General features: G+C 64.5%; 36 protein-coding genes, 3 tRNA genes and 1 pseudogene. 19 read left to right on the top strand and 21 right to left on the bottom strand.

The annotated features are described in order from the left end of the window. Positions 1-175: 175 nt before the first annotated feature. Both AS93_RS0109405 and folD read right to left on the bottom strand, forming a co-directional pair. On the bottom strand, positions 176-1063 hold the full coding sequence (locus AS93_RS0109405; protein ID WP_027590378.1) for a Dyp-type peroxidase: 888 nt from the start codon (positions 1061-1063) through the stop codon (positions 176-178). Positions 1064-1185: 122 nt separating this feature from the next. Then, positions 1186-2040 carry a bifunctional methylenetetrahydrofolate dehydrogenase/methenyltetrahydrofolate cyclohydrolase FolD gene (gene folD / locus AS93_RS0109400; RefSeq protein ID WP_027590377.1) on the bottom strand — a complete coding sequence of 285 codons (855 nt, stop codon included), beginning with the start codon at positions 2038-2040 and terminating at the stop codon, positions 1186-1188. A 272-nt stretch (positions 2041-2312) separates the two neighbouring features. Here folD and AS93_RS0109395 point away from each other — a divergent pair. The 3 genes from AS93_RS0109395 to AS93_RS0109385 all read left to right on the top strand — a co-directional run bounded on the left by AS93_RS0109395 (position 2313) and on the right by AS93_RS0109385 (position 2633). After that, positions 2313-2389, top strand: a tRNA-Arg gene (locus tag AS93_RS0109395). Between the two features lie 34 nt (positions 2390-2423). Beyond that, positions 2424-2499 (top strand) — tRNA-His (locus AS93_RS0109390). Between the two features lie 49 nt (positions 2500-2548). Then, a tRNA-Leu gene (locus AS93_RS0109385) sits at positions 2549-2633 on the top strand. A 158-nt stretch (positions 2634-2791) separates the two neighbouring features. Here AS93_RS0109385 and cysS read toward each other — a convergent pair. Both cysS and AS93_RS0109375 read right to left on the bottom strand, forming a co-directional pair. Then, the gene (gene cysS, locus AS93_RS0109380; protein ID WP_027590376.1) at positions 2792-4177 is read right to left on the bottom strand and encodes a cysteine--tRNA ligase; all 1386 of its coding nucleotides are present in this window, start codon (positions 4175-4177) and stop codon (positions 2792-2794) included. Position 4178: 1 nt separating this feature from the next. Then, a complete protein-coding gene (locus tag AS93_RS0109375) occupies positions 4179-5846 on the bottom strand; it encodes a glutamine--tRNA ligase/YqeY domain fusion protein (RefSeq protein WP_027590375.1) in 1668 nt (555 codons plus the stop codon). A gap of 120 nt (positions 5847-5966) precedes the next feature. Here AS93_RS0109375 and AS93_RS0109370 point away from each other — a divergent pair, with 120 nt between their 5' ends. Together AS93_RS0109370 and lpxH are read left to right on the top strand one after the other, a co-directional pair. Next, a complete protein-coding gene (locus AS93_RS0109370) occupies positions 5967-6461 on the top strand; it encodes a peptidylprolyl isomerase (RefSeq protein WP_027590374.1) in 495 nt (164 codons plus the stop codon). Then, a complete protein-coding gene (lpxH, locus tag AS93_RS0109365) occupies positions 6458-7183 on the top strand; it encodes a UDP-2,3-diacylglucosamine diphosphatase (protein WP_027590373.1) in 726 nt (241 codons plus the stop codon). The genes AS93_RS0109370 and lpxH overlap by 4 nt, the downstream gene beginning before the upstream one ends. A 27-nt stretch (positions 7184-7210) precedes the next feature. On the opposite strand, the gene miaE is transcribed toward lpxH, so the two are convergent. Next, the gene (miaE, locus tag AS93_RS0109360; RefSeq protein ID WP_027590372.1) at positions 7211-7813 is read right to left on the bottom strand and encodes a tRNA isopentenyl-2-thiomethyl-A-37 hydroxylase MiaE; all 603 of its coding nucleotides are present in this window, start codon (positions 7811-7813) and stop codon (positions 7211-7213) included. 205 nt (positions 7814-8018) lie between these two features. On the opposite strand from miaE, the gene AS93_RS0109355 reads away from it, so the two are divergent. After that, positions 8019-8882: a universal stress protein gene (locus AS93_RS0109355; RefSeq protein ID WP_027590371.1), complete on the top strand. Its 864-nt coding sequence runs from the start codon at positions 8019-8021 to the stop codon at positions 8880-8882. Positions 8883-8886: 4 nt separating this feature from the next. Here AS93_RS0109355 and AS93_RS0109350 read toward each other — a convergent pair whose 3' ends face one another. Beyond that, positions 8887-9336, bottom strand: a complete 450-nt coding sequence (locus AS93_RS0109350) for a DUF1289 domain-containing protein (RefSeq protein WP_027590370.1) — start codon at positions 9334-9336, stop codon at positions 8887-8889. Between the two features lie 369 nt (positions 9337-9705). On the opposite strand from AS93_RS0109350, the gene acnB reads away from it, so the two are divergent. Further along, entirely contained in the window at positions 9706-12315 is a 2610-nt protein-coding gene (acnB, locus tag AS93_RS0109345) for a bifunctional aconitate hydratase 2/2-methylisocitrate dehydratase (RefSeq protein WP_027590369.1), read from the top strand. 167 nt (positions 12316-12482) lie between these two features. Here acnB and nfuA read toward each other — a convergent pair whose 3' ends face one another. Next, positions 12483-13067, bottom strand: a complete 585-nt coding sequence (nfuA, locus tag AS93_RS0109340; protein ID WP_027590368.1) for a Fe-S biogenesis protein NfuA — start codon at positions 13065-13067, stop codon at positions 12483-12485. A 91-nt stretch (positions 13068-13158) separates the two neighbouring features. Next, a complete protein-coding gene (locus AS93_RS0109335) occupies positions 13159-15384 on the bottom strand; it encodes a fatty acid cis/trans isomerase (RefSeq protein WP_051587420.1) in 2226 nt (741 codons plus the stop codon). A gap of 212 nt (positions 15385-15596) precedes the next feature. On the opposite strand from AS93_RS0109335, the gene metH reads away from it, so the two are divergent. Both metH and AS93_RS0109325 read left to right on the top strand, forming a co-directional pair. Beyond that, positions 15597-19289 (top strand): methionine synthase, encoded by a 3693-nt coding sequence (gene metH, locus AS93_RS0109330; protein WP_027590366.1) that lies wholly within the window; start codon positions 15597-15599, stop codon positions 19287-19289. A 104-nt stretch (positions 19290-19393) separates the two neighbouring features. Beyond that, positions 19394-20677, top strand: a complete 1284-nt coding sequence (locus AS93_RS0109325) for a leucine-rich repeat-containing protein kinase family protein (protein WP_027590365.1) — start codon at positions 19394-19396, stop codon at positions 20675-20677. Positions 20678-20726: 49 nt separating this feature from the next. Here the strand turns inward: AS93_RS0109325 and AS93_RS19080 are convergent, their stop codons facing one another. The 3 genes from AS93_RS19080 to AS93_RS0109310 form a co-directional block, all read right to left on the bottom strand. Beyond that, positions 20727-21167: a hypothetical protein gene (locus AS93_RS19080; RefSeq protein ID WP_051587419.1), complete on the bottom strand. Its 441-nt coding sequence runs from the start codon at positions 21165-21167 to the stop codon at positions 20727-20729. A 113-nt stretch (positions 21168-21280) separates the two neighbouring features. Continuing rightward, on the bottom strand, positions 21281-22207 hold the full coding sequence (locus AS93_RS0109315; protein ID WP_027590364.1) for a DMT family transporter: 927 nt from the start codon (positions 22205-22207) through the stop codon (positions 21281-21283). A gap of 89 nt (positions 22208-22296) precedes the next feature. Continuing rightward, the gene (locus AS93_RS0109310; RefSeq protein ID WP_175444369.1) at positions 22297-22635 is read right to left on the bottom strand and encodes a DUF1883 domain-containing protein; all 339 of its coding nucleotides are present in this window, start codon (positions 22633-22635) and stop codon (positions 22297-22299) included. Positions 22636-22739: 104 nt separating this feature from the next. Here AS93_RS0109310 and AS93_RS0109305 point away from each other — a divergent pair, with 104 nt between their 5' ends. Together AS93_RS0109305 and AS93_RS0109300 are read left to right on the top strand one after the other, a co-directional pair. Beyond that, complete coding sequence (locus tag AS93_RS0109305; protein ID WP_037008848.1) at positions 22740-23885, top strand: MFS transporter; 1146 nt, start codon at positions 22740-22742, stop codon at positions 23883-23885. 19 nt (positions 23886-23904) lie between these two features. Continuing rightward, entirely contained in the window at positions 23905-24942 is a 1038-nt protein-coding gene (locus AS93_RS0109300) for an RNA methyltransferase (protein WP_027590361.1), read from the top strand. Here the strand turns inward: AS93_RS0109300 and AS93_RS19075 are convergent. Next, the gene (locus AS93_RS19075; protein WP_155956130.1) at positions 24922-26412 is read right to left on the bottom strand and encodes a GGDEF domain-containing protein; all 1491 of its coding nucleotides are present in this window, start codon (positions 26410-26412) and stop codon (positions 24922-24924) included. The genes AS93_RS0109300 and AS93_RS19075 overlap by 21 nt on opposite strands. Positions 26413-26563: 151 nt before the next feature. Between AS93_RS19075 and AS93_RS0109290 the strand changes: the two genes are divergently transcribed. Next, positions 26564-26776: a DUF2970 domain-containing protein gene (locus tag AS93_RS0109290; protein ID WP_027590360.1), complete on the top strand. Its 213-nt coding sequence runs from the start codon at positions 26564-26566 to the stop codon at positions 26774-26776. Here AS93_RS0109290 and AS93_RS0109285 read toward each other — a convergent pair. Next, positions 26764-27843, bottom strand: a complete 1080-nt coding sequence (locus tag AS93_RS0109285; RefSeq protein ID WP_037008842.1) for an ABC transporter substrate-binding protein — start codon at positions 27841-27843, stop codon at positions 26764-26766. The two genes, AS93_RS0109290 and AS93_RS0109285, sit on opposite strands and share 13 nt — an antisense overlap. 367 nt (positions 27844-28210) lie before the next feature. On the opposite strand from AS93_RS0109285, the gene AS93_RS0109275 reads away from it, so the two are divergent. Beyond that, positions 28211-29869: a nitrite/sulfite reductase gene (locus tag AS93_RS0109275; protein WP_027590358.1), complete on the top strand. Its 1659-nt coding sequence runs from the start codon at positions 28211-28213 to the stop codon at positions 29867-29869. Beyond that, complete coding sequence (locus AS93_RS0109270; RefSeq protein WP_027590357.1) at positions 29853-30350, top strand: DUF934 domain-containing protein; 498 nt, start codon at positions 29853-29855, stop codon at positions 30348-30350. Before AS93_RS0109275 ends, AS93_RS0109270 begins: the two co-directional genes overlap by 17 nt. Positions 30351-30495: 145 nt before the next feature. On the opposite strand, the gene AS93_RS0109265 is transcribed toward AS93_RS0109270, so the two are convergent. Together AS93_RS0109265 and sohB are read right to left on the bottom strand one after the other, a co-directional pair. After that, on the bottom strand, positions 30496-31488 hold the full coding sequence (locus AS93_RS0109265) for a YhdH/YhfP family quinone oxidoreductase (protein WP_027590356.1): 993 nt from the start codon (positions 31486-31488) through the stop codon (positions 30496-30498). Between the two features lie 27 nt (positions 31489-31515). Further along, positions 31516-32523, bottom strand: coding sequence for a protease SohB (gene sohB, locus AS93_RS0109260; protein ID WP_027590355.1), 1008 nt, complete (start codon positions 32521-32523; stop codon positions 31516-31518). Between the two features lie 167 nt (positions 32524-32690). On the opposite strand from sohB, the gene AS93_RS0109255 reads away from it, so the two are divergent. The 4 genes from AS93_RS0109255 to AS93_RS0109240 all read left to right on the top strand — a co-directional run bounded on the left by AS93_RS0109255 (position 32691) and on the right by AS93_RS0109240 (position 35818). Then, positions 32691-33404 (top strand): histidine phosphatase family protein, encoded by a 714-nt coding sequence (locus tag AS93_RS0109255; protein WP_027590354.1) that lies wholly within the window; start codon positions 32691-32693, stop codon positions 33402-33404. A gap of 56 nt (positions 33405-33460) precedes the next feature. After that, positions 33461-33775 (top strand): SCP2 sterol-binding domain-containing protein, encoded by a 315-nt coding sequence (locus tag AS93_RS0109250; protein ID WP_027590353.1) that lies wholly within the window; start codon positions 33461-33463, stop codon positions 33773-33775. Positions 33776-33960: 185 nt separating this feature from the next. After that, the gene (locus tag AS93_RS0109245) at positions 33961-35028 is read left to right on the top strand and encodes a phosphotransferase family protein (protein WP_027590352.1); all 1068 of its coding nucleotides are present in this window, start codon (positions 33961-33963) and stop codon (positions 35026-35028) included. 22 nt (positions 35029-35050) lie between these two features. Next, positions 35051-35818: an SDR family oxidoreductase gene (locus AS93_RS0109240; RefSeq protein ID WP_027590351.1), complete on the top strand. Its 768-nt coding sequence runs from the start codon at positions 35051-35053 to the stop codon at positions 35816-35818. Between the two features lie 31 nt (positions 35819-35849). On the opposite strand, the gene AS93_RS0109235 is transcribed toward AS93_RS0109240, so the two are convergent. Continuing rightward, positions 35850-36503, bottom strand: a complete 654-nt coding sequence (locus AS93_RS0109235) for a hypothetical protein (RefSeq protein ID WP_027590350.1) — start codon at positions 36501-36503, stop codon at positions 35850-35852. 100 nt (positions 36504-36603) lie between these two features. On the opposite strand from AS93_RS0109235, the gene AS93_RS0109230 reads away from it, so the two are divergent. Beyond that, a complete protein-coding gene (locus AS93_RS0109230) occupies positions 36604-37392 on the top strand; it encodes a TSUP family transporter (protein WP_027590349.1) in 789 nt (262 codons plus the stop codon). On the opposite strand, the gene nudC is transcribed toward AS93_RS0109230, so the two are convergent. From nudC to AS93_RS21095, 5 genes and pseudogenes are all read right to left on the bottom strand, one after another. Further along, complete coding sequence (gene nudC, locus AS93_RS0109225; protein ID WP_051587416.1) at positions 37360-38187, bottom strand: NAD(+) diphosphatase; 828 nt, start codon at positions 38185-38187, stop codon at positions 37360-37362. The two genes, AS93_RS0109230 and nudC, sit on opposite strands and share 33 nt — an antisense overlap. Further along, entirely contained in the window at positions 38187-39857 is a 1671-nt protein-coding gene (locus AS93_RS0109220; protein ID WP_037008833.1) for a hypothetical protein, read from the bottom strand. Before AS93_RS0109220 ends, nudC begins: the two co-directional genes overlap by 1 nt. A 34-nt stretch (positions 39858-39891) precedes the next feature. Beyond that, positions 39892-40704, bottom strand: a complete 813-nt coding sequence (locus AS93_RS0109215) for a crotonase/enoyl-CoA hydratase family protein (RefSeq protein ID WP_027590346.1) — start codon at positions 40702-40704, stop codon at positions 39892-39894. Between the two features lie 144 nt (positions 40705-40848). Then, on the bottom strand, positions 40849-43104 hold the full coding sequence (locus tag AS93_RS0109210) for an arginine/lysine/ornithine decarboxylase (protein ID WP_027590345.1): 2256 nt from the start codon (positions 43102-43104) through the stop codon (positions 40849-40851). A 161-nt stretch (positions 43105-43265) separates the two neighbouring features. Further along, positions 43266-43391, bottom strand: a pseudogene (locus AS93_RS21095) (hypothetical protein); the annotation flags it as partial.

Raw genomic sequence — 43391 nt, 5'->3', positions numbered from 1 at the left:
AAACGACACTGTCAACCCCGCCTCGACCAGCAGCCCGCTTCCTCTAGCGAGCCCTACCAGGTAGACCCGAACATCCAACTCGTTGATTTACAAGGAGTTTTCAGCAACTCTACGCTGGAAGTGGGGCGCATTATAAGGAGCCTCAGCCAAAGGTCAAGGCTTCTTTTATATAACTTCAACCAACCCGTACCCCGGACAGATCGAGCACACCCTCACGCAGCGGCGGGCACCAATAATAACCGCCACTTACCGGCCGACTGAAACGGTAAAGCGCATCCACAATCCCATCATCGACTCCCGCCATCCGGCGCATTTGCACCTCAAATGCATCAAAACTCCGTCCGAAGCACAAAAACATCAACCCCGCCCGCGCCCCCTCGACCCACGGCATGGAGCGACGCACCATAAACGCCTCCGGCGCGAAGCTCTCCTGAGCCGTCCGCTTCACATGCGCCGACTCCGGAGCCTCATCCAGCTCTTCGTTATCACTTTTGCGACGCCCGAAAATGTCGTCCTGCTCAGAACCAGGGAGGCTTTCGAAATAGTCGAGATCATGAACCCACCGCTGGATGACGGCAAAACTACCACCCAGCTCCCCATCTTCACCGTCGACAACAATCGCCGCCTTGACTGCCGCCTCGCCAAGCGGGTTTTCAGTGCCATCTTCATAACCCGTCAGATCATGACCCGTCTGATGGCGAAAGGCCTCAACAGCGTGATCAAGAGACAGCGCAGGGGATAACGCCACCTCCAATCGCCGGGACAAGTGCAGCAGCTCGCCGCGATCACTCCCCCGCAACCAGCACCACAGCGCAAACTGAGTGACAGGAACCTCAACGAGCGAACCCTCGAAGGCCGGGAACTCACGAAGCCCCGAAACACAGCACCCCATCGCCGTCACAAGAGACTGCCCCAGCCCTACCACCACAGCCCGGCCATCCACCCATGGCACAAGGCGATCCAGAGCCCCACGCAACTCATCCGGCGAACGCAACGAGAAGAACAAATGGCGAGCTTGCAAAGGGACCGGCGCTTCGAGGATGGCCGGCTGACAACGATTCATAAACTCTCCTGCAATGGCATCGGGCAGCCCAAGCACTACGACCGGGCACACGGGCAGCACTTGTCTCACTAGCACACCAATAAAAACGGCACCCCGCAGGGTGCCGTTCTCGTGACACAGGCTCAAGCGTGCAACTTGTCCGCCGCGTGAAGCGTATTTTCCAGCAGGCAGGCACGGGTCATAGGACCCACCCCGCCGGGAACCGGCGTAATCCAACCGGCACGCTTGCTGGCCGCCTCAAACTCGACATCACCAACCAAACGCCCGTCCGGCTGGCGATTGATACCTACATCGATGACGATGGCACCCGGCTTGATCCAGTGCCCCTTCACCAATCCAGTGATCCCCGTGGCAACCACCACCAAGTCGGCACGACTGACGTGCTCCTCCAGATTCCTGGTGAAGCGATGGGTGACCGTAACGGTACATCCAGCCAGCAACAGCTCAAGCGCCATGGGACGCCCAACGATATTGGATGCCCCAACCACCACGGCATCCAGGCCGTGCAGATCGACGCCTGTCTCGGACAGCAACGTCATGATGCCTTTCGGCGTGCAAGGGCGCAGCAATGGAATCCGCTGCGCAAGGCGACCCACATTGTAAGGATGGAAACCATCCACATCCTTGTCAGGACGGATACGCTCCAGCAACCGGGACGCATCCAGATGCTTCGGCAGAGGCAGCTGCACCAGGATGCCGTCAATTGCAGGATCCGCGTTTAGCTGGTCGATCAATGCCAGCAGCTCTTCCTGACTGGTCGTTTCCGGCAGGTCGTAGGCACGGGACTCGAAACCGACCTCGACACAATCCTTGCGCTTGTGCGCCACATAAACCTGGGACGCAGGATCAGAGCCCACCAGGATCACAGCCAGACCAGGTGCGCGCAGCCCCTGCTGACGACGTTCGACAACCCGTTGGGCGATCTGCTGGCGGAGACGGGCGGCAATCGCCTTGCCGTCGATCAATTGAGCGGTCATTACGCTTGGTCAACCATCACAAAGGGTAAATAGAAGGCGCGCATTCTCGCACGCCAGCCCCCGAAGGCAAAAGCAGCGAAGGCCAGACAGACGTAACCCATTTATCTCACAGGATTTTTTTAAAAAATCTGTTGACTAGGTATGGCGACATGAATAACATACGCCCCGCTTGTCGAGCACAGCTAGTCGCTGGGCATGAAGGCAGCAAGCCTCACCAAAGGCTAACTGCAATCAAAGCCAACATTTGCGCTCTTTCGAGATAGCAGAAATAGGCGCCCGTAGCTCAGCTGGATAGAGCATCCGCCTTCTAAGCGGATGGTCGCAGGTTCGAGTCCTGCCGGGTGCGCCATAAAGGCAGCTTTGGCACAAGCAAACGCAATATGGTGGGCGTAGCTCAGTTGGTAGAGCACAGGATTGTGGCTCCTGGTGTCGTGGGTTCGATTCCCATCGTCCACCCCATATTCGAGAAAACGCCAGACCCTGAGTCTGGCGTTTTCGTTTCAACCACGCGGACGTGGTGAAATTGGTAGACACACCAGATTTAGGTTCTGGCGCCGCAAGGTGTGAGAGTTCGAGTCTCTCCGTCCGCACCATCTCCTTTCGCAGCACTTGCCCAAAGCCTAAGAACCAGGCTGACCGGGCACCCTCCTCTGATAATTGAATTACTGCCGGGCACCTCCGCCGAGGCCCGCTTTGTGTATGACATAAAAAGGCCGCTCACGAGAGCGGCCTTTTGCATTGCAGCGGCGAGTTACTCAGCCAGGCGCCAGGTGGTGCCGCCCTTGCCATCCTCCAGGACCACACCCATGGCGGTGAGCTGATCGCGGATACGGTCCGATTCGGCCCAGTTCTTCTCGGCGCGAGCCTGCAGGCGGGCGGCGATCAGCGCTTCCACCTCGGCGCCATCCACCTTTCCTTCGGCGCCAGCCTGCAGGAAGGCGTCCGGCTCCAGCTGCAGCACCCCTAGCAAACCGGCCAGCTCCCGAAGGCGAGCAGCCAACGCGCCAGCAGCATTCAGGTCGCTTTCACGCAGACGGTTGACTTCGCGGATCATCTCGAACAGGACCGAGCAGGCTTCCGGCGAGTTGAAGTCATCGTCCATCGCCGCCGTGAAGCGTGCAACAAATTCCTCGCCGCCCGCCGGCTGTACATCCGGAAGCCCCTTCAGGCCGTTATAGAAGCGCTCCAGAGCACCCTTGGCCTCGCGCAGGCTATCTTCGGAGTAGTTGATCGGGCTGCGGTAGTGGCTGGACACCAGCAGGTAACGCACCACTTCCGGGTGATACTTCTCCAGCACCTCACGGATGGTGAAGAAATTGCCCAGGCTCTTGGACATCTTCTCGCCATCCACACGCACTGCACCGGCATGCATCCAGGCATTTGCGTAGGGCTTGCCGGTCGCCGCCTCACTCTGGGCGATCTCGTTTTCGTGATGCGGGAACACCAGATCCGGACCACCGCCGTGGATATCGAAGGTGTCACCCAGACAGCAGGTGGACATCACCGAGCATTCGATATGCCAGCCAGGGCGCCCCGCACCCCACGGCGATTGCCAGCTCGGCTCGCCGGGCTTGGCGCCCTTCCACAGCACGAAATCCAACGGATCCTCCTTGGCCTCGTCCACCTCGATGCGCGCGCCAATTTTCAGGTCTTCGATCTTGCGGCGCGACAGCTTGCCGTAACCCTCGAACTTGCCGACCCGGTAGTACACGTCGCCATTGCCCGGTGCGTAGGCATAGCCTTTATCGATCAGCGTCTGGATCATCGCGAACATGCCGTCGATGTGCCGGGTCGCCCGCGGCTCGAGATCCGGGCGCTGCACGCCGAGGCGCGCTTCATCCTCATGCATCGCCGCGATCATGCGCTCGACCAGCGCCTCGAACGGCTCGCCGTTCTCGTTGGCCCGACGGATGATCTTGTCGTCGATGTCGGTGATGTTGCGCACATAGGTCAGGTCGTAGCCACGGTGGCGCAGCCAGCGGGCCACCACGTCGAAAGCCACCATCACCCGGGCGTGGCCGATGTGACAGAAGTCATAGACCGTCATGCCGCACACGTACATGCGCACCTGGTTGTCGACCAGCGGCTTGAACGGCTCCTTGGTCTTGCTCAGGGTGTTGTAGATCGATAACGCCATATCAGGCTCCCCAGGAGTCGCGCAGCGTCACGGTGCGATTGAAGACCGGCGCCCCAGGCGTCGAGTCGCGACGGTCCACGCAGAAGTAGCCCTCACGCTCGAACTGGAAACGCTCTTCGGCCACCGCACTGGCCAGCGACGGCTCGGCGCGGCAGCCCTTGAGCACCACCAGGGATTCCGGGTTGATGTTGTCCAGGAAGCTGCCGCCCTCCTCGGTCTTTTCCGGATTCGGCGAACGGAACAGGCGGTCGTACAGGCGCACCTCACACTCGACGCTTTCGGCGGCCGGCACCCAGTGGATCACGCCCTTGACCTTGCGGCCTTCCGGGTTCTTGCCCAGGGTGTTTTCGTCGTAGGAGCAACGCAGTTCGACGATGTTGCCCTCAGCGTCCTTGATCGCCTCGTCGGCGCGGATCACGTAGCTGCCACGCAGGCGCACCTCGCCGCCCGGGATCAGGCGCTTGTAGCCGGCCGGCGGCACTTCTTCGAAATCGCTCGCGTCGATGTAGATCTCGCGGGAGAACGGCAGAACGCGCACGCCCATGTCCAGCTTCGGATGGCGCGGCAGCTCGAGGTTCTCGACCTGGCCTTCCGGATAGTTGGTAATCACCACCTTCAGTGGCTTGAGCACACACATGGCGCGCGCAGCGTTGGCATCCAGGTCTTCACGAATGGCGAATTCCAGCATGCCAATGTCCACCAGGCCGCCCGCGCGGTTGACGCCGATCATGTCGCAGAAGTTGCGGATCGAGGCCGGGGTATAGCCACGGCGGCGGAAGCCGGACAGCGTGGACATGCGCGGGTCGTCCCAGCCATTCACGTGGCCTTCATCGACCAGTTGCTTGAGCTTGCGCTTGCTGGTGATGGTGTAGTTCAGGTTCAGGCGCGCGAATTCGTACTGGCGCGGCTTGGCCGGCACCGGCAGGTTGTCCAGGAACCACTCGTAGAGCGGGCGGTGATCCTCGAACTCCAGGGTGCAGATCGAGTGGGTGATGCCTTCGATGGCGTCCGACTGGCCGTGGGTGAAGTCATAGCTCGGATAGATGCACCACTTGTCGCCGGTCTGGTGGTGGTGGGCATGACGGATGCGGTAGAGGATCGGGTCGCGCAGGTTCATGTTCGGCGAAGCCATGTCGATCTTCGCACGCAGCGCACGTGCGCCATCCGGGAACTCGCCAGCCTTCATGCGCGCGAACAGGTCGAGGTTTTCCTCCACCGAGCGCTCACGGAACGGACTGTTCCGACCCGGCTCCGTCAGACTGCCGCGGTATTCGCGGGCCTCGTCGGGGGACAGGTCACAGACATAGGCCTTGCCGGCCTTGATCAGATGGATCGCCCAGTCGTGCAGTTGCTCGAAGTAGTCCGACGCGTAATGTTCCTCGCCGGCCCACTGAAAGCCCAGCCAGCGCACGTCTTCCTTGATCGCATCGATGTATTCCTGGTCTTCCTTGGCCGGGTTGGTGTCGTCGAAGCGCAGGTTGCACTGGCCGCCAAACTCTTCGGCCAGGCCGAAGTTCAGACAGATCGACTTGGCATGACCGATATGCAGGTAACCGTTGGGCTCCGGCGGGAAGCGGGTAATGATCGTGCTGTGCTTGCCGCTGTCCAGGTCAGCCTGAACGATGGGACGGAGAAAATTCGCGGCGGCGGGAATCTCGGGCTTGCTCATGGGATCCTTGGACTGACTGCTGCGCGGCCCCGGGTAGGCCGAGCAAAATAAACGCCGTATCATAGCCGAGCTGTCATACACCTGACAGACCTCACTCCCCTGCGACAGAGAGCCCTTGTCATGATCAAGCTGCACACCAATCACGGCACCATCACCCTGCAACTGTTCGCCGACAAGGCGCCGGAAACCGTAGCCAACTTCATCCAGTACGTGAAGGATGGCCATTACGACAACACCATCTTCCACCGCGTGATCGGCAACTTCATGATCCAGGGCGGCGGCTTCGAACCCGGCATGAAGCAGAAGTCCACCCGCGCCCCCATCAAGAACGAAGCCAACAACGGTCTTTCCAACAAGACCGGCACCATCGCCATGGCACGCACCATGGAGCCGCACTCCGCCTCCGCGCAGTTCTTCATCAACGTCAAGGACAACGACTTCCTCGATCACACTGCGCCGACCGTACAGGGCTGGGGCTATGCGGTCTTCGGTGAAGTGGTCGAGGGCATGGATGTGGTCAACAAGATCAAGGCAGTGCAAACCACCATGCGTGGCGGCCACCAGGACGTGCCGGTCGACGACGTGATCATCGAGCGTGCCGAAGTCACCGAATGATCCTGCTGATCTCCGATCTGCATCTTGAAGAGGAACGCCCGGACATCACCCGGGCGTTTCTGCGTTTTCTGCGGGAACGCGCGGTGCAGGCCGACGCCCTGTATATCCTCGGCGACTTCTTCGAGGTCTGGATCGGCGATGACGGCATGACGCCCTTCCAGCACCAGATTGCCGCCGCCCTGCACGAGCTGAGCCAAACCGGCACACGCATCTTCCTGATGCACGGCAACCGCGACTTCATGATCGGCCGGGCGTTCTGCCGCGAGGCGGGCTGCACGCTGCTGAAGGACCCCAGCGTCATCACGCTGGAGAGCGAGCGGGTGCTGCTCATGCACGGCGACAGCCTGTGCACCGCCGATGAAGCCTACATGCGCATGCGCCGCATCCTGCGCAATCCGCTGGCGTTATTCATCCTGCGCCACCTGCCGCTGAGCAAGCGCCGCCAACTGGCGCGCAAGCTGCGCAATGAAAGCCGGGCACAGACCCGCATGAAGACCGCCGAAATCACCGATGTAACACCGGCGGAGGTCGAGCGAGTGATGTCCGAGCACGGCGTACGCACGCTGATTCATGGCCATACCCACCGACCCGACGTCCATACGCTCTCGGTGAATGGGCAGGACGCTCAGCGTATCGTGCTGGGCGACTGGGACAGGCAGGGCTGGGCCCTGCAGATCGACGGCAGCGGACGGAGACAGGCGCCCTTCCCGCTGGAGGCGTAAGCCGGACCCTGCGTCCGGCCGCTGCCCTTAAGCCGGCACGCCGCTGTGAAAGCGGAATTCCGCGTCGGGGCTTTCGATCAGCTCCCGCTCCATTTCGCGGAAGCGCTCGACCGAGCGCTCCACATCGACCGGCTCTCCGAACTGATAGGCGAACTTCAGATAATTCTGGTAATGCCGCGACTCGGACTGCAGCAAGCCGGCGTAGAACTTGGCCAGCTCCGGGTCCAGATGCGGCACCAGTGCCTCGAAGCGCTCACAGCTTCGCGCCTCGATATAGGCACCCACTACCAGTGTGTCGATCAGCTTGTGCGGCTCCGACGTGCGAACCCCGGCACGCAGCCCGGAGGCATAGCGACTGGCGGACACCGGCCGGACCTCGACCTTGCGCTTCTTGAGGATGCGCAGCACCTGCTCGTGGTGCACCAGCTCTTCGCGCGCCAGCCGCGACATGTAGTTGACCAGATCCAGGCGCTGGTTGTACTTGGCGATCAGGCTCAGCGCGGTCGAAGCGGCCTTGAACTCGCAGTTCTTGTGATCGATCAGCAGGATGTCCTGGTGTTGCAGCGCCATCGCCACCCAGGCATCCGGCGTGCGGCAACCCAGGAATGCATGAATTTCCGGCAAGTTCATCAGCACCTCCCGCTCGGCATGCGCGAGATGGACAAAGCTGAATCCAGGACTCGATTTGGGGACATTACGCTCGGCTCGACAGCGAAAACGGCGCATTATACGACCGCACGCCCGTCCAGCCAGCACCCGCGCTTGACCCAGGTCAGCGGCATGGGCCGACGAGGCGGCTACAGTTCAGCCAGGCACACCGCAAAGGAGCACACATATGCAAGCGATCCGCAGCATTCTGGTCGTCATCCAGCCCGATCTTCCGGAACAGCTCGCGCTGAAGCGCGCCCAGCTGATTGCCAGCGTGACCCAGTCGCATCTGCATCTGCTGATCTGCGCGGAGCCCGCTCAGAACCACGCCGCCCTGCTCGACACGCTGACCAAAACGCTCACCGACGAGGGATACTCCGTCACCGCCCAACAAGCCTGGCAGGACGGCCCGCACCAGACCGTGATCGCCGTGCAGCAGGCCGAAGGGTGCGCACTGGTGATCAAGCAGCACCGCCGCGACAGCCTGCTGAAGAAGGCCTTCCTGACTCCGGAAGACTGGAAACTGCTGCGCTACTGCCCCTGCCCGGTGCTGATGGTCAAGAACGACCAGCCCTGGACCGGCCGTGCCATCCTCGCCGCCGTGGATGTCGGCAACTCCGACAGCGAGCACCAGACGCTGCACACCGGCATCGTTGGCCATGCCAGCGACATCGCCCGACTGTGCCAGGGCGAGCTGCACGTTCTCAGCGCCCACCCCTCCCCCATGCTCTCGGCGGCCGACCCGACCTTCCAGCTCAAGGAAACCATCGAGCAGCGCTACCGCGAGGCCTGCCGCAGGTTCCAGGACGAATACGAAGTTCCGGACAGCCATCTGCATATCCAGGAAGGACCGGCGGACGTACTGATCCCCAAGACCGCCCACGCGCTCAACGCAGCGGTGACCGTAATCGGCACCGTGGCCCGTACCGGCCTGGCAGGCGCCCTGATGGGCAATACCGCAGAGGTGGTGCTGGACTCACTGGAAAGCGACGTGCTGGTACTCAAGCCGGAAGACATCATCCAGCACCTGGAAACCCTGCTGCAGCGCTGAAGCCTCAGGCCTGCCCACCGGCTTCCTGCCGGCGGCGGGCCTCGGAGAGCGCATAGAACTCCTCATCGATCGCATCGCGCAGCGCTGTCAGCGTCCATTCGCCGTAAGCCGGCTGCAGCGCCAACCCGTAGGCGTCCAGGCGGCGGATATGCCGGGCGCCATGGGCCAGCAGCTGATAGGCCCAGCAGTAGGGCGACAGCTGCGGCACAAAGCGGATCTGCCGCCGCTCCAGCTGATGACGCAACAGTTGCGCATCCTGGATCACCAGCTTGTTCTCCATCACCCGCACCAGCAATTGCTCGAGTCGCCCCCATACCTGTGCCTTGCGGGACTCGTCGTACGCGTTCCAGTCGACGATCTCGTGCAGGAAGCGCTTGCAACCCCGGCACACCAGGTCGCCAAACACTGTGGAGCAGCGTCCGACACAGGGTGTGGGCAGGCGGGAATCGAACATGGCGAAGACCGGGTGGCGGCTTGCGGGGCGGGCATCTTAGCCCTTTGTCTAACCCGGGTCACCCCGGCTTGTAGTGGCTGCGCGACTTACTTTCACAGCGCCTTTCCAGTAGAATCCATCCGCCGTTTTTGGCATCACCAACCGCCGGAAGCTGTTTTCAAAGCGTCACGAGCACAGTCGAACCGAGCGGGACGAGAACCTCATCGCAGCGCTTCCTCGCTTCGTCCCCTTGGCGTAAAACTTTGAAAGCAGCTTCTTGAGGGGAAATCTCGCAGCCCAGGCAAAGCCGCCCATAAAGCGGTGGAGTGCAGGCTCGAGGTTCCCGGGATGAGTGTCCCGGCCCATGGGACCACTGATGAGGTAATAACTGTGCTTGAAGCCTACCGCAAACACGTAGCAGAGCGCGCCGCCCAAGGCGTCGTGCCTCAGCCGCTGAACGCCGAACAAACCGCAGGCCTGGTCGAGCTGCTGAAGAACCCGCCGGCTGGCGAAGAAGCCTTCCTGGTTGACCTGATCACCAACCGCGTCCCCGCGGGCGTCGACGAAGCCGCCTACGTCAAGGCCGGATTCCTTTCCGCCATCGCCAAGGGCGAAGCCAAGTCTCCGCTGATCAGCAAGCAGCGCGCCGTTGAGCTGCTGGGCACCATGCAGGGCGGCTACAACATCGCCACCCTGGTCGAGCTGCTGGACGATGCCGAACTGGCCAACGTGACCGCCGAACAACTGAAGCACACCCTGCTGATGTTCGACGCCTTCCACGACGTGGCCGAACGTGCCAAGAAGGGCAACGCCGCCGCCAAGGCCGTGCTGCAGTCCTGGGCCGACGGCGAATGGTTCCAGAACCGTCCGGCCGTTGCCGAAAAGATCACCCTGTCCGTATTCAAGGTCACCGGCGAAACCAACACCGACGACCTGTCCCCGGCTCCGGACGCCTGGTCCCGCCCGGACATCCCGCTGCACGCCCTGGCCATGCTGAAGATGGCCCGCGACGGCATCAACCCGGACGTTCCCGGCTCCGTCGGCCCCATCAAGCAGATGGAAGCGCTGAAGGCCAAGGGCTTCCCGGTCGCCTACGTCGGCGACGTGGTCGGTACCGGTTCTTCCCGCAAGTCCGCCACCAACTCCGTGCTGTGGTTCTTCGGTGACGACATCCCCTACGTGCCGAACAAGCGCGCCGGTGGTTTCTGCTTCGGCACCAAGATCGCCCCGATCTTCTACAACACCATGGAAGACGCCGGCGCCCTGCCGATCGAATTCGACTGCACCAACCTGGCCATGGGCGACGTCATCGACGTGTACCCGTACAAGGGCGAAGTCCGTCGTCACGACAGCAACGAGCTGGTCACCACCTTCCAGCTGAAGACCGACGTGCTGCTGGACGAAGTCCGCGCTGGCGGCCGTATCCCGCTGATCATCGGCCGCGGCCTGACCGAGAAGGCTCGCGCCGAGCTGGGTCTGGCTCCGTCCACCCTGTTCAAGAAGCCGGAAGCGCCGGCTGACAGCGGCAAGGGCTTCACCCTCGCCCAGAAGATGGTCGGCCGCGCCTGCGGTCTGCCGGAAGGCAAGGGCGTGCGCCCGGGCACCTACTGCGAACCGAAGATGACCACCGTCGGTTCCCAGGACACCACCGGCCCGATGACCCGCGACGAGCTGAAGGACCTGGCGTGCCTGGGCTTCTCCGCCGACCTGGTGATGCAGTCCTTCTGCCACACCGCCGCCTATCCGAAGCCCATCGACGTCACCACTCACCACACCCTGCCCGACTTCATCATGAACCGTGGCGGTGTGTCCCTGCGCCCGGGTGATGGCATCATCCACAGCTGGCTGAACCGCATGCTGCTGCCGGACACCGTCGGTACCGGTGGCGACTCCCACACTCGCTTCCCGATCGGCATCTCCTTCCCGGCCGGTTCCGGCCTGGTAGCCTTCGCCGCCGCCACCGGGGTCATGCCGCTGGACATGCCGGAATCCGTGCTGGTGCGCTTCAAGGGCAAGATGCAGCCCGGTATCACCCTGCGTGACCTGGTGCATGCCATCCCCTACTACGCCATTCAGCAGGGCCTGCTGACTGTCGAGAAGAAGGGCAAGAAGAACATCTTCTCCGGCCGCATCCTGGAAATCGAAGGCCTGACCGGTCTGACCGTGGAACAAGCCTTCGAACTGTCCGACGCCTCCGCCGAGCGTTCGGCTGCCGGTTGCACCATCAAGCTGCCGGAAGACTCGATCGCCGAGTACCTGAAGTCCAACATCACCCTGCTGCGCTGGATGATCAGCGAAGGCTACGGCGATGCCCGCACCCTGGAGCGTCGCGCCAAGGCGATGGAAGCCTGGCTGGCCAAGCCGGAGCTGCTGGAAGCCGACAAGGACGCCGAATACGCGGCCGTCATCGAGATCGACCTGAACGAAGTGAAGGAACCGATCCTGTGCGCCCCGAACGATCCGGACGACGCTCGTCTGCTGTCCACCGTGGCCGGCGACAAGATCGACGAAGTGTTCATCGGTTCCTGCATGACCAACATCGGTCACTTCCGCGCTGCCGGTAAACTGCTGGACAAGGTCAAGGGTGGCATTCCGACCCGTCTGTGGCTGGCACCGCCGACCAAGATGGACGCCCACCAGCTGACCGAAGAAGGCTACTACGGCATTTACGGCAAGGCCGGTGCCCGCATGGAAATGCCGGGCTGCTCGCTGTGCATGGGTAACCAGGCGCGCGTACAGACCGGCTCCACCGTGGTCTCCACCTCGACCCGTAACTTCCCGAACCGTCTGGGCGATGCCACCAACGTGTACCTGGCTTCTGCCGAACTGGCAGCGGTCGCCTCGATCATCGGCAAGCTGCCGACCGTCGAGGAGTACATGGCCTACGCGAAGGACATCGACAGCATGGCTGCCGATATCTACCGCTACCTGAGCTTCGACCAGATCGCCGAGTTCCGCGAAGCCGCGGCCAACGCGAAGATCCCGGTCGTTCAGGCCTAAGCCTTAGCCGGTAACACCAAGGGCCCGTGTCGCAAGACACGGGCCCTTTTGTTTCCAGCGCATCGCGGCTGGAGTCACCGAACCTGTAGGAGCGACTTCAGTCGCGACTGACGCGCAGGCATGAAAAAGCCCCGCCGAAGCGAGGCTCTTTAACCGCTACCTGCCGACTAGTAGTAAGCGTTCTCGCGGTTGCTGTGGTCGGTCACGTCACGCACACCCTTCAGCTCCGGAATGCGCTCCATCAGGGTCTTCTCCACACCATCCTTGAGAGTGGTATCCACCATGCCGCAACCCTGGCAGCCGCCCCCGAACTGCAGGACGGCAATGCCCTCCTCCACGATGTCCACCAGGCTCACGTTGCCGCCATGGCTGGCCAGACCGGGATTCACCTCGGTCTGCAGGTAGTAGTTGATGCGCTCGTTGAGCGGGCTGTCTTCGCTGATCATCGGCACCTTGGCGTTGGGCGCCTTGATGGTCAGCTGGCCACCCATGCGGTCGGTGGCGTAATCCACCACGGCGTCTTCCAGGAAGGGCTCGCTGACGGCATCGATCCAGGCGGTGAAACTGGCCAGCGACAGCGCGGTGTCCTCGGCCTTCTGCTCGCCGGGCTTGCAATAGGCGATGCAGGTTTCGGCATAGGGAGTGCCCGGCTGGGTGATGAAGACGCGGATACCGATGCCGGGGGTGTTCTGCTTCTCGAGCAGCTCGGCCAGGTACTTTTCAGCGGATTCGGTGATGGTGATGGTGCTCATGGCAACTCCTCGCGTACATGCGGCGCAGTGTACGCCAAAGGGCTTTGGCGGTTAAGTCCAAGTATTCAAGTCGGATTTGAGCGCCCTCTGGCTACAGGTTCCGATAACGGTTCATGTCCAGCACGCCAGCCTCCCGTGGCTCCTGCTCCCGCAGGTAGGCACTCAGGTCATGGAAGTAGTCCCAGAAGGCCGGATGGCTGCGGCGAATGCCCCAGCGCGATGCGATGTCGGCGAACGCCTCGGCGCTGCCGGCCTGCTCCAGTGCCGCCACGAAGGCTGGCACCTCCTGGGCAGACAGTGAAAACAGGAAGTTGGGATAACTGCCCAGGAGGCCCGGATAGACCGTGAGGGTGTCCTTCTCCGGCTGGTAGCGCAGCGACTCGCCGAGCATGAAGGCCACGTTGCTGTGCGCGCGGTTGCGCAACAGTGTGTAGATCACCCGCGAGCCATCCGGAAGCGACACCCGCAGCAGCGTGACATCCGGCATCTGGTGGATGACCGGCAGCCCGGCCGCCGGGCTCGCCGCCAGCCGGCGCAGGGCCTGCTCGGCCTCGCGCAACGCCGGCGGACCATCCGCACGAGCACAGGCAGCGCCGCCGCAACGGTTCAGTGGGTCGTCCGACAGGGCGTTGATCGACTCGAAGCGTCCGAGCAGTCCGGCGGCGAACGCCGGCAGCACGCCCTCTTGTGGCAGCGTCAGGCCGCTGGGCGTGCGGGTGTCGACCCCCGTGTAGGTCAGCCACAGCTTCAATTGGCCGCTGCCCTCATACCAGCTGTCCAGCAACGCCTGGCGCGAATCGGCCGGCAACAGGCGCAGGAAATTGAGTTCGGCGCCATTGCGGATCAGGTCGAAATACAGCCGCGTCTGCGCCTGATGGGAGACATTGCCGAACACGTCGAAATTAACCACCAGCTGGTAGTAGGTGCGCTCCAGCAGCGGGTAGTCCATCCACCACAACGTCTGCGGTACGGCGCCGATCAATCCCTTGCGCACCGAGGCGCTGTCGTGATGGCGAAACACGCTTAGCAGCGCATTGTCGTTGCCGCGCCAGATCTGTGCCCATTCCGTCGCTGCGCCGCTGTAGCGTTCCCGGCGCAATTCCTCGTACTGGTTGCGCTTGTTCAGATAGGCGAGCCACAGGCTCCAGAGGTCGCCGAGGTTGTCGAGCTGGCCGGGCATGGCCAGCAACGGCGTCGCCTGGCGCCGGTAATCCGCATCGGCGATGTACTGGTCATGCTCCGGGTCCTGGAATAGCACCCAGAACTGGTCGCGGATCACGTCGGTGGCGATCTGCCCACGGCACACCGGTCCGCGGATAAAGGTGCGCACGAAATACTCGGCGTTATCCAGCATGAACTGGTAGCGCGCCCGCGCCGGAATCGCCTCGAAGGTCGCGAAGGGGTTGGCGCGCCGACCGACGCCATAGCCCGGCAACTGCTCCAGGTCCCAGTCCTCGGCGAAGAACAGCGCCTTCACCCGCGCCAGCTTCGCCGCGCCGAGCGGATAGGTGATATGCGTCTTGTGCACGATCACATCGGTGACGGGACGCAGGCGGTAGTGGAAATCGGTGCCCGGATCGTCGTTGGGACGCCGCGTGGCGATGGGGTCGATGGGCTGCCCGCTCGGCGTACGCGAACGCACCAGCTGGAAGAAGTGCGTCTGCTCGCCGTCCTCGAAGTACAGGTGGGCCAGGAACAGGTGCTCGTATAGCCAGCGTCCCACCAGTTGTTCGCGCAGGCTGCTGCCGTTGAGGAAGCCTTCCCAATCGCTGATCTGCACCTGCTCGCGTGGGCTCGGCTGCCATGAGCGGCTGTCCAGCGGCGCGCCCTGCGCCAGCCAGCGCTGCAGGGTGGCGTACTCCTCGTCGCTCAGCCCGGTCACCGCGAACGGCATGCCGCCGTGCGGATTGGCCTTGGCGTAGGCCGCGAACTCGTCCGGCAATGGGCATTGGTTGTCGCGATAGATGCCAATATCCAGCGACTCGGGCAGCCGGACATTGGGCGCCAGGGGCTGGCTGCGGCCCAGCTCCAGCATGCGCGCCATCAGCGCCGCCTGGTCGGACTGACCTTCCAGAACCGAATGAAAGCCCTTGCGCCGCCAGGCTGCCTCGCCCTGGGCATCGAGGAACAGCCGGGTGGTGTCCTGCGCCTGGGTGCGGGTGCCGTTGTACACCGGCAGCTTGTGCGCGCCGCGCTCGGCCCCCTCACCACTGCCCAGGTTGAGCTGGCAGGGCGAGTCGTAGCAGGCGTGGCAGGCCACGCACTTGGCGGTGAAGATCGGCTGGATGTCCCGCTGATAGGACAGCGGTTCTGCCATGGCCAGGGGGCTCAGCGCCAGCGCGGCGACTGCAAGGACGGCACGACGGATCACGGCGGCGCTCCTGAAGGAAGGCCGCGCATTCTATCCGGAAGGCGGGCCCGTGGCTGCAACATGAGCCGCGCTCATGCACAACCACGCCCGGCTCAAGCCCCGTGCAGCTTTGCTATCATGCGCGCACTTTTGTCACACCCTCTTCGCCAGGTTTTTCCATGTCCGATCGCAGCACCCGCCTCTCCCTTCTTCAGCAGGCCCTGAAGGAACGCATCCTGATCCTCGATGGCGGCATGGGCACCATGATCCAGAGCTACAAGCTGGACGAAGCCGACTATCGCGGCGAACGCTTCGCCGACTGGCCGCAGGACGTCAAGGGCAACAACGACCTGCTGCTGCTGAGCCGCCCGGACGTCATCCAGGCCATCGAGAAGGCCTACCTGGACGCCGGCGCCGACATCCTGGAAACCAACACCTTCAACGCCACCCGCGTGTCCCAGGCCGACTACGGCATGGAAGAGCTGGTGTATGAACTGAACGTGGAAGGCGCCCGCCTGGCCCGCCAAGTGGCCGACGCCAAGACCCTGGAAACCCCCGACAAGCCGCGCTTCGTCGCCGGCGTGATCGGCCCGACCAGCCGCACCTGCTCCATCTCCCCGGACGTCAACGACCCCGGCTACCGCAACGTCACCTTCGACGAGCTGGTGGAGAACTACGCCGAGGCCACCCGCGGCCTGATCGAGGGCGGCGCCGACCTGATCCTCATCGAGACCATCTTCGACACCCTCAACGCCAAGGCGGCGATCTTCGCCGTGCAGGGCGTGTACGAGGAACTGGGCGTCGAGCTGCCGATCATGATTTCCGGCACCATCACCGATGCCTCCGGCCGCACCCTGTCCGGGCAGACCACCGAGGCGTTCTGGAACTCGGTACGCCACGCCCAGCCGATTTCCGTGGGCCTGAACTGCGCCCTCGGCGCCAAGGAGCTGCGTCCCTACCTGGCCGAGCTGGCGGCCAAGGCCGATACCCATGTGTCCGCCCACCCCAACGCCGGTCTGCCCAATGCCTTCGGCGAATACGATGAAACCCCGGCACAGATGGCCGAAGTGGTCGAGGAATTCGCCGCCAGCGGTCTGCTGAACATCATCGGTGGTTGCTGCGGCACCACGCCGGCGCACATCCAGGCCATTGCCGAGGCCGTGGCCAAGCACGCGCCACGCGTGATTCCCGAGATCCCCAAGGCCTGCCGCCTGTCGGGCCTTGAGCCGTTCACCATCGACCGCAACTCCCTGTTCGTGAACGTCGGCGAGCGCACCAACATCACCGGCAGCGCCAAGTTCGCCCGCCTGATCCGCGAGGAGAACTACACCGAGGCGCTGGAAGTCGCCCTGCAGCAGGTCGAGGCCGGCGCCCAGGTGATCGACATCAACATGGACGAGGGCATGCTCGACTCCAAGGCGGCGATGGTGCGCTTCCTCAACCTGATCGCCGGCGAGCCGGACATCTCCCGCGTGCCGATCATGATCGACTCCTCCAAGTGGGAGGTGATCGAAGCCGGCCTGAAGTGCATCCAGGGCAAGGGCATCGTCAACTCCATCTCCATGAAGGAAGGCGTCGAGCAGTTCAAGGAGCACGCGCGACTGTGCAAGCGCTACGGCGCCGCCGTGGTGGTGATGGCCTTCGACGAGGCCGGCCAGGCCGACACCGCCGCGCGCAAGAAGGAAATCTGCCAGCGCAGCTACGACATCCTGGTCAACGAGGTGGGCTTCCCGCCGGAAGACATCATCTTCGACCCGAACATCTTTGCCGTGGCCACCGGCATCGAGGAACACAACAACTACGCGGTGGACTTCATCGAGGCCTGCGCCTTCATCCGCGACCACCTGCCCCACGCGCTGACCTCGGGCGGCGTGTCCAACGTGTCCTTCTCGTTCCGTGGCAACAACCCGGTGCGCGAGGCCATCCACTCGGTATTCCTCTACCACGCCATCAAGGCGGGCCTGACCATGGGCATCGTCAATGCCGGTCAGCTGGAGATCTATGACGAGATCCCGGCCGAGCTGCGCGATAAGGTGGAAGACGTGATCCTCAACCGCCACCCCGGCGGTACCGAAGCGCTGCTGGCCATCGCCGAAGACTACCGGGGCGGCGGCGCGGTCAGGGAAGTCGAGAACGAGGAATGGCGCAGCCTGCCGGTGGAAAAGCGCCTGGAGCACGCGCTGGTCAAGGGCATCACCGCCTTCATCGTCGAGGACACTGAGGAATGCCGCCAGCAGTGCGCGCGGCCCATCGAGGTCATCGAAGGCCCGCTGATGGCCGGCATGAACGTGGTCGGCGACCTGTTCGGCTCGGGCAAGATGTTCCTGCCCCAGGTGGTCAAGTCCGCCCGGGTGATGAAGCAGGCCGTGGCGCACCTGATCCCCTTCATCGAGGCGGAAAAGGGTGACAAGCCGGAAGCCAAGGGCAAGATCCTCATGGCCACCGTGAAGGGCGACGTGCACGACATCGGCAAGAACATCGTCGGCGTGGTGCTGGGCTGCAACGGCTACGACATCGTCGACCTGGGTGTGATGGTGCCGGCCGACAAGATCCTCAAGACCGCCCTCGAGGAGAAGTGCGACATCATCGGCCTGTCCGGGCTGATCACCCCGTCGCTGGACGAGATGGTGCATGTGGCCAAGGAAATGCAGCGTCAGGGCATCCGGCTGCCGCTGATGATCGGCGGCGCCACCACCTCCAAGGCGCACACGGCGGTGAAGATCGATCCGCACTATCAGAACGACGCGGTGGTGTACGTCACCGACGCCTCGCGCGCCGTGGGCGTGGCCACCACCCTGCTGTCCAAGGAGATGAAGCCGGAGTACGCCACGAAGATTCGCGAGGAATACGCGATGATCCGCGAGCGCACCGCCAACCGCAGCGCGCGCACCGAGCGCCTGAGCTACGAGCAGGCCATCGCCGCCAAGCCGCAGTTCGACTGGGCCGGTTACACCCCGGCCAAGCCGACCTTCACTGGCCGCAAGGTGCTGGAGGATATCGACCTGCGCACGCTGGCACAGTACATCGATTGGACGCCGTTCTTCATCTCCTGGGACCTGGCCGGCAAGTATCCGCGCATCCTGCAGGACGAAGTGGTCGGCGAAGCCGCCACCGCCCTGTACAACGATGCCCAGGCCATGCTGGAGAAACTGATCAGCGAGAAACTCATCAGCGCCAGGGCGATAGTCGGTTTCTGGCCGGCCAACCAGGTCGCCCATGACGATCTGGAAGTCTACGGCGAGGACGGCAAGCCGCTGGCGACCCTGCACCACCTGCGCCAGCAGACCATCAAGACCGACGGCAAGCCGAACTTCAGCCTGGCCGACTTCGTCGCGCCGAAGGACAGCGGCAAGCAGGACTATGTCGGCGGCTTTATCTGCACCGCCGGCATCGGCGCCGAGGAAGTGGCCAAGGCCTACCAGGACGCCGGCGACGATTACAACTCGATCATGGTCAAGGCGCTGGCCGACCGCCTGGCCGAGGCCTGCGCCGAGTGGCTGCACGAGCGCGTGCGCAAGGAATACTGGGGCTACGCGGCAGACGAACAGCTGAGCAACGACGACCTGATCCGCGAGCAGTACAAGGGCATCCGCCCGGCGCCCGGCTACCCGGCCTGCCCGGATCACACCGAGAAGGGCACGCTGTTCCAACTGCTGGACGCCGACGGCATCAGTCAGGTGACCCTCACCGAGCACTACGCCATGTTCCCCACCGCGGCCGTCAGCGGCTGGTACTTCGCCCATCCCGAGGCGCAGTACTTCGCCGTCGGCAAGATCGACAAGGACCAGGTGGAAAGCTACTCTCGGCGCAAGGGCCAGGCCATCGACGTCAGCGAACGCTGGCTGATGCCGAACCTGGGTTACGACGCCTGAGGCCCGGTGGGTGGATGTCGTTTTGCGCATCCACCGCAGGTCTTGCACGGTGGACAACGCACAGCGGTTGTCCACCCTACGCTTCCTCGACACCTGATTCGCCCATGCATACCCTCGAACAACTGCGCCGTGGCGAGCTGGCCGGCCTCCGTCGGCTGGACCTGGCCGCCGACCTGACGGAATTCCCCCGCGAGATCTTCGCGCTGGCCGACAGCCTGGAAGTCCTCAACCTGTCCGACAACCGGCTGTCGCGCCTGCCGGATGACCTGCCGCGCCTGAAGAACCTGAAGGTCGTCTTCTGTTCGGAGAATCCCTTCACCGAGCTCCCCGAGGTATTGGGCGAATGCCCGCGGTTGGAGATGGTCGGCTTCAAGGCCTGCCGCATCGAGCGGGTGGCCGGCGCCGCACTGCCGCCACAGCTGCGCTGGCTTATCCTTACCGATAACCGCATTGCCCGGCTGCCGGATGCGCTGGGCCAGCGCCCGCGCCTGCAGAAGCTGATGCTTTCCGGCAATCGATTGTCGGCGTTGCCGGACAGCCTCGCCGACGCAGCCAACCTGGAACTGCTACGACTGGCCGCCAACCGCTTCGAGGCGCTGCCGGACTGGCTCGGCGAGCTGCCGCGCCTGAGCTGGCTGGCGTTTTCCGGCAACCCGTGCAGTCCCTTCCCCGCCGTCCCGGACACGCGCGTCTATTCCCGGAACGAGGTGCAACTGGGCGAGCTGCTCGGCCAGGGCGCCTCCGGGCTGATCCATGCCGGGCTGCTACAGGACGGCGCCGCCGTGGCGGCCAAGCTTTTCAAGGGCCAGGTCACCAGCGACGGCCTGCCGGAAGGCGAGCTGGCGGCCTGCCTGGCTGCCGGCGCGCACCCGCATCTGATAGCCGTCAAGGGCATCCTGCGCACCAAACACAGTCCGTTGCCGGCGCTGCTGATGGAGCGCCTGCCGCCGCGCTACCGCACCCTGGCCGGGCCGCCGTCGCTTGCCAGCTGCACCCGGGATTGCTACCCCGACGGCTGGACGCTCTCGACGGAGCAGGCGCTGCGCATCGCCCAGGGCACCGCGGCCGCCGTGGCGCACCTGCACGGACGTGGCATTCTGCATGGCGACCTGTATGGCCATAACCTGCTGGTCGACGGCGACGGCCACACCCTGCTCAGCGACTTCGGCGGCGCCACCTTCATCGATCCAGACAGCGCCCAGGGGCAGCGGCTGATGCGCCTGGAAAGCCGCGCCTTCGGCTGCCTGCTGGAGGAACTGCTCGACCACTGCCCTGCCGATGACCAGCCGCAGCGCCAGCAAGCCTTGCGCCAGCTCCAGCAGGCCTGCCTGGATGAACGGGTCGCCAGCCGACCGGACTTCCAGACCCTCTGCGCCACCCTGGCCTGAAACGAAAACCGCCAGACAAGCTGGCGGTTTTTTCTTCGTAACGAGCCGATTACTGCGCCACGGCCTCGGTCTGGGCCGGAACGGCTTCAGCCACCGGGGCCTCTTCGGCAACCGCATCGTCGGCAAACAGGGTGTTGACCACTGCGCCACCGATCACGCTACCGGCGACAGCGCCAGCCATGCTGCCCATGAAGCCGCTGCCGGCCGACTGCGGCGCGGCCTGCGGAGCGGCAGGCGCAGCGGCGGGCGCGGTACCGGTACGGGCCGGCGCCATGGCGGCAGCCGGAGCGGCGTTCTGTGCCGGAGCGGCAGGCTTGGCCTGGGCGGCGGGAGAGGAACCGTAACGGGTAGCCGGCTTGGCCTGAGCGGCCGGGACCGGCTTGGCGCTCATGCGCTTGCGGGCGGCTTCCGCATCATCAACGTAACCGGTGGTGCCAACCAGCAGGCCGGCCAGAGCCAGGCTGGTAAAGGAGAACTTGAGGGATTTCACGCGGGGTAACTCCTGAGGTTGTGCCTACATAGGCGCTATATGGGGCCGGCTTGCGGCCTTCCAATGGGGGGCAAGCATAAAATCAACGCAAGGAAAATCAATCGGTTAGGCATCTACTTGTGTAACGGCGCGTGAGCATGGAGGTCCTCGCGCAACAGCAGGCCCATGGCGAGCAGCACCAGCAGGCTGCCGGGCAGCCAGGCCCAGCCGATGGCTTCAGGCTGACGGGAAAACATCACCAGCATCGCCACGAAGGGCACCAGATAGCCGTAGGCAGCGATCCCTCCGGGTGAAAGCAGCCGGGTGGCATGTTGCTGCAGCCAGAAGGTGGCGCTGGTCGACAGGATTCCGAGGTACACCACCACCAGCCATTCCCGCTGACTCATGCCCAGCAGGTTTTCAGGCGTCTCCAGCAACAGGCCGAGCCCGGCAGTGATCACCGCACCGCCCAGCAGGCTCCAGAACGCGCGGGGCACCGACGCCTGCTCCAGCCAGCCCCGCGCCAGGCCCCACTTGCTGAGTACCGGGTAGAGCGCCGAACACAGGCAGCCGAGGAAGAACAGCGCCTCGCCCATGCCGGGCTGCAGTAGCTGGTCGCTGGAGCGATGTTCAGCCCAGGCCAGCCCGAGGGCTCCCACTGCCCCCAGCAGCAGACAGCCCAGCAGCGCAGGCACCGGCCGCTCCACGCCAAAGCCGCGCCCCAGTCCATAGGCCAGCAACGGCACGCTGACAAACAGTACGGCCATGGACAGCGAGCTGACCCTATGGGCCGCCCAGAACATGATGGCGAAGAATCCGCCTAGCGAAGCCCCCATCAGCAAGTACAGCAGCCAGCCCCGGGCGGAAGGCCAGCCGGGTTGGCGGAGATAGAGAGGCAATAGCGCCAGGGCAGCGATGGTGAAGCGCAGGGCAGTCAGCCAGAGCGGCGGCAGCTGCTGACCCAGGAGTCCAACCGCCGGGAAGGACAGTCCCACCAGCAGTGCCCAGAGCAGCATCCCCGCATGGGCACGCAACCGCACAGACGAGCTGCGCACTGTCATGAACGAGGACACCGGATGTGCATGGGATCTCCTGCGGGCAAGGCCACCCACAGGGCTGCGACCCACATACGACGCAGCGGTTCCGCGTATCAGCCCTGGTCGGTGGGCGTGTTGCGCTTGAAGCGAATGCGAAAATCCAGCTTGGGCTTCTGGGTCACGCTGATGGCCTTGCGTGTCACGGTATCCAGCGTGATGTTCCAGAAACCGGTGCTCGGCACGCGGATCCGGGCGGGGAAACGGATGAATGCGCCGCCGTGGTAGGTGTGCCGTCCGCCGTTACGGAAACTGCGGAAGTTGGCGTCGTTCATCAGCCGGATGTTGCACGGCTGGGAAGATTCGATGATCACCAGATCGTCTTCGTTGAGGTATTCGCGCCGGTGGATGAATTTCATGGCAGGTCGAGGCATCTTACGAGGGGCGCGCACCATACCACGCGGCGCCAAAAATCTCCCACCCGCCACCGCTTTGCGGTATGTTGCGCCGCCCCGGGGCGGCACCCGGCATCCGCATTACCGAGGCTCGTTTTTCTTTCATGTCTGCTTCTCACACCCTCGACATCAGAGCCCCCCGGGTGCGCTGGGCCACCCACTGCGGCTTCTTCCTAGCCGGGTTCGGCTTGTCGGTCTGGGCCCCACTGATTCCCTACGTGCGCGAGCGCATTCCGATGAGCGATGCCACCTTTGGCCTGCTGCTGCTCTGCGTGGGTGCCGGCTCGCTGTCCTGCATGCCGCTGTCCGGCATGCTGGCCGCGCGTCTGGGCATTCGCCTGGCCTCCCTGGGTAGCCTGGCGCTGCTGATCTGCGCGCTCGCGATCATGGCGCTTACCGATTCGATTGCCTGGCTGGGGGTTGCCCTGTTCGCCTTCGGCGGCACGCTGGGTGTGCTGGACATCCTGCTCAACATCCAGTCGTTGAAAGTGGAACGCGCCCTGCAACGGCCGCTGATGTCACAGTTTCACGGCATGTTCAGCCTGGGCACCATCGCCGGGGCGGCGTGCCTGACCGCCCTGCTGACGCTCGGTCTGTCTCCGGCGCTCAGTACCCTACTGCTGGTCGGCCTGATCCTCGTCACCACACTGGCCATCCGCAGCGGCCTGTTGCCGGACCGTGCGCCCGCCGGCGGCGTGATGTTCGCCCGCCCCACTGGCGTGGTGCTGGTGGTGGGCCTGCTGTGCTTTGTCGTCTACCTGGCTGAAGGCGCGATCCTGGACTGGAGCGCGATCTACCTCACCCAGGAAACAGGCATGGCCATGTCCCTGGCTGGCCTGGGCTATGCCAGCTTCGCCGCGCTGGTTGCCATCGCCCGTCTGGCCGGCGGGCCGGTGGTCGCCCGCCTGGGCACCGTGCGCGTGGTGGTGATCGGATCGGTGCTGGCCGCCACGGGCCTGCTGCTCAGCCTGCTGGCCAGCCACTGGATCGTCGCGCTGATCGGTTACGCCCTGTGTGGCCTGGGCTGCGCCAACATATCCCCCGTACTGATTTCTTCCCTGAACCACCAGAAGGACATGCCGGTACACCTGGCGGTCACCGCCGCCACCACGGTAGGCTTCGCCGGCGTCCTGGCCGGCCCGGCGCTGATGGGTTTCGTGGCTCACCACAGCTCCCTGACCATCGCCTTCGCCATGGTCGCCGCTTTGTTGCTGGGCATGTTGTTCAGCACGACACGCCTGCCTCGCTAGCCTTCCAGACACTCGACCCATGCGAATCCAGCAGATCCATCAACACCTCGCCGAGCTGGGCGCCAAGCCCCTGCACATCACCCGTATCCTGCGTGCCTGGCTGCACGGGCTGCCGCTGGACACCGGCACCCGGCGCCAGCAGAGCCAGGATTTCCTCCCCCTGGCGGTACGCGACAACCTCCCGGCCCTCGAGGCGATGCTCGACGACCTGGCCCGCCTGCGCTCCGAGCACCCGGGTGCCGATGACTCCGCCCGGCTGCTGGTGGCGCTGAATGACGGACAGCTGGTCGAGAGCGTGCTGCTGCCCCGCGACGGGCTCTGCGTGTCCAGCCAGGTGGGTTGCGCGGTGGGCTGCACTTTCTGCATGACCGGCAAGAGCGGCCTGCTGCGCCAGGTCGGCAGTGCCGAGATCCTCGCCCAGGTCGCCCTGGCCCGGCGCAAGCGCGCCGTGAAGAAGGTGGTGTTCATGGGCATGGGCGAGCCGGCCCACAACCTCGACAACGTGCTGGACGCCATCGACGTGCTGGGCAGTGAAGGCGGCATCGGTCACAAGAACCTGGTGTTCTCCACGGTAGGTGATCCCCGGGTATTCGAGCGCCTGCCGCTGCAGCGTGTGAAACCGGCGCTGGCCTTGTCCCTGCACAGCACCGATGCGGCCCTGCGGGAACAGCTGCTGCCGCGCGCGCCGCGCCTGGCACCCGAGGAGCTGGTCGAGCGCGGCGAAGCCTACGCTCGCGAGGTCGGCTATCCGATCCAGTACCAGTGGACCCTGCTCAAGGGCATCAATGACAGCCAGGACGAGATGGACGGGATCATCCGGCTACTCAAGGGCAAGTACGCGATCATGAATGTCATCCCTTACAACAGCCTGGAGCAGGATGAGTACCAGCGGCCGGATGGCGAACGCATCCGCCAGATCGTCCGCCATCTGCATGGCAACGGCGTGCTGACCAAGGTCCGCAACTCGGCGGGGCAGGATGTGGACGGCGGCTGCGGCCAATTGCGCGCCCGCGCCGAGCGCGGCAGCCGCACCCGTTCAGGCCAGGGGCAACGCTGACAGTTCGGGGCTTTCCCGCCCGGCCAGCGTGACCATCACCACCCGGTCACGCCCTTCATCCTTGGCCTGGTACAGCGCGCGATCGGCGTCAGCCAGCAATTCATCCAGCGTCCCAGCCGGCGTTTGCGCATACCAGGCCAGACCGATGCTCAGCGTCGCGACCACATGATCGGTCCCCGCGTGCAGTGGGCGCCGCGCCACCGCGCTGCGGATCCGCTCGGCCATGCCCAGCGCATCCGCCTCCGTGAGGCCAGACAGCACGAGAGCGAACTCTTCGCCGCCCAGGCGCCCGAAGAGATCGCTCTGACGCAGAATCTGCCGGACACCGCCGGCAAAGCTACGCAACACCTCGTCACCCACCGCATGTCCATGGCGGTCGTTGACGCGCTTGAAGTGGTCGAGGTCCAGCATCATCACCACCAGCGGGGTTGCGGTGCCCCTGTGCTGGCGCAGCAGTCCTTCGCCACGCCTGAAAAAGCCCCGGCGCGACAGGGCGCCGGTCAGGATGTCGTGATCGGCGCGCTGTCGCAGCGCCAGCAATTCACGATTGCGAGCCTGGTTGATGCTGGCCACCGTCAGCGGGCCCAGGGCGAAGAGCGTGATGCCCAGGCGCAGCGCGACCGTCCGGGCGAAATCGTTGCCCGCATCGAGCAGCGGCACCAGCCCGAGACTCACCGCCACGAACAACCAGACACAGGCCAGCAGGGTCAGCAAGGCCGAGATAAACAGGGAATAACTCAGGGCGCACCAGAGCAGCGCGGGCACCACGATGCCCAGCGAGGCCGGCCCACCCACACCGACACAGACCATCAGCGAGACCAGCAGCGCCACCACCGGCGCGAACTCCCACAGGTCGTCCCGCCGCCTGGAATGCCTGCCGCTGGCCAGACGCGAGAAAAACTCCGGCGCCGACAGCATGGCAGGCAGGATCAGCACGGCATTGGTCAGGTCCGCACTGAACCAGGATGCCCCGGCCTCCCACGCCGTGGCGAACAGCCGAGGGCTGACGAGATGCCCTAGCAAAACGGCGGCCAGCGCGGAACAGCCCGAGGCCAGCAGACAGATGGCAAAAAGCGCCAGCAGGCCGCTGGGCCTGCGCAGAGAGCGAAAACGCCTGGGCATCAGCCGGACCAAGAGCAGGCCACTGGCCACGAAGGCGAGGTTGACCAGGGAAAGTCGCAGGGAGAACAACAGGTCGCCGCCCATGAACAGATCGGCCGACACATAGCCCGCAAGGGCGGCGATCCAGCCTTCCGGGCGGGCCAGTTGGGGGTGAAGAATGAAGAGCCCCAGCAGCACGGCATTGGCGGGCCAGAAGGAGGCCAGCAGGCCGACCGGTCGCGTGGCGATGCCCAGCCAGGCGGTGAACAGGACCAGCAGCAGCACGCCCAGCAGCCGCAGCGCGCGAGCCTCCCAGTCGGTCGATGCCATGATTCTCACTTCAGTTTCTCCCTGTGGTGCCTGCTCCAACCCGCTCACCCTGCCGGTCTGGCCTGCGACTTTAACATTCGGCACCCTGCGCAGCCGCTCGCCCCCGCCGCCCCGTGACTCCGGTCACAGGCGCCCATCTCGCCACGGGCAGCTTTACTTTCGCTGATACCCTTTGCGACAGGAGCACGACATGAACGACCACGACGACAAGCGCCCCCTTGGCTGGGGTGAGCTGCTGCAGAGCGTGCTGGCGGCCGCCCTGGGCGTGCAGAGCGGCAAGAACCGCGCGCGCGATTTCAGTCGTGGCCGCCCGGTGCAGTTCATCGTGCTCGGGCTGCTGTTCTGCCTGTTCTTCGTACTGATCGTCCTCGGCCTGGTGAAGCTGGCGCTCTACCTGGCCTGAGTCGGCACATCGAGCAACGGGGACAGATCCAGCGGATAGCCGACCCGTTCAGGGTGCAAAACCCGGCTGTAACGACGGAAATCCACCTGCAGCGGCGCTGCGCCGAGCCGGCGCTGAAGCAGCGCCACCTGCTCCTCGTCCAGCAATCTGAACACCTTGCCCAACGCGTCAACGCCGATACTCTCGGCAAAGTCCCGCCCCAGGTGGTAATCGTGAACCAGCAGCAGCGCCCAGCCTCCCAGGGTGAAATGCCCGGACGTCAGCGCCCCGATGTCACCTTCCAGCCGCGCCTGGAAGACCTCGGCGGAATTGTTCGCCGCACTGAACTGCACATCCCTGCCCGGCTGCAGTCCCCGCTCGCGCACCGCCTCGATGGCACCGAGGGCCATCTCGTCGTTGGCAGACCATACCAGCCGGACAGCAGGGTAGCGCTCGAACAGCGTGCGCGCCTGGTCCCGGGCCCGCTGGCGCGACCATTCGCCGTTGACCAGCTGGCGCAGACGAATGTCCGGGTGCTCGCCAAGCGCGCGCAGCAGGCCCAGGTTGCGCAGCTGCGCCGACGGAGTCTGCGGCACGCCGCCGAAGGCCAGCATTTCCACCTGGCCCGGTGGCTTCATGGCTGCCAGGGCCTTGCCCATCAGATAGCCGGCTTCCTCGTCGTTGGGAATCAGGCTGCCGATCCAGTTGCGATAGCGCTCACGCGGATTGCCGGTGCGCTCGCGCTGCGAGGCGGTGAGGGTGCTGTGCACATTGAAGAGTCGAACCGGGCTGTCTTCGAAAATTCTCAACAGCTCGGGACCGGCATAGATCTCATTGACGAACAACAGGTAGTCCGGCTGGCGGTCGCGCACCTGCCTGCCCAGCGCCAGCAGGCGGTTGAAATCCCGTTCGGCGTAATGGATTTCCAGTTCCATACCCAGGTCATCGGCCACGGCCTGCATGAAGTGGGAATAACTGACCCAGAAGGGCTCGCTGGAGTAGCCAGGATTGATGAAGGCCACCGACGGGGCGGCACAGGCGGCAAAGGTCATCCAGCACAGAAACAACCCGGTGACTACACGCCTCATTGACAACACCGCACCATCGAAGCCAGACAAAGCCTGGCATTCTGCCAGCTATTGTTGGCTGACCCAATAGACTGCCGTCGAGACGGCCAGAAGAATCAGCGCGAGAATCGCCACTGCGTCGACTCGGCTGTCGCTCTCGTCATGACCGGAGTGCTTGTCCATGCGTGTTCCCTTATTCTGCGCAACCCGCTTCGAGTAAAGACCAGCTTTGCAGAAGGCGCGCGCGCTGTTTTTAATTCCTTTTAACTCTAAACATATTCTTAAACTTCACTTTTAAGCATAAATCGATACTGCTATCGTGCCGGCCCCAACGTGCGGTGGCGCGACTGCGCGCGCAACCCGGCAGTAGACCGCTTACAGGACCCCTATGTACGTTTACGACCAGTACGACCAGCACATCATCGAGGAGCGCGTCCGGCAGTTTCGCGACCAGACCCGCCGCTACCTGGCCGGTGAGCTGAAGGAAGACGAGTTCCGCCCGCTGCGCCTGCAGAACGGCCTGTACATCCAGCGCTACGCACCCATGCTGCGCATCGCGGTGCCTTACGGTCTGCTGTCCTCGACGCAAGTGCGCACCCTCGCGCACATCGCCCGTCATTACGACAAGGGCTACGCGCACATCAGCACGCGCACCAACGTGCAGTTCAACTGGCCGGAACTGGAAGATGTGCCGGACATCCTGGCCGAGCTGGCCGGCGTACAGATGCATGCCATCCAGACCAGCGGCAACTGCATCCGCAACACCACCACCGACCAGTTCGCCGGCGTGGCCCGCGACGAGCTGGTGGACCCGCGCCCCTGGTGCGAGATCATCCGCCAGTGGTCCACCTTCCATCCGGAATTCGCCTTCCTGCCGCGCAAGTTCAAGATCGCGGTGAACGGCGCGGCGCGCGACCGCGCCGCCATTGAAGTGCATGACATCGGCCTGGAAGCCGTACGCAACGCCGCCGGCGAGCTGGGCTTTCGCGTCTCGGTCGGCGGCGGCCTGGGCCGCACGCCGATTGTCGGCAGCTTCATCAATGAATTCCTGCCCTGGCAGCACCTGCTCAGCTACCTGGACGCGATCCTGCGGGTCTACAACCGTTACGGTCGTCGCGACAACAAGTTCAAGGCGCGCATCAAGATCCTGGTCAAGGCGCTGACCCCCGAGGTGTTCGCCGAGCGCGTGCATGCCGAATGGCAGCACCTGAAGGACGGCCCCACCACCCTGACCGAAGGGGAAGTCGCCCGGGTCAGCCGCTTCTTCGTCGATCCGGCGTATCGCGCCCTTGAGGACCAGGACGAGCTGCTGGCCCGCCAGGATGCGGAGCACCCCGGCTTCGCCCGCTGGCGCGCGCGCAACGTCACTGCCCACAAGAAGCCCGGCTACGCCGCCGTTACCCTGTCGCTGAAGAAGACCGGCGTGGCGCCAGGCGATGTCAGCGACAAGCAGCTGGACGCCATCGCCGAGCTGGCCGACCGCTACAGCTTCGGCGAGGTGCGCAACTCCCACGAACAGAACATGATTCTCGCCGACGTCGAGCAGAGCCAGCTGCACGCGCTCTGGCTGGAGCTGCGCGAGCTGGGCCTGGCCACGCCAAACATCGGCCTGCTCACCGACATCATCGCCTGCCCCGGCGGGGACTACTGCTCGCTGGCCAATGCCAAGTCGATTCCAGTGGCCGAAGCCATCCAGCGTCGCTTCGACGACCTGGACTACCTGTTCGACTTGGGCGAGCTGGACCTGAACATCTCCGGCTGCATGAACGCCTGCGGCCACCACCACATCGGCCACATCGGCATTCTCGGCGTGGACAAGAAAGGGGCGGAGTTCTATCAGGTGTCGCTGGGCGGCAGCTCCGGCCGCGACGCCAGCCTCGGCCAGATCCTCGGCCCATCGTTTGCCCAGGATGACATGCCAGACGTGATCGAGAAAATCGTCGGCGTCTATCTGGCCCAGCGCACCGAAGACGAGCGCTTCATCGATACCTTCCGCCGTATTGGCATCGACCCCTTCAAGGAACGCGTCTATGCAGCGCATCATTAAGAACGACCAGGTAGTGGATGACCGCTGGCATCTGCTGGACAAGGAAGCGACCCTTGAAGGCCTGCCCAATAGCGACAACCTGATCGTGCCGCTGGCCCTATGGCGCGAGCACGCCCACGCGCTCAAGGCCCGCGATGGAGGCCTGGGCGTCTGGCTGGATGCGGACGAAGCCGTGGAGGAGATCAGCGACCAGCTGGACGCCTTTCAGGTGGTGGCACTCAATTTCCCGGCCTTTACCGATGGACGTCACTATTCCAGCGCCCGCCTGCTGCGCGAACGCTACGGCTATCGTGGCGAGATCCGCGCCATCGGGGACGTGCTGCGCGACCAGCTGTTCTTTATGCGCCGCTGTGGATTCGATGCCTATGCGATCCGCGCGGACCGCGATCCCCACGATGCGCTGGAAGGCCTCAAGGACTTTTCCGTGACCTACCAGGCGGCCAGCGACGATCCGCGTCCGCTGTTCCGTCGCCGACAGTAAGCAAAAGGCCCCACCAACCGGCGGGGCCTTCTTTTACGGAGGGCAAGCGCAGGGTGGATTGCGCTTCACCGATCCACCCTGCGCGCCGTTCCGGCGCGATGGTGGACAAGAACAGCGCTGTCCACCTACGGTGGAGCGGCCGACTTCAATCAACCCGCACCAGCGCGCGGCCCACCTGGCGGCCGTCCAGAATACGCGCAATCTCCGCCGGCAGCTCCGCCAGGCCAACTTCGTGGCACAGGCGCTCCAGCCCTTCCAGCTTCCACGGCCCGGCCAGCTTGCGCCAGATATCGGCCTTGCCCGCCAGCGGGATTTCCACCGAATCCACCCCCAGCAAGTTCACGCCACGCAGGATGAAGGGGAACACGCTGGCCTGGAAGCCGGTGCCCGCCGTCAGGCCACAGCAGGCGACGCTGCCGCCACGGCGCAGCGACTTGACCACATTGAACAGCACGTCGCCGCCCACCGTGTCCACCGCGCCAGCCCAGCGCTCCTTGAGCAGCGCCTTGGCGGTGCCTTCCTGAACGGCCTCGCGGCCCAGCACGGCGCTGGCGCCGATCTGGCGCAACCAGTCACCCTGCTCCGCCTTGCCGGTCACCGCCTCCACTTCGAAGCCCAGCTTGGCCAGCAGCATCACCGCGATGCTGCCCACCCCGCCGGTGGCGCCGGTTACCAGCACCGGACCACCCTCCGGGCTGACGCCGGCGACCAGCAGCTTGTCCACGCACAGACCGGCGGTCAGGCCAGCAGTACCCAGCAGCATGGCCTCGCGCAGGCTCAGTCCGGCCGGCAGCGGCACCAGCCAGCCGGCCGGCACGCGGATGTACTGGCCAAAACCGCCGGACGTATTCATGCCCAGGTCGTAGCCGGTAACGATCACCCGGTCCCCCGCCGAGAACTCACCGGTGGCACAGGCTTCCACCTCGCCGGCGGCATCGATGCCAGGGGTATGCGGGTAGTTGCGCGTCACGCCGGGATTGCCGGTGGCCGACAGCGCATCCTTGTAGTTGAGTGAGGAATAGCGCACGCGCACCAGCACGTCACCCGCCGGCAGTGAGTCCAGCTCGCGGGTAACCACCTTCTGGCAAAAGGCACCCTGTTCGTCGCGATCGGCCTGCAGGGCCTGGAAATGGGTCATGGATCGTCTCCTGTTATTGTTCTTGAACTACCAGAAACGCTGCTTCTGCAGGCTGGTCAGCACGCCGTCCAGCGTCGAGCTGGCGGCCATGCCGACACGCTCCTGCAGACTTTTTTTCTGGGCGAAATGCAGTAGATAAAGGTCGGCTTCGCGGGCACGCTCGCACAGGTATTCGTCGCTGGTCTTGAGCTCGTCGATCAACTGGCGACCCAGCGCCGCCTGGCCGAGCCAGACCTCGCCGGTGGCGACCTGGTCGATGTCCAGCTGCGGCCGGTAACGGGACACGAAGTCCTTGAACAGTACATGGGTGAGTTCTAGGTCCTCCTGGAACTTCTGCCGGCCCTTATCGGTGTTCTCGCCGAACACCGTCAGCGTGCGCTTGTACTCGCCGGCGGTCAGCACCTCGTAATCGACATCGTGCTTCTTGAGCAGCCGGTGCAGGTTGGGGATCTGCGCGACCACACCAATCGAGCCGAGCACAGCGAAGGGGGCGCTGAGAATCCGATCGCCGATACAGGCCATCATGTAGCCGCCACTGGCCGCCACCTTGTCGACGCACACGGTCAGCGGTATACCCGCCTGGCGGATGCGCACCAGCTGCGAGGCCGCCAGGCCGTAGCCGTGCACCATGCCGCCCGGGCTTTCCAGGCGCAGCACCACTTCGTCCTTGGGTGTCGCCACGCTCAGCAGCGCGGTGATCTCGTGGCGCAGATGTTCGACCGCCGAGGCGCGGATGTCGCCATCAAAGTCAAGCACGTACACGCGCGGCTTATGCTCACCCGCCTTCTTCGCGGACTTGTCGGCCTTGGCCTCCGCCTTGCGCCGGACCTTTAGCTCGTGCTTGTCGAGCAGCTCCTGCTCCAGTCGCTCGCGCAAGCCAGTGAAGAATTCGTTGAGCTTGCGCACTTCCAGGTGCCCGCTACGCGCCCGATTGCGTCCGCGCAGCACGGCGATGGCCGCCAGTACCACCAGAATGGCCACCACCACGGTGACCGTTTTGGCCAGAAAGCCCGCATAATCCGCCAGAAACTCCACATCCCCTCCTACGCTATCCGAGCCCGATTGCGGCCAAGCATACCCATGGCCCGCCACAGACGTCATCGACACGGGGCAGCGCAATTCAAACAAGCGTATGTTTTTTCGTTGACAGCCACCCGCGCTCACCCTACCCTCGGTTCACTTCAACCTGCCGGGTACCGGGTGTGGGCAGTATCTATCTGATTCGACATGGCCAGGCTTCCTTCGGTGCGGATGACTACGATGTCCTCTGCGCCACCGGCGTGCGCCAGTCGGAAATCCTCGGTGACCACCTGGCCCGACTCGGTACCGCCTTCGACCACTGCTACAGCGGCACCCTGCAGCGCCAGCGCCATACGGCCGAGCATGCCCTGCGCCGCTTGAGCAGCGCCGGCTTGCCGACCCCGCAACTGCATATCGAACCGGCTTTCGACGAATTCAAGGCCGAGGAGTTGATCCGCGCCCATCTGCCCGAGCTGCTGGAACATGAACCGCGAGCCCTGCACATTCTGCGCAATGCAGCCGACCACCGCAGCGATTTCCAGCGCCTGTTCCAGTTCGTCATCGACGGCTGGCTGGGCGGCCGCCTGAACACACCGGGGGTGGAAAGCTGGGAAGCCTTCGCCGCTCGAGTCGAACAGGGTCTGCGCCGGGTCATCGAGCGGGCAAACAACGACCGCGCCCGCATCGCCATCTTTACCTCGGGCGGCGCCATTACCGCCCTGTTGCACCGCGTTTCCGGCGTTCCGCCGCTGAAGGCCTTCGAGCTGAACTGGCAGATCGTCAACACGTCGCTGACCCACCTGAAGTTTCGGGGTAGCGACCTGTCCCTGGCTTCCTTCAACAACCATGCGCACCTCGAGTTGCTGAAGGCCCCGGAGCTCATCACCTATCGCTGAGCCCGGCATACTGCGGCCGCAAGCCGCCAGAAAAACCGAAAACAAGGAACCATGACATGAGCACCGTTGCCGACATCATCCAAAGCATGCAATCCAAGTTCAACCCGAGCGCCGCTGCCGGCCTGGACCTCGTGTTCCAGTTCAACATCGAAGACGGCGAGAACTACGCCCTGGTGGTCAAGGATGGCACCTGCGCCGTCGAGCAAGGCGAAAATCCCAACGCCAACGTGACCCTGATTCTCGACACCGACACCCTGAAGGGCATCACCAGCGGTGAAACCGACGGCATGCAGGCCTTCATGGCCGGCAAGCTGCGCGCTGAAGGCGACATGATGCTGGCCATGAAGCTGAGCGAGCTGTTCGCCTTCTGATTGCCGCCCGCACCTGAAAAACCGGAGCCCTGCTCCGGTTTTTTTTGCCTGTCACTTCGGCGAACTTATCGACCGGCAACAGCCTGACCAATAAGGCGGCGGTTTCCTTGAGCCGCGTCCGCCGCGCCGATTAGATTGGCCAATACTTACGGACCTCGACCATCAGGCAGAAGGATAGAACAACAATGTCACTGACCGACCAGGCCAGCCAGATCCGCGAGGGCGAGGAGCTGGATGCTGTGCGTGTGGATGCCTATCTCAAGGGGCAGTTGCAAGACCTGCAGGGGCCGCTGACGATCAGCCAGTTCCCCGGCGGCGCCTCGAACCTTACCTACCTGCTGCAGTATCCGGATCGCGCCCTGGTGCTGCGCCGCCCGCCGTTCGGGCGCAAGGCCAAGTCCGCTCACGACATGGGCCGCGAGTTCCGCATTCTCAATCGCCTCAACGACGGCTTCCCCTATTGCCCCAAGGCCCTGTTGCACTGCACGGACGAAGCGGTGATCGGCGCCGAGTTCTACGTCATGGAGCGCATCGAAGGGATCATCCTGCGCAGCGACCTGCCCGCCGAACTGGCCTTCACGCCAGAGAAGACCCGCGCCCTGTGCGAGAGCTTCATCGACAAGCTGGTGGAGTTGCATGGCGTCGATTACCAGGCCTGCGGGCTGGGCGATCTGGGCAAGCCGGAAGGCTACGTGCAGCGCCAGATCGAAGGCTGGTGCGACCGCTACGAAAAAGCCCTGACGCCCGACGCGCCGCTATGGGAAGAGGTGAAGGCCTGGCTACGAGAGAAGATGCCCGCCGACCACCCCAAGCCGGCGCTGGTGCACAACGACTACCGCTTCGACAACGTGATCCTTGATCCGCAGGATCCGATGCGCATCATCGGTGTGCTGGACTGGGAACTCACCACCATCGGCGATCCGCTGATGGACTTGGGCAACACCCTGGCCTACTGGGTGGAAGCCAGCGACCCGGCTCCCGTGCAGCTGCTGCGCCGTCAGCCCAGCAACGCGCCCGGCATGCTGACCCGCGCGGAGTTCGTTGCCTACTACGCCGAGCGCGCCGGCATTCGCATCGACACGTTCGATTACTACTACTGCTACGGCCTGTTCCGCCTGGCCGGCATCGCCCAGCAGATCTACTACCGCTACTACCACGGCCAGACCCGCGACGCGCGCTTTGCCCCCTTCGTGAAGATGAATGGGCTGCTGGAACAAATGGCCCTGCGGGTGATCCGCGCCTCCACCCTCTGACAATTACAAAAGGGAACGACCCATGAACAAGACCAATCTGTTCGACCTCGACGGCAAGATCGCCTTCGTTTCCGGCGCCAGCCGGGGCATCGGCGAGGCCATTGCCCGCCTGCTCGCCCAGCAGGGCGCCCATGTGATCGTCTCCAGCCGCAAGGTGGAAAGCTGCGAGGGCGTGGCCGAGGCTATCCGCGCGGAAGGCGGCCAGGCCACCGCCATCGGCTGCCATATCGGCGAAATGGAGCAGATCCGCGCGGCCTTTACGGAAATCCGCGAGCGCTTCGGCCGCCTGGACATCCTGGTCAACAATGCCGCCACCAACCCGCAGTTCGGCCACGTGCTGGACACCGACCTGACCGCTTTCCAGAAGACCGTGGATGTGAACATCCGCGGCTACTATTTCATGTCGGTGGAAGCCGGCCGGCTGATGAAGGCGCAGGGGGGCGGCAGCATCATCAACGTCGCCTCGATCAACGGCGTCACCCCCGGCGAGTTCCAGGGCGTGTACTCCATGACCAAGGCAGCGGTGATCAGCATGACCAAGGTGTTCGCCAAGGAATGCGCGGGCCTGGGCATTCGCTGCAACGCCCTGCTGCCGGGCCTGACGGACACCAAGTTCGCATCGGCGCTGACCAGCAACGACGCGATTCTGAAGATGGCCCTGCAGCGCATTCCGCTCAAGCGTGTCGCCGCGCCGAGCGAAATGGCCGGCGCCGTGCTGTACCTGGCCAGCGACGCCTCCAGCTATACCACCGGCGTGGCGCTGAACGTGGACGGAGGCTACCTGGCCTGAGACGGCACACGATGGCGGGCGGTACCGGGGCTCATTCCTTCAACGTCCAGAGCCGCACCGCCCGTTGCGCAGCCGGATTCAGCGGCTGCGCCAGCAGGCCCGCCGCGGAAAGACTGACGACATACACCGCCCCGTCCGCCATGGGCAGCTGGCCGCTGCGCAGCGGCGTCGCATCGAGCAGCCAGAGCGAGCGCTGCGGCAGGCGCAGCAGGTGCCAGAAATCGAGCGGGGCGTCTTCCAGCAGATCAGCCTGGTTCTGCAGGGCCTGTTGCTCGATGGCCATGTAGCGGGCAGCGAGGCGCTCCAGACGGTAGCCAGACTCCAGACCGATCAGTTCGGCCAGTCCCTTCATGCGCAGCATGCGCACGTCCAGCTGCCAGAGATCCCCCTGCAGGATCGCCTGGCGTTCGCGGGTGCCCTCCAGCAGGGCTACCTGATATTGCTGGGGTGCAAGCGCCTGGAAACTCAGGGTCACCAGCGGTCGGTTGCTCTCCGGCAGGGGCGCATACGCCAGCAACGCCTTCACCAGCAGACCGAGTAGCGCCGCCAGCGCCAGCAGGCCCAGCGCCAGGTTGCCGCGTAACCAGCCGGCCAACCAGCCGCGCCGCCAAAGCAGACGTACCGCCAACAGCGTCACCAGCGTCGCCAGGGCGCCGCCGAGCCAGGCCAGACCGTCATACTGCATGGGATGGATTCCTGCGCGATGAAAATGCCGGCATTATGCGCAAGCCCCTGCGGGAGCAACCAGCCGCACCCTTCCACAATCTGTCCCAGTTCGAGTTTTCATGACCCTGCCTTTCGAAATCGCCCTTGAGCCGCTCACGCTCGGGCTGCTGGTGGCCGTCGCCTTCCTCGCCGGTTTCATCGATGCCATCGCCGGTGGCGGTGGCTTGCTCACCCTGCCTGCCCTGCTCACTGCGGGGCTGCCTCCACACCTGGTGCTGGGCACCAACAAGCTGTGCGCCACCTTCGGCTCGGCCACCGCCAGCTTCACTTTCTACCGACGCCGCCTGTTCGATCCCGGCCGCTGGTGGCGCGCGCTGCTGGCCACCGCCGTGGGGGCGCTGTTCGGCGCCTGGCTGGCGCACCTGATGCCAGCCAGCTGGCTGAACCTGATGCTGCCGGTCGTGGTGTTCGGTTGCGCGCTGTACCTGCTGTTCCAGCGCAAGCCCCGCGAGGCGACCGGCGACAGCCAGGCTCCTCTCGGCCGCCATCGGCAATGGCCGCAAGGACTCTCGCTGGGCTTCTACGACGGCGTCGCCGGCCCTGGCACCGGCGCCTTCTGGACGGTCAGCACGCTGCTGCTCTACCCGCTCGACCTGCTCAAAGCCAGCGGCGTGGCGCGCAGCATGAACTTCGTGAGCAATTCCGTGGCCCTGGGCGTGTTCATCGTAGCCGGCCAGGTGGCCTGGGTGCTGGGTATTGGCATGGGTCTGGCGCTGATGGCCGGCGCCTACCTGGGCGCGCGCACGGCGATCCACGGCGGCGCGCGCTTCATCCGCCCGGTGTTCATCCTGGTGGTTCTGGCGCTGAGCCTGCGGCTAGCCTGGCAGCACTGGGTCGGGGCGGCCTGAACGGCGCGCCAGGTGGAGGTCGACCAGGTAACGGGAGATGGAGCCCGGCTTGGGCAACGGCGGTAATGCATCGAGGGCGAACCAGCGGGCGTCCTCGATTTCCTCGGGCTGCGGCACGATCTCGCCGCCGACGTACTCGGCATGGAAACCGAGCATCAGCGAATGGGGGAAGGGCCAGCTCTGGCTACCCTGATAGCGCAGGTTGCCGACCTCCAGCCCCACCTCTTCGCGCACCTCGCGAATCACGCACTGCTCGACGGACTCGGCCGGCTCCACAAAGCCGGCCAGGGTGCTGTAGACGCCGGGTGCGAAACGCGGCGAACGGGCCAGCAGGATCTCATCGCCGCGGGTCACCAGCACGATCATGCTCGGCGACAGGCGCGGATACTGGCGGGTCGCACACTGCTCGCAGCACATGGCGCGCTCATCCTCGGCAGCCTGCTGTGGACGGCCGCAGCGACCGCAGAAGCGGTGCTCCTCGGCCCAGGTCACGATCTGGCTGGCGTAGTTGAGCAGCGGCACGATTCGCCCGTCACCCTCCAGCAGATGTCGCCGCAGGCTCACCCATTCGCAGCGAGCGGGCAGCGGAGTCGATTCGGCCAGCTGCAGCACACACACCGGCTCACCCCGCCAGTAGCCAAGTCCATGCTCGGCTATGCCCTGCAGCCCCTGCGAGCGTATCCAGGCACGCGAAAACAACGGACCGCCATTTCCCTGCACAAAGCCCTGCGCCCCCTGCAGCAGAACCCAGCCTTCCCTCTGGCTGGACGTGATGCAGGCGGGTCGCCAATCCATCAGCAGGCCACCGGCAAACCCAGAGCCTGAACGCTGCGCTCAGCCAGATCGAGCACATCATCGCGCGGTTCGCCGTGCAGGCGACTGCCGTCTTCCAGGAAGTACTCAAGGCTGGTCAGGGCGTCCGCCAGGGTTTCCAGCAGCGGCTCGGCCGGCATGCGCTCGGATTCCAGCATGCGCCACTGGATGAAATCGCCGCAGCTGCCCACCAGGCGCGCCGCGCGCTCGTATCCCAGGAACCAGAGCCCGCCACGCACGGCCTGGAGGGAATGCGGCACATTGGCCAGGTGCAGCTTTTCACCGCCGGATTCCAGATAGGCCACGATGGCGCGTTTGGACAGCGCCAGCCCGGACTGCGCCTCGTCGCTGACCACGATGCGCGCCTCATTGAGCTGATGCAGCATGAAGGACGTGTCGCTGCCGGTGGACGCAGCCGCAGTCGGCGCGCGACGCCGACTGCGGTCCAGGCTCGCCACCATGCTTTCCACGTACAGCAGTGTTTCGGCCAGCCGCTCAAGCGCCGGCGCAGCCGCCGGCTGCTCATTGGACCAGGTGGCTACCTGGGACAGCTGCTCCTGCAGGGCGTTGGCGGCCGAGATCAGGCCAACCATGCCCAGTGTCTTGGTCAGCTTGGCGAGCTGGCTATGCAGCATGGCGAAACTGTCATGCTGGGCGGTACCGCGCCCGATCAGATCGAGCAGGTCCTGGACGGCACTCAGTTCTTCGCGAATGGCAGTGGACAAGGAGCGCATCACGGCCTGGCCCGGGCCGGCCAGGCGCTGGTAGCCCTCCTCCAGCATGTGGTCGGTGAAGGGCAGCGGGCTGAGGTTGAACACCTGGCGAAGCTCGGTGGCACGCGGGCCCGACGAGTCGGCCAGGGCAATCAGATAGAGCATTTCCTTGAGGACATGACGAGGGACTTCATAGCCTTCGTTACCTAGCAGCAGCTTGAGTTCCCGATCGATGCGGCTAAACAGCTTGCGGGTGGATTCCCGGGGCCGCAGCTGGCCATCAAGCATGGCTTCCGCCGCACCTGCGCCGACCCAGCAGAGCCGGCCACGCGGCTCGTGGCCGAACAGGTTGTCGAAGCGCGCCAGCGCACGGGCCATCAGCTTAAGGCCTGGCTGGTGATTGTCGTCGCGCAGGAAACCGACCAGCCCCAGCTGGTACATGTGGCGCAGCAGGCGAGCCTGGGCCTGGCGCGCTCTGGGATCGACGGCAGCGACGTCGCGGGGCGGGCGCGCCTGATCCAGACGCACGCTGTAAAAGAAGCTGGCAGGCAACGCTGGCTGACCGACAGACCTGCGCAGGTCATTGATCGCCGGCAACAGCAGCTCGGGGATCTCCTGGCGGTGGACATCCAGCCCCTCCAGGTAACTGCGCAGCACATGCAGCGCACCGCTGAGCGCAGTCAGCTGGTCATCGCGCTCGGGACCGGCATCCACAGGCACGTCCATGCCCAGGCGCAGGATCTCCTGCGCCAAAAGCTCCGCACCGGTGAGTTCGATGAGTTTGAGGGTACCGCGCACCTGCTGCAGATTGCCGACCGCCTGTTGCAACAGGCTGCCGTTCTGCCGCTCGGCAATGAAGTGTTCCAGGTTTTGCTCTGCCTCGGCCATGGTCGCGAACAGCTCGTCGCGGACCAGGTTGAGTGAGGTGACTCCAGCCATGCCACTGCTTCTCCCTGCAGGCGGTTCAAATATTTCAGTCGGCAAACTCCGGCGCCTGCTTGCTCATATGAGCGGCCATGGCAATTCTGAGATCGGCTGACTGCAGCATCGCGGCGTTCCAGGTCGCGATGTATTCCAGGCCATCATCTACGCGATGGTCACGCATGTAGCGAATCATTTCCTTGGTACCGCGAATGGCGATGGGCGACTTGGCGGCGATGTCCGCGGCCAGTTGCATGACCCCGGCCAGCAGGCTGTCCTTGTCGTCGTAGACCCGGTTGACCAGGCCGATGCGCTGGGCTTCCTCGCTCTCCACCATGCGCCCGGTGAAAGCCAGCTCGCGCATGATGCCGTCGCCGATGATGCGCGGCAGACGCTGCAGGGTACCAACGTCGGCGGCCATGCCCATGTCGATCTCCTTGATTGCGAACTTCGCGTCGCGGGAGGCGTAACGCATGTCGCAGGCCGAGACCAGGTCGATGGCCCCACCCAGGCAATAGCCCTGAATGGCGGCCAGCACCGGCTTGCGGCAACGGTCGACAGCATTGAAGGAGGCCTGCAACTCGAGAATCTTTCGGCGCAGGGCATCGGCGCTGCGCCCGACGTCCTTGCCGACCAACGCGGCCGCCTGGGCCAGCAGATTCAGATCGATACCGGAGGAAAAATGCTCGCCAGCACCGCTGAGGACGACCACCCGAACGTCGTCCGTACGGTCGGCCCAGGTGAAGATCTCGATGATTTCGGTCCAGAAGGCGCTGTTCATGGCGTTGCGCTTTTCCGGTCGGTTGATCTGCACGTGGGCAATCTTGTCCTTCAACTCGACCCGGAAAGCTTGGTAATCGGCCATGCAGTATTCCCTCACGATTCAAATGGACGTATGAAACTGTGCGCCACTATAGCAAGCGGCCATTAAAAGTCGATGGCAAGGGTGTGACAAACAGCACCCTTCTCCCTCCACGCCACGCCGGGCAAAATGCCCGGCTGCCCGCTATCACGGAATGACGCAATCCACGCTGTAGCGCCGCCCCTCGGCCGTCTCCTTGTGGCGCAGGCCATGCACATCGGCGGCGAAGCCCGGAAAACGCTGTTCGAAAGCCTGGGCGAAACGCAGGTAGTCCAGCACGGCAGAGTTCCGCTCGCTGAAGCGCTCGCCCGGCATGATCAGCGGGATGCCCGGCGGATAAGGCACCAGCATGGTGGCAGCAATCCGCCCCTGCAGCGCATCGATGGGGACCGCCTCCACCTGGCCACGCACAAGACGGTCGTAGGCCTGGGCCGGGGTCATGGCGATATCCGGCAGCTGGGTGTACATGCGCTTGAGCGCCTTGGCCGTGGCGTTCTCCCGATAGCAGTGATGCAACTCGTCACACAGGTCGCGCAGCCCCATGCCCTGGTAGCGCACCCCACCCAGCCTGGCCACCGACGGCAAGGCCTCGCTCAACGGCAGGTTGGCATCGAAATGCCGCTTGAACTCCAACAGCTCGGTAAGCAGGGTGCTCCACTTGCCCTTGGTGATGCCCATGGAAAACAGCACCAGGAAGGAGTACAGACCGGTTTTCTCCACTACCAGCCCCCGCTCCCAGAGGAAGCGACTGACCACCGCCGCCGGAATGCCCCGCTCGTCCAGCCGCCCGCCGGCGGTGAGGCCCGGCATGACCAGGGTGACCTTGATCGGGTCGAGCAGCATGTAGTCGTCGGCGACGTCGTCGAAGCCGTGCCAGTCGGCGCCCGGTTGCAGTACCCAGTCTTCGACCTGCAGCGTGTCCACGGTGTCTGCCTCCGGGGCCTGCCAGATCTGGAACCACCAGTCCTGCGCCGCCAGGTTCTTGCGCACATTGTTCAGGGCACGCCGGAAGCTCAGCGCTTCATCGAAGGTCTCCTGAATCAATGACCGACCGGCCGGCCCCTCCATCATCGCCGAGGCCACGTCCAGCGAGGCGAGGATGCCGTACTGCGGCGACGTGGAAATGTGCATCATGAACGCCTCGTTGAAGCGCTGGCGATCCAGCGCCCGCTCGCCGTTGTCCTGCACATGAATCATCGAGGCCTGACTGAACGCGGCGAGCATCTTGTGGGTCGAGTGGGTGCTGAAGACCAGCGGCCCGTCGCCCTGCCGTGCGGTGCCCATGGCGTAGCGGCCGGCGTAGAACTCGTGAAATGCAGCATAGGCATACCAGGCCTCGTCAAAGTGCAGCACCTCGACACTGTCGCCCAGGGCTCGCTTGATCTGCTCGGCGTTGTAGCAGAGGCCGTCATAGGTGGAATTGGTGATCACCGCCAACTTGATGCGCGGCTCGCGCCCCCGCGCCAGCGGATGCGCGTCGATCTTGGCGCGTATCGCCTCGGGGCTGAACTCGCTCAGCGGAATGGGGCCGATGATGCCCAGTTCGTTGCGCTCCGGTGTCAGGTACAGAGGAATCGCGCCGGTCATGATGATGGCGTGCAGGATGGACTTGTGGCAGTTGCGATCGACCAGTACCAGGTCGTCGCGACCGACCATGGCGTGCCAGACGATCTTGTTGGCCGTGGAGGTGCCGTTGATAACGAAGAAGCTGTGGTCGGCACCGAAATTGCGCGCCGCCCGCGCCTCCGCCTCGGCCACCGGCCCGGTGTGATCCAGCAACGAGCCCAGTTCCGGCACGGATACCGAAAGATCCGAGCGCAGCGTGTTCTCGCCGAAGAACTGGTGGAAAGCCTGGCCGACCGGGCTCTTGCGGTAGGCCACCCCGCCACCATGGCCAGGGGTGTGCCAGGAATAGTTGGATTGCGCGGTGTGCTCCACCAGGGCGCGGAAGAACGGTGGCAGCAGCCCGTCGAGGTAGTTGCGCGCCGCCCGTGCCACCTGGCGGGCCAGGAACGGCACCGTGTCCTCGAACAGATAGAGGATGCCGCGCAGCTGGTTGAGGTCGGCCATGGCTTCGGCCGGGGCGTTCTCGATGGTCACCTGCTCGCCGAGGGCGAAGATCGGCAACTGCGGTGCCCGCGCCCGGGCCACACGGATCAGCTCCACCATGTCCTGCAGCAGATGGCGGTTCTCACCGGCCCCCTCCGCAGCCAGCAGGATGCAGGCCAGCCCGTGATGAGTGGAAGCGACGATCCGCCCCTCCATCGTGCTCGCCGTGCTGAGAATGGTGAAGCCGCCCTGGCCGAGCTCGGCGGCGATGGCCCGGATGCGCTCGCCGGCCACACTTTCGGCCTTGATGTCGCGATGAACGATGAGAATCGGAAAATTCAGCTCGTTATACATGGTCCACCCTGCCCGCTGTCTGGCGTCAAAGAGTCATACAGACGGACGCCAGTCGCAAGGGAGGAATGGCCTGCAGGGATGCTGTGGGAGCGAATTCATTCGCGAGCTTTTGGATGCGGCCGTCCGAAGGGCTCGCGGACAAGACCGCCCCACAGGCCCGGCTACTGCTGCTCCAGCTGTGCCCACAGCGCTGGCGCGCCGCTGGCCTTCTCCAGCGCGGCCAGGCGCGCGGCATGCGCGGCCAGCTCGGCGTCCGTGGCCGCCAGCAGATTCAGATCGATACCGGA

Source organism: Pseudomonas sp. RL, assembly GCF_000647775.1.
Lineage (GTDB): Bacteria > Pseudomonadota > Gammaproteobacteria > Pseudomonadales > Pseudomonadaceae > Serpens > Serpens flexibilis.
The sequence above is the reverse complement of the archived record's forward strand: the minus strand, read 5'-3'. Positions and strand labels throughout refer to the sequence as shown.

What these genes read in the sequence shown, in the direction of transcription:
- nudC (WP_051587416.1), bottom strand. Translation starts at nt 38,187, where the DNA reads ATGGATTGGCGACCCGCCTGCATCACGTCCAGCCAGAGGGAAGGCTGG.
- AS93_RS0109290 (WP_027590360.1), top strand. Translation starts at nt 26,564, where the DNA reads ATGAACGACCACGACGACAAGCGCCCCCTTGGCTGGGGTGAGCTGCTG.
- AS93_RS0109265 (WP_027590356.1), bottom strand. Translation starts at nt 31,488, where the DNA reads ATGACCCATTTCCAGGCCCTGCAGGCCGATCGCGACGAACAGGGTGCC.
- AS93_RS0109350 (WP_027590370.1), bottom strand. Translation starts at nt 9,336, where the DNA reads ATGTTCGATTCCCGCCTGCCCACACCCTGTGTCGGACGCTGCTCCACA.
- AS93_RS0109250 (WP_027590353.1), top strand. Translation starts at nt 33,461, where the DNA reads ATGAGCACCGTTGCCGACATCATCCAAAGCATGCAATCCAAGTTCAAC.
- folD (WP_027590377.1), bottom strand. Translation starts at nt 2,040, where the DNA reads ATGACCGCTCAATTGATCGACGGCAAGGCGATTGCCGCCCGTCTCCGC.
- AS93_RS0109245 (WP_027590352.1), top strand. Translation starts at nt 33,961, where the DNA reads ATGTCACTGACCGACCAGGCCAGCCAGATCCGCGAGGGCGAGGAGCTG.
- AS93_RS0109285 (WP_037008842.1), bottom strand. Translation starts at nt 27,843, where the DNA reads ATGAGGCGTGTAGTCACCGGGTTGTTTCTGTGCTGGATGACCTTTGCC.
- AS93_RS0109315 (WP_027590364.1), bottom strand. Translation starts at nt 22,207, where the DNA reads ATGACAGTGCGCAGCTCGTCTGTGCGGTTGCGTGCCCATGCGGGGATG.
- AS93_RS0109275 (WP_027590358.1), top strand. Translation starts at nt 28,211, where the DNA reads ATGTACGTTTACGACCAGTACGACCAGCACATCATCGAGGAGCGCGTC.
- miaE (WP_027590372.1), bottom strand. Translation starts at nt 7,813, where the DNA reads ATGAACTTGCCGGAAATTCATGCATTCCTGGGTTGCCGCACGCCGGAT.
- AS93_RS0109370 (WP_027590374.1), top strand. Translation starts at nt 5,967, where the DNA reads ATGATCAAGCTGCACACCAATCACGGCACCATCACCCTGCAACTGTTC.
- AS93_RS0109235 (WP_027590350.1), bottom strand. Translation starts at nt 36,503, where the DNA reads ATGCAGTATGACGGTCTGGCCTGGCTCGGCGGCGCCCTGGCGACGCTG.
- lpxH (WP_027590373.1), top strand. Translation starts at nt 6,458, where the DNA reads ATGATCCTGCTGATCTCCGATCTGCATCTTGAAGAGGAACGCCCGGAC.
- AS93_RS0109240 (WP_027590351.1), top strand. Translation starts at nt 35,051, where the DNA reads ATGAACAAGACCAATCTGTTCGACCTCGACGGCAAGATCGCCTTCGTT.
- AS93_RS0109270 (WP_027590357.1), top strand. Translation starts at nt 29,853, where the DNA reads ATGCAGCGCATCATTAAGAACGACCAGGTAGTGGATGACCGCTGGCAT.
- AS93_RS0109325 (WP_027590365.1), top strand. Translation starts at nt 19,394, where the DNA reads ATGCATACCCTCGAACAACTGCGCCGTGGCGAGCTGGCCGGCCTCCGT.
- AS93_RS0109215 (WP_027590346.1), bottom strand. Translation starts at nt 40,704, where the DNA reads ATGGCCGATTACCAAGCTTTCCGGGTCGAGTTGAAGGACAAGATTGCC.
- cysS (WP_027590376.1), bottom strand. Translation starts at nt 4,177, where the DNA reads ATGGCGTTATCGATCTACAACACCCTGAGCAAGACCAAGGAGCCGTTC.
- AS93_RS0109335 (WP_051587420.1), bottom strand. Translation starts at nt 15,384, where the DNA reads ATGGCAGAACCGCTGTCCTATCAGCGGGACATCCAGCCGATCTTCACC.
- nfuA (WP_027590368.1), bottom strand. Translation starts at nt 13,067, where the DNA reads ATGAGCACCATCACCATCACCGAATCCGCTGAAAAGTACCTGGCCGAG.
- AS93_RS0109355 (WP_027590371.1), top strand. Translation starts at nt 8,019, where the DNA reads ATGCAAGCGATCCGCAGCATTCTGGTCGTCATCCAGCCCGATCTTCCG.
- AS93_RS0109305 (WP_037008848.1), top strand. Translation starts at nt 22,740, where the DNA reads ATGTCTGCTTCTCACACCCTCGACATCAGAGCCCCCCGGGTGCGCTGG.
- AS93_RS0109300 (WP_027590361.1), top strand. Translation starts at nt 23,905, where the DNA reads ATGCGAATCCAGCAGATCCATCAACACCTCGCCGAGCTGGGCGCCAAG.
- metH (WP_027590366.1), top strand. Translation starts at nt 15,597, where the DNA reads ATGTCCGATCGCAGCACCCGCCTCTCCCTTCTTCAGCAGGCCCTGAAG.
- AS93_RS0109210 (WP_027590345.1), bottom strand. Translation starts at nt 43,104, where the DNA reads ATGTATAACGAGCTGAATTTTCCGATTCTCATCGTTCATCGCGACATC.
- AS93_RS0109230 (WP_027590349.1), top strand. Translation starts at nt 36,604, where the DNA reads ATGACCCTGCCTTTCGAAATCGCCCTTGAGCCGCTCACGCTCGGGCTG.
- AS93_RS0109405 (WP_027590378.1), bottom strand. Translation starts at nt 1,063, where the DNA reads ATGAATCGTTGTCAGCCGGCCATCCTCGAAGCGCCGGTCCCTTTGCAA.
- AS93_RS0109375 (WP_027590375.1), bottom strand. Translation starts at nt 5,846, where the DNA reads ATGAGCAAGCCCGAGATTCCCGCCGCCGCGAATTTTCTCCGTCCCATC.
- AS93_RS0109220 (WP_037008833.1), bottom strand. Translation starts at nt 39,857, where the DNA reads ATGGCTGGAGTCACCTCACTCAACCTGGTCCGCGACGAGCTGTTCGCG.
- AS93_RS0109310 (WP_175444369.1), bottom strand. Translation starts at nt 22,635, where the DNA reads ATGGTGCGCGCCCCTCGTAAGATGCCTCGACCTGCCATGAAATTCATC.